This window comes from Paraburkholderia sediminicola (assembly GCF_902859805.1).
Lineage (GTDB): Bacteria > Pseudomonadota > Gammaproteobacteria > Burkholderiales > Burkholderiaceae > Paraburkholderia > Paraburkholderia sediminicola.
In genome coordinates this window covers 1-57,671 of sequence record NZ_CADIKC010000022.1, presented here as the reverse complement: position 1 = coordinate 57,671, position 57,671 = coordinate 1, and the positions used below count along the sequence as shown (strand labels likewise).

Sequence of the window (57,671 nt, the reverse complement as noted above, 5' to 3'; positions counted from 1 at the left end):
TAGTTCTGCAGGTGGGTCAGGTTCTGGATCAGAAAGGTATTCCACGGATGGCGCCCGGCCAGCACGTGAAACGCGATCAACACGTAATACGCGGGCCAGATGCGGAAAATTCGCCGGACGATAAAACGCTTGGCGTCGACATTACCGGTTTCGGCATACTGTCGAAGCAACAGGCCGCCAACCAGAAAGCCGCTCAGCGTAAAGAACAGATTGACGCCTTCCCGCCCGAAATTCTTCAGGGGATATTCAACGATTTCAATCAGGAAGTTGCCGGTCTGAACGGCATGAAAGTGAAACCCCATCACCATGATAATGGCGATGCCCCGCACGAAATCCAGCTCGATGGCCCGCCCCGCTGTTGAGGGTCTCGCCCCGCCGAATAATTTCATGTTGTTCTCCCCTGTCACCATTCGTGGGCGCATGTCCCTTTTTGCATCTTCGGTGGCGGCACGCGTGCGTGCGCGCCAACATCAAGGCATTGGCCGACAACATCAGCAAGTGTGCGCGCGTCTTGCAGGGAGCGCCCTTGCCCCTGTCGCCAGAACCCAGGCAAACGGCGACGAAACGGGCCAGGCGCAATGGCCACGCGGGGATATTCCCGCACAATGACCCGATGCGAGACCGTCCGCTTTAGACCGACGGCGGATCGACAGCACGGGGAGGAATCAGCAATGCGCCATCAGTATGCGACGCTCTGGATATGGTTATTTCTGCTACCGCTTGCACTGGACTATAAAGCGCCCGACGCCAACGTAGGCCACTTCGTCCAGTTCATTTTCGTCATTCCCGTGATCGCCGCGGGGATCGCTCTCGCCCTGGTCGCGCCGCGCTTTCATAACGGCTCGCGCCTGCGCTCGGTCGTCACCTTCAGCGTGCTGCTGTGCGTGCTCGGCAGCATCGTCGCCCAGTTTGTTCAGGATAACGACACTGGCAACTATCTACGCGTTCTCCTGCCGTTCCTGCTGTTTTTGCTGGGCTATCTTGTGGCCTGCCGTCCATGGAGCGAATACAGAATTGCGCAGTTCGAGAAGGCCCTGTTCGTCGCCAATGTGATCTGTCTCCTGTTTACCTTCGTCTATGGCTTAGCCACGAGTGGCGACCTCGAGGACGCGCGCTTTCGTATCATCTCCGTGACGTTGCTAGGGCTGCAAGCCGTGCTGCTGCACGAATTCGTCGTCGCCAGACGCTTTTCGTTTTTCACCGTCGCGGTGTTCTCGGTCAGCGTGATCGTCGAGTTGCTGAGCGTGACGCGCAGTTTGCTGGTGGGAACGGTCCTGCTGTTCCTGATCGCGATGGCGCTAAGTGCACCGTCGATCCAGCTTATCTGGCGCACGGCCGCCCGCAGCGTGATGACCGGTGCGGTGCTGGCAGCCGTGGTCGGCATCGTGGCAGTGAGTTTTCCGGCCGTCACCGAACACTGGACGCAGCGCATTTTCGCGTCCGAAGAAACCGTTACCGGCAAGGATCCCACCACGATCACCCGTCTCGCCGAAATGCGCGATCAGTACGACCAGGTGACGTCCTCGCCGGAAACGCTGCTGTTCGGCGAAGGCTACGGGCACTACTACCGCTATTCCCCCGTCTACCTGCCGGACCTTGCCGGCCAGATCAGCGAGAAAGACTTTTACGCGATCAACGAATGGCCGGCGGGTCACAATTTCTGGGTCTATCAGCTCTTCGCCGGCGGCCTGCTGTTCGGCATCGCCATGCCTTTGGCGACCCTGGCCGCGCTGGCAATCTGCTTTTTCTCCTACCGCTACTGGCGTGTGGTGGTTCCAGACGCACCCATGCTTCCGGTGCTAGGCCGCGCCATCATGCTGTTCGCCGCGCTGCCGGCTACGTCGATCGGCGGCAATCCGCTTGGGCCGCGTTTTTCCGGGCTGATATTCGGCATCGCGCTCGGCCTGATGATCGCCACGCATGCGCGACTGCAGCGCGCACTGCCGGCGCGCGTGAAGCGTGCGCCTACGCCTCCGCATCTACAGCCGGCCGCCATGCCTGAATTGCCAGGCAGAATCCAGCCCGGCATGGGCCGTGCGGATCTCGCGACGACCCTCGGCATGTCACACGCGGCAAGCACCACGTCCGGCTCCAGCCAGTTCGGCGCTCTCGTGTCGCGGACCACGCCGACGCAAAACGCCAATCGACGGAATATCGTCCGATGAAAATTCTCCATCTGCTTGCAAGCGTCGATCCCCGCGCCGGCGGCCCGGTTGAAGGCGTTCGCCGTAGCGGCGCGGCGATGCAGGACGCCGGGCACGAAATCGAAGTGGCCACCTGCGATGCGCCCAGCGACACCTACCTCGCGTCGTTTCCGTTTCCGGTCCACGCGTTTGGCCCCGTCAACAGCCGCTATAGCTACAGCGCGCAACTCGCGCCTTGGCTCGCCGCCAACGCGAAGCGCTTCGACGCGGTCATCGTGCACGGCTTGTGGCAGTACCACGGCTTTGCGGCATGGAAAGCGCTGCGCCAAAGCGACGTGCCCTACTACGTCTACGCGCACGGCATGCTCGATCCCTGGTTCAAACAGGCTTACCCGCTCAAGCATCTGAAGAAGTGGCTGTACTGGCCGTGGGCGGAATATCGGGTACTGCGCGATGCACGCGCCGTCATCTTTACGACTGAAGAAGAGCGTACGCGCGCCCGTCAATCGTTCTGGCTGTACCGTGCGCATGAGCGGATCGTGCCGTACGGCACGACCGTGCCGCCGCTCGACGCAGCGGCGCTACGCGAAGCGTTCCTGCAAGCCGTGCCGGGCTTGCGCGGCAAACGCATCGTGCTGTTTCTCGGCCGCGTGCACGCGAAGAAGGGCTGCGATCTGCTAATCGATGCATTCGCGCGTATCGCCGGCCGCGACCCGTCGCTGCATCTCATGATCGCGGGTCCCGATGAGACCGGCTGGGTAGCCAGCTTGCGCGCCCAGGCTCAGGCAGCCGGCATCGTGCACCGCCTCAGCCTGCCCGGCATGCTGCAGGGCGACCTCAAGTGGGGCGCGTTTCATGCAAGCGACGTGTTCGTTCTACCCTCGCATCAGGAGAACTTCGGTGTAGCGGTTGCCGAGGCGCTCGGCTGCGGACTGCCGGCGCTGATCTCCGATAAGGTCAACGTGTGGCGCGAGATCGAAGCGGACGGCGCGGGGATGGTGGCCGCCGATACCGTTGACGGCACGGAACAGAATCTCGTGCGCTGGCTCGAACTCGACGATGCCGCGCGCGCCGCCATGCGCGCTCAGGCCGTTCACACTTTCGAAGCGCGCTTCCGGATCGAGACCATGGTCAGCGCATTGACCGCGCTGCTGGAAACAAAAGGCAGCATCGGCGAAACGCGCGAAAACACGCTCAGCACGCTGCGCGAAGCCACAACTCAACCAAGCCAGTGACGTTGGGATAACGGCGCGCGCCGCGAGGCGCGCACCGTCACCGGTTGCTCTTCACTACTCCTTCATCAACCACTTCAAGGTCGAGGCTGCGATCGGCAACGTTTCGGCTTGGGACTACCAGGAAACCGGCTGCATTCTGCCGTCGAACTTGGCGGTGCCATTCGCAGGGATCACGACCGCACGCGAAGCATTGCCGTAGTACAGGTTTGTCCGCGTCCCACCCACGCTGGTGAGTTTGACCGACGACAACGCGCCACCGCTCCACGCGAGATCCACCGCAAACCCGCCTTTCGCCCGCAGGCCCTTGACGCTTCCTGTGCCCCATTGCGACGGCAACGCGGGCAGCAGCGTGATGCGATCCATCCTGCTTTGCAGCAGCATTTCCAGTATCGCCGCCGGACCGCCGAAGTTCGCATCGATCTGGAATGCCGACGAGTTGCTCGACAGCGCGTAAGCGTCGAACATGTTGGCAAACGTGCCGTTCACTCCGTCGTTGCCCGCCGAGTAATTCAACAGCTTCGGAATCATCGAATAGCAGGTGGCGGCATCGTGGAAATGCGCCCAGCACGCGATGCGCCATGCCAGCCCCCAGCCGAACGAGTTGAACCCGCGCGCGGTGAGCAGCGCCTTCACGCCGGCCACGAGCGTCGGATCGCTGTCGAGCGTGATGCGCTCGCCTTCAAACCACCCGATCAGCGGCGACAGGTGCCGGTGCCCCGTTTCGCCGACCACACTGTCGCTCATCCATTCCTGAAGCTGGCCGGTCGTCGGGCTCACTTTCGGCAGATAGAGGTTCGCCTTCAGCGTCGCGAGTGTCTGCGCGAAATCCGCATCCTTGCCAAGCACCTGGCTCGCCGCGACCGTGTTGGTGAACAGATCCCAAACGAGTTCCTGTGCATAAGTAATGCCGAGTTGCTGGTGGGGCCCCTGCTCCGGCGACCAGTCCTTGTCGTCGATGAGCAGCCCCGTCGCCGGATCCCGGATCAGGCGCGCCTGCCAGAACTCGCAGGCGGATTTCATCACGGGGTAGATGTTCGCCAGATAGCGCTTATCAAGCGTGTACTGATAGTGATTCCACAGCGTGCGGCAATACCACGCGCTTGCCGGCGGGCTCCAATCCCAGCCGATCGAACCGTAGATACCGGTTGAAATCGCCACCGTCCAACCCGCCACCTTGCCGTTCGAATTGCTGTAATTCACGTTGGCGGCATCGTTGAAATGATTCCGGGTGGACTGGACCCACGACGGATATTGCCCGGTGACGTAATCGGCAAACGGCAACTGACACTCCGGCAATCCCGCGCGGTCGGCGAGCCAGTAGTTCATCTGCACGTTGATATCGGTGTGGTAGTCGGCCATCCACGGCGGATTGTTCGTCGTACTCCACAAGCCTTGCAGATTCGCTGGCATCGAACCGCGCGACGACGAGATCGTGAGGTAGCGGCCGAACTGCACGTACATCGCTTCGAGCTCGGGATCGGCCAGCGCGGGGTTCGCCCCGCGCGCCTGCAAGCGGGCCGGAATCGTCAGCGCCCTCTGCGCGGCGCTCGAAGTGCCGAGGTTCAGCTCCATACGCCCGAACAGACCGCGATAGTCGCGCACATGACGCCACAGAAGATCCCAGTAGCCCCGAGCTGCGGCGTTCGTCACGTCTGCAATCGTGGCGCTGCGCGGGTTGATGCCCGTCAGGTAACTATCGACGTAGCGCCCCGTGTAATCGGTGCGTGCCGCAATGATGATCGTGAGCGCAGGACAATTCTGCAGCGTGATCTGCCCAGTGGCGGAGTTGAACCGCGCGACCCCCGCATCCGGAATAACCGACAGGTACGTGGCGTACAGCTCTCCGCTACCGCCGACCGAACCCGAGAACGACAGCGCATGATTCGACTCGCCTATGGTCTGGGTGCCCTGACCGTCGATCAGCGACACCGTTCCGTTGTAGGTGCCGCCGTCCGAGGTGAGCCGCACGACGATCACATTGTCGGGAAAGCTGCTGAAGATCTCGCGCCGGTAGGTCCTGCCGCCGACACTGTACTGCGTGCGCACAAGCGCATTGCTGATGTCGAGCGAGCGCTGGTAGCTCGTGGCGCCGGCGTGAGCGGGGAGATCGATATAGAGCTTGCCTAGCGACAGATAGGTGCCCATGCCGGTTGTCGTATAGGACAGGTCGACGACGTCCTTGCTGCCCGACCATAGCGTGATCTCGTTGAGGTAAAGCGCTTCCCTCTCGCTTGCGCCGCCTGCCAGCGCGCCCAGACGGCCATTGCCGACCGGCAGGCCCTGAAACTGCATGCTGGATTCGACGGCGGGTTGATCGTACTGGAACAGCAGCGCCCGATCGGCGGAGAGGAGCGGTGAAGCAGCTTGTGCGGAAGTGGAGAGTGGATCGGTGCTCGGGAAGGTGCCGCTTTCGCTGGCCTGTGCGGAACGTATCGCCGCATGGTTGCCGGTGCCGCCGCCTGCCACCGGCAGGATGGCGGCTACACCGCCGAGTTTGAGGAGCCTGCGACGCTTCTGGTTTACGGACGTTTTCATCCTGTCTCCTGGTTCGCGAAGTTTCCCCGAAAGATCCACCTATAAATATTTTGTGCAAATATGCACTTAGCGGGGATTCTCCAGACATTAGGTTTTTCCCTCGGTACGCGCGCAGCAAAGCGGTACCGAAATTGGACGGTCTGTCTGGCGGGGAGTCACATGCGACAGGTCCGGCGAGCGTTTTGTGCATCTGCAAAACGCTCGCGGCACACAGGTAGGAACGTTGAAATAACTGGAGGGAGGCGAAGGAACTTCAGGAGATGTTTCCCGCTATGTGAGCAGGATGACGAAATATCGCCGCGGCAAAGCAAACGGGGGCGACGGCTTTGCCGCGACGCAGGCCACCGTCGGTAGGGTGGCCTGCATCGTGATCAATATCTTCGGTGACTACGGCGCGAGGCGCACCCCGTCACCGCTTGTTTTTCACTGCTCCTTCATCAACGGCGTCAAGGTCGAGGCTGCGATCGGCAGCGTTTCGACTTGAGGCTGCAGCGTCTGAATCGACATCAGGGAACTGTTGGCGGCATCGCCCCGCGTATTGCCGACAATATCCGGGACATCGAGTTGCCGCACCAGATGACCCGCGAGGCGTAGCGCAAGCGCGGCAATCGTGATGGTCGGAAAGTTGGCGCCGACGGTCGGAAACACGGAACTGCCCGCCACATAAAAATTGCTCATGCCGTGCACTTTGCAATCGCGATCGACCACGCCTTCACGCGGCGAATCGTGCATGCGCGTAGTGCCCATGTGATGCCACGTACCCTCCAGTTTCGCCGGCCAGCGACGGCCTTCGAGCGGCGCGTCGAGTTCGACATCAGCAATGCCCGCCATCTGCAACTCCTGCGCGAGCAACGCGAAGGTTTTATCGAAGGTGCGTTGCACCTGTTCGCCCAGACGCCACTCCACCTTCACGCGTGGCATGCCGAAGCGGTCGCGTTTATCTGCCGACAACGTGACACGGCTATCGGGATCGGGCACCGCTTCGACGATCGCCTGCAAGGTCACGTCGGTGATCAGCGCGGGCCATTGCAGCAGCCGCGTCAGACCGTAGCCCACCGTATGCAGCGGATGCGCGATCATCGTCGCGACATCGGTCTTCAGACTGCGGCCCGGCTGGTCCTTCTGCAACAGCGCTTCCTTGCAGTGGATCAGCGCCTCGGACCCTGCGGTTCCTTCGCCGTACCAGCGCGAATAGAGCCACACGCGCGAATTCAGCAGCTTCTCGCGTTCCATCAATTCCTGCTTTGGTGCGAACTGTGAGGAGATTTTCGTGCCGTGCGCTGACACCGCGGCATTCTGATAGTGATACTTGATGTCATACAGCTTGTTGCGCGCATTGCCCGGACGAAAACGCACCTTGCCCGACATCATCCGCGGATGATCCATGAAGTAGCGGCCCACCAGATCGTTGGCATTGCCGAGGCCTGCCGCCTGCACGTTGTTCGAAGCGAGTAGAAGCCGCGCATTCTCGATGCCGCCCGTGGCGAGCACGAAAATCTTCGCGGTCACCGTCATCTTGCGCCCGCTGATGGTCGCTACCTGAAGCCGCGAAACCGACGTGCCGTCCGCATCGGCGTCGATATTCTGCACGTTCGCATACAGGAACACGCGCACCCGCGCCGAACGCGAGAGCTCGTCACGATAGGCCTTGCCGAAACGCACAGGCGGGCTGAATTGCGCGACGGTATCGCGCATATCGCCGGTTGCAAGCGGTATGCGGCGCACGTCATGGCGTCCGATCTCGCGCTCCCAGTAGGCGGGGTCGAAATTCTGCGGGCCGAGCTTCAGCAGCTCATGCGTCCGCGCGTAATACGGTGCCAGTTCGTCGAGACCGAACGGCCAGCCGCTGTGCGGAATCCAGTCGCGCTTGTCGAAGTCCCACGGATCGAGCGGGCGGCACCAGCCGCCCCAGCAGTTGCTGCTGCCTCCAAAATAACGGCTGCGCGAGCCGTCCGCGAACGAATAGGGAAGCCCGACGTTCTCGCCACGATAGAGGTCGCGGGTTTCGTCATCAGGCCCGAAGCCCCCGCTTTCGAGCATGCAGGTGTCGACCCCGGCCCTCGACATCTCCAACGCAAGCGTAATACCGGCCACACCTCCGCCGATGATGCAGACCGTCGTTTCGATGACCGTGTTGTGTTCAACAGTGCGAGTATCGATGAACATCCCTACTCCCCATCTTCTTCATGCATGTCTGAGTGCGTCAAACCGGCTACTCATCCAACCGGGGCTGGCAAGCAAACCACGCACACGTCGTTGCCGAACGCATCACCAGCGTCGCCGCAGGCGTCGATCGAAGACATCGATCGACAATCCGATTGCGGCCGCCGACATTCCGGCTTGTCAACGACCTGGCCTCCTCAGCGTATAAACGCTGCGGTTCTTTCTCTGTGCTTCAGGTCACGGAATCGAAACGGTTCCGGATAAAACGACATGGATTGCCGCCGTATACGCCCTCTGGTTCGAGGGAACGATGCACGACGGACAAGGGCGTCACCACGGCCGACCGGCCGATCGTCACACCCATCTGCACGACACATTTCGACGTGATCCAGACACCGTCCTCGATGATGATCGGCGCGACGCGCAGATCCATCGTCGTGCTCATATCGTGCGAGCCGGCACTGAGGAACGTCCCCTGGGAAATGCAGACATTCGAGCCGATATGGATCAGCGCCTGGTTGTAGATCCAGACATCGACGCCGAACCAGCAGTTATCGCCCACCTCCAGGTTCCACGGTGACTTCACGCGCAATGGATGCACGAAGCGGCAGCCCGTGCCGATCTTCGCGCCGAACAGGCGTAACAACGCAACGCGGACCGACGAGAGCGGCAGCAGCTTGTTGTTGATGACGCAGGCTTCCACGACAAACCAGATGAGTTCGATCAGGGCGCCACGTTTCGCGCGATAGTTTCCCTTCCCAGCCCGACTGAGATCGATGACACGGCCATCCTCGCGTATGCCTTCGACTTCCGGCATACGCCCGATCTGCGGATCGTCGGCAGCGTTACCCATCAGATTTCTCCAGACCACAAACGGGAATCCACATACCCATGCATCGCGCTTACATTATGTTTCGACTCCTTACTGAAGCCGGCTTCATGGCCGTACGAGCAAGCGTTTTGGCGGCTCCACGCGTGCTGGTTGGCGCACGATAGCTCTATTGCGACCGCATCTTCCTGGGGCATCCGATGACCATCCCGTTCCGGCACATAACACCCCCTCTGCTTCTCGCCATCGCGACCTATGCCGTACCCACGTTCGCGCAAAACGCAGCAGCGCCCGCGCCCGCTGCGCCGGCCCTTGCCGCTACCGCTGCGACCAGCTACGGCACCCCCGCACCCGCAGCGCGCGCCAAGCCGGGGGTGGCGAATCGCAACAGCGAAGCGCAGTTGCTCGGCGCCCCACGCGACTACGGCTCGCCAGACGCGCAGCAAGGCAACACCGCCGATGCCCAGCAGGCGGCCCTGCTCGATGAGCAACGCATGACGGTGCTGGGCGGAGCCCAACCTGCCGTGCGCAAACAGCCGAACAAAGCGCAAGCCGGCGGCAACGGCAAGGTGCGCGTGGCCGGCCAGCCGGGCGGTCCGAATGCAGCCGAGCGCCTGATGCCCGACGGCGCAGCCAAAACCACTTACGCCGATCCGTTCGATGCGGGCAAGCACGCCGTCTACAAATCCCCGTGGTGATATTGCATTCATGAGATGGCCGCGTCCCGGATCAATCCGGCGCGGCTTCCTCCGTTGTCGCCGGCTTGCGCCGCCGGGCCGCAGCGGTTGAAGGCCTCGGACCACCGAAATACGGCGTCTCCACGTTCGTTTGCTTGCCACGCGTGCCATGCGTGCCACGTGTGCCATGTGTGCCATGCGTGCCACGAACCAGCGTTGCGAGCCGCGCTTCGAAGGTGCCGATCGTCGACTCCGGCGATAGCGCGCGCTCCGCATAATTGCGCGCCGCCTTACCGAGTGCCGCACGGCGTTCGGGATCGCTTGCCAGTACCGTGATCGCCGCCGCCAAAGCCTTGACGTTGTCCGGCGGCACGATCACGCCGCGCGGCGCCACCGCGTCGTAGAGACCCGTACCGCGCCGCGCCATGGCCACCACGGCGCGCCCGCTTGCGAACATGCCGGTGAGCTTCGAGGGCATCACCAGATCCGCGGCATCGGCACGTTGCGGCAGCACATGAATGTCGGCGAGATTGAGCAGCTCGTTCAGACGCTCCATGGGTTGCAGCGGAATGAACACGCAGTTCGTCAATCCCGCGCAGCGTTCGAGCAAACTCTCTTTCGCCGCGCCGCTGCCGCAGAAAACGAAGGTGAGGTCGGTACGTCCGGCGAGCGATGCCGCCGCATCGGCGAGCGTTTCGATACCCTGTTTCGCGCCCATATTGCCCGAGTACAGCACCACTTTCTGGCCGGCCGGAATGCCCAGCATGCGCCGGTAGTCGCTTGCGCGCGCCAGCGGAAAGATGGTCGACACGTCGACCCAGTTGGGCAGGCAAGCGACCCGCGAAGGCTTGACGCCCTTGACCACCGCGCGTGAACCCATCTGCGGCGTAATCGACGACACGGTGTCGAAGCATCGCAGCAACGTGCTTTCGATCCAACGTGCCGCGCGCGCTGCGAGCGAGCTTTTCAGAAGACCCAGATCGAAAGCGGCATCGACTTCGAAATCCTGAATATGCAGCCACGCACTCGCGCCCGTGAGACGCGCGAACGCCAGCGTAGCGGGCGCGCACATCAGGGTCGGCGCGATCAGCATCGCGGCATCGGGGCGCCATAGCATCTGCCTCGCGAGCAGCGGCAACGAACTCACCGCGAAACTCGCCAGATGCAGCATCCGCTTCAGCCCGCTCGGACGCGCCGGCACCCACAGCGGCGCGCGCCAGATCGTCACACCGTCGCGCGTTTCGCGCTGATATCGCCATGCCACATAGTTCGGCGCCACGCGCCACTCAGGGTAATAGGGCGGTGCACACACCACGCGAACCTCGTGGCCGCGCCTCGCCAGAAGCACAGCCATCTCTGCGGTGTACTTACCCACCCCCGTCAGTTCGGGCGCGTAATTGATGCCGTAGATCAGGATCTTCATTGGAGCTGCCAGGACGAGTTAGAGCTTCGCATGCGCGACGGGGCCGTGAGGCACTCAGTCGCTCAGCATCAGCGCACAGCCGCGCGCGATATTGGCGGCGGCAGAAGGTGGATCGAAACGGCGAATCACATCCATGCAACGGTGCGCGGTGCCACCGGCGTCGGCGAATGCCTCCATCGCCTTGAGCATCGTGCGCTGCAATCCGGCAACATCGCCTGCCGTGAATGCATAGCCGCTGACGCCATCGATCACCAGTTCCGGCACACAACCGCAACTCTCGCTGACCACCGCGGGGCAACCATGCGCGAGCGCCTCGTTGACGACGAGTCCCCACGGCTCGCTATAGCTCGGCAGCACCATGCAGGTCGCGCCGTAGTATTCGCGAGTGAGCGGTTCGTCCTGCAAACTGCCGGCGAAAGTGACCGCGTCGCCCAGTTCGAGATCGGCCACCTTCGCGTGCAGCGCGTCCGCCATCGGCCCGGTGCCGACAATGCGCAACTTCGCCGCCGGAATACGGCGCCGCAAGCCGGCGAACGCCTCGATCAACGTACCGATGCCCTTCTCTTCCGAGAGACGGCCTACGTAAAGAAACACCGGCGGATTGCCCGCGCGCGCCGCAACCCGCTCGACCAGCGCGCGCTCCGGCGAAAACGATCCGGGCATTGCCGCGGCCTGGCACGGCACGAAAATCTTGTCGCGCTTCGCGCCGAGTGACTCCAGATACTCGCGGCTGCGTTCGCCAAAACCGAAATAGCCATCGCAGAGCGAAAAGAACACGCGCTTCGGAATCGACGTCAGCAGCTTTTTTGGCCGGTCGCGTGCGGTCGAATCGCAGAACACCGCGCGCCGCTTGCCGGTCACGATGCACGCCGCCAGCATCGCCCAGTATTCCGGACGGTGGTAGCCCGGCAGCACGATCAGATCCGACTTGGTCCGCAACACTTCCCAGGTGAGCCGCGCGATCATCTTCATCGTCGGCACATCTTCGTAGCAACCGTCGAACAGCTTCTGCATCGGATAGCGATGGTACGAATAGTCGACATCCGAAAAACCAACACGGTCGTGCTCCGTATCCGCAATCTGCACCATCGAATAGCGGATCGCGCCGGATGCCGAAATGTTATGCAGGGCGGAGAACACGACGCCCTTGTGACGCGACCATACGACGTTGTGGAAGATCGTGACTGACGCAGTCATTTTTTTGCCACTCCTCGAAAATCGTCCCTGTGTGCGTTGCACGCTATGCGTGCGAAACGCTCCACGCGCTCACTCATTGCCGGAATCGCGCCCAGCAGCCCTTCAATGCGCGCCTAAACGTGCATGACGGCGGCGGCGGTCGAGCCGGCGTGCAATTCAACGAATTCCCGATACGTGGACGTGATGCCCTCTTCGAGGCCAATGGTCGCGTGCCAACCCATTTGCGCGAGCCGCGATACATCCAGCAGCTTGCGCGGCGTACCGTCGGGTTTGGACGCGTCGAACACGAGCTCACCCTCGAAGCCGGTCACCTTGCAGATGCACTCGGCCAGTTCGCGAATCGACAGGTCTTCACCCACCCCGACATTGAACAGGCCTTCTGTCACGTTGTGCTCGAGCACGAAGAGCGTGGCCGCGGCGAGATCGTCGACATGCAGAAACTCGCGGCGCGGCGTGCCCGAGCCCCACACCGTCAAGGTTGCGGAACCGTTCACCTTCGCTTCGTGCGCCTTCCTCAGCAGCGCCGGCAAAACATGGCTGCTGTTCAGATCGTAGTTATCGTTGGGACCGTACAGATTGGTCGGCATCAACGAGACGTACTGCGTGTTGTATTCGCGGTTGTACGCCTCGCACAGCTTGAGACCGGCGATCTTCGCAATTGCGTAGGCGTCGTTGGTCGGCTCGAGCGGCGAGGTCAACAAGTACTCCTCGCGAATCGGCTGCGGACACTGCTTCGGATAAATGCACGACGAACCGAAGAACACCAGCCGCTCCACCTGCGCGCGAAACGCGGCGTGGATCACGTTGGTTTCGATCACCAGGTTTTCATAGATGAACTCACCCGGCTGCGACGCGTTAGCGAGAATGCCCCCCACGCGCGCGGCCGCGAGCAGCACCACGTCGATCTTTTCCCGCTCGAAAAAGCCGTTCACGGCTGCCTGATCCTTGAGATCGAGCTCCGCCCTCGACCGTGTGACGACGTTGTGATAGCCCTCGGCATTGAGCCGCCGGACCAGCGCGGAGCCGACCATGCCACGGTGGCCCGCCACGAAGATGCGTGCTTGTTTGTTCATCGCCGTTACTCGTGATGTTCCAGCGCCGTGAAACCGGCCAGCGTGACAAGCGCGTCACGTCTCGCAATCTGATAGTCAGACCGCACCATTTCCTTGACGAGCGCACTGAATGGCGTGGTCGGCTTCCAGCCGAGCTGCGCGTGGGCTTTCGACGGATCGCCCAGCAGCGTCTCGACTTCGGCAGGCCGGAAGTAGCGCGGATCGACACGCACGATCACATCGCCGGGCGACATCTTGATTTCGCGCCCTTCCACCTTTTCGACAATGCCGACTTCATCCACGCCAGTTCCTTCGAAACGCACCGTGACGCCCAACTCAGCGGCGGCATGCTTAACAAACTCACGCACGCTGTACTGCACGCCGGTGGCAATGACGTAATCCTCCGGCCGGTCCTGTTGCAGCATGCGCCATTGCATCTCGACGTAGTCGCGCGCATGACCCCAGTCGCGCAACGCCGACAGATTGCCGAGATACAGAGTCTTCTGCATGCCGACCGCGATGCGCGCCACAGCGCGGGTGATCTTGCGCGTCACGAAGGTCTCGCCACGCACCGGCGATTCGTGATTGAACAGAATCCCGTTGCAGGCATAGAGCCCATACGCCTCGCGATAGTTGACCGTGGTCCAGTACGCAAACAGCTTGGCGACCGCATACGGGCTGCGCGGATAGAACGGCGTGGTCTCGGACTGCGGCACCTGTTGCACGAGGCCGTACAGTTCCGAGGTCGAAGCCTGATAGAAACGCGTCTTGTGCTGAAGCCCCAGAATGCGGATCGCTTCGAGAATCCGCAACGCGCCGAGGCCGTCCGCGTTAGCGGTGTATTCCGGCTCTTCGAACGAAACCGCCACGTGGCTCTGCGCCGCGAGGTTGTAAATCTCGTCGGGCTCCACACGTTGAATCACGCGCAGAATGCTGGTCGAATCGGTCAAATCGGCGTGATGCAGGAAGAGTCGCTGGTCCGGATCGTGCGGGTCGCGATAGAGATGATCGATCCGGTCCGTATTGAACAGCGATGACCTGCGTTTGATGCCGTGTACGTCGTAATCCTTGGCGAGCAGCAGCTCGGCGAGATACGACCCGTCCTGTCCAGTAATGCCGGTGATCAGCGCGACCTTGCGTTTCATGAACCCCTCCCCTCGTTGAACTTTGCGATATCAGCGGCCCCGTCGTCGGGGCCGTCACATCAACCCGCGATGCTGTCGTATCCGTAATAACCGCCTTGATAGCCGGAACCGAGGAATGCGCCTTCCTGAGGCACATCGGTCAACAGCACGCCCTTGAGCGATACGCCGCCGTTGAGCAGCCGCTTGGCCGTCTCGGCAATCTCGTTCAGCGGATGGCGGCCATGGCGCACCACCAGCAGCGTCGTACCGGCGTACTTGCCGATCACCGTCGAGTCGGTCACGGCAAGCACCGGCGGTGTGTCGACAATCACGATGTCGTAGTGCGACTTCAACTCGTCGAGCATCGTCTGGAAACGCTTGCTCATCAGCAATTCAGACGGATGCGAGGGCAGCGTGCCCTTGGCGAGCACGTCGAGTCCAGGCAGCACGTCGCGCTGAACCATCGACGCGAGATCGCCACCGCTCAGCACGTCCGAGAGCCCCGGCTGATGCGCGATGCCGAAATGCGAATGAACGTCGCCGCGCCGCATGTCGCCGTCGATAATCAGCACCCGCTTGTTCGCCGACGCCACCAGCGCCGCCAGATTCACCGACAGGAACGACTTGCCGGTATCGGGCCGCGAACCCGTGATCATCACGACGTTGTTCTCGGCCTGATCGAGCGACAACTGCAACGAGGTCCGCAGATTGCGCACGCCTTCCACCGCGATGTCTTCCGGCGCCTGCTGCGCGAGCACATGCAGCCCGCGGCGGCGCAGCATGACGTTTTCCTGCAAACGCAGCTGTGTCTGGCTGCGCGGCACGATCGCGAACACCGGCACGCCGAGCACCGCTTCGAGTTCGTCCGGGCGTTCCACGCCGCCGTACATTGCGCGCTTGAAGAAGGTCAGCATGATGCCGATCAGCAAGCCGCCGCCGAGCGAGATCAGGATCGCCAGCACGCGCTTCGGGCGCACCGGTTCGTCAGGCGTTTCGGCGAAGTCCACCACCCGCACGTTGCCCACCTGGCCGGCTTTCGCCACCCGGAGTTGCTGCGCGCTGTTCAACAGATTGGTATAGAGCTCCGTATCGACGTGCACGTCGCGCAGCAGACGCAACGCGGTCTGCTCGGTGTCCGGCATCACGGCCACGCTGCGGTTCATGGTGGCCGCTGCGCCCTGCAACGCCGCAATCTGCGCGTCGAGCGCGGCTACCGCCGGGTGATTCGCCGTGAAGCGCTGCGACATCTCCGCGCGTTGCTGCTGCAGATCGAGCAGCTTCGTCTTGTTGTCGACGACCTGTTGAAGCAACAGGCGGCTTTCTTCACCGAGATCGACCGTGCCGTGCGCGTTACGGAATTTGTTGTAGCGTTGCTCGGCGTCGTCGAGTTCCTTGCGCAAGCCAGGCAGTTGCTGGTCGAGGAAGGCCAGCATGTGTTCCGCTTCGGTCGAGCGGCTCTCCACATCCTGACGCACGAACTCGCGCGCCATGCTGTTGACGATCGCCGCAGTCAACGCGGGGGCGCCGCCTTCGAGGCTGGTGCGAATCACGCCGGACTGCAGCGTGGTTTCGGCCACCACGAGCGCCTTTTGCAGGCGATCCACCGTGCCCAGCGTCGACGCGCGCTGCAGCTCGAAACGCGCGCCGGGCTCGCCGACCAGCTTGTCGACATGCAACGCGATCGGGCCGTCGGCAGTGTCGGTTTCCACGGTCTCGCCAACGTGGCCGGAGAGAATCGCGATACCGTTCTTGTCGCGCAGCACGTACGAACCTGCGTCGCCGGCAATCAGCGTGAAGGTCGTGTCGTAAAAGTCCTTCGACGTGTCAAAGCGCGACACGGCAATGCTCTCGTTACCCCACGCGAAGCCCGACAGGTTGATGAACGACGGCAACTTGAAGCCCCACTGTCCGTTCACCAACCCCGCGATCATCCCGCCGATAAACGGCATATAACGCGGCGAAGCCGTGATGTCGAGGTGCAGGTTCTTCACCGTTTCCTCGGTGACGAGACGCGACTTCAGCAACTCGATCTCCGCGGCCGTCGAGGGCTTGGTGTCGAACATGCCGGTGAGCGGCGGCAAGGAATCCTTGCCGTTCGCATTGGCATTGGCCGTCTTGTCCTCGACGTGGAACAGCACATCCGCGCGATACGTCGGCGGCGCAAGGAACGCATACGCGCACCCCAGCGCGAGTGCGATCAGCGTCACCATCACGATCGTGCGCCAACCTCTCACGATCGTGCGCAGATAGTCCGACAGGTGCAGCTCGTCCGGTCCGGACACGTCGGTATAGCGGTTTTCGAAATTAATTGCCATTTTGTTCACCCAACAAAGCCCGGCGGTTCATGGTCACGTTGCACGGTTGTTATTTCGCAAGAACGGCGCCCGTTACAGCCGCATTGATCGCCGGCAGCAGCAGGTTCAGTACACGGTTGAAGCGGACCAGGCCGCCTTGGCCGACATACACGACGTCCTTCGGTTGAAGCTCGAACTGATTGGCGAGAATCATCGACACCGGCGAGGTCGCATCGAGGTGGTAGACCTGCGGCGATTCGCTGGTCGAATTGCGGATCACGAACAACTGCCTGGCCGCCGCCGTGTTCGAGTCGAAGCTGCCGCTATCGGAAATAGCCTGCGAAAGCGTCAGCGAGCCGTTACGCATCGGCAGGATCGTTGCCGGCTTGTTGACCTCGCCCATCACATACACGCCGCTGTCTTCGCGCGAAGCCACCCGTACGATGTCGCCCGCTTGCAGATAGATCTCCGACGGATTGCGGCCGCGCTTGATCAGATCGTCTACGTTGAGCGGATACGTCACACCGTTGCGGATTAGCTCAACGCGGCTGCGATCCGCATTCGGGCTGAAGCCGCCGCCCTGATTGATCACGCTCGTCAACGACAACGGAATGTCGGTGACCGACTGCGCGCCTGGGGTGCGTACTTCACCGTCCACATAAACCTGCGCGTTCCGGAACGAGGCCACCCGCACCGTCACTTCAGGCTTCTGATACACGTTGCTCAGACGCTTGTGCAGCTCTCTCTGGATCGTCCCGACGTCTTTGCCGGCCACGTGCACCGTGCCTGCATACGGAAACTGCACGTCGCCGTTTTCGTCGATCAGAAAACCGGGCGCGGCATCCGTCGTCTTCGCGTTCTGCGCGGGCTGCCCTAGCGCCGCGGCGAGTTCCGGGTGATCCCACACGACGATCTGCAGCACGTCGCCAGGGCCGACCTTGTAAGCGGTCGGTTTGCCGAACAGCGCAGTCGTCTGCGGCGGCAGCGTCGCGGCCGTTTGCGTCGCGTTCATCTTGCGCAGCAGCGCGAGGTTGATATCGGTAATCGGAATCTGCTGTTGCTGCGATGCTTCCGTGCTGTAGTCCCCACCCGTGTCCTGAACCGCGGCTGGGGTAACCATCCGTTGACCCGGTACGATTCCGCATCCGGCAAGCAGTGTTGCAACTGTGAAAATCACGAGACTTCCCGTGCGTATACCAAGCGAGCTCATGGTGTTTCCTCCTTGCGCCAGGGACTGTCCTCGGGGGAGGTAGAGCCCAGCGTGCTTGTTAACTACTTAGTACTTAGTAAGCGTTTCGATGCGCCAGTCCGGCAACAATCGTCGCGCCGATAATCCGCATATCGAGTGCGAACGACCAATGCCCCAGGTAGTACAGGTCATGTTCGACGCGACGCTCCATCTTCTCGATGCGGTCGGTTTCGCCACGAAAGCCGTTGATCTGCGCCCAGCCTGTAATGCCCGGCTTGATCCGATAGCGATTGATGTAGCCGGCGACCACTTTCTGATAGAGGTCGTCGTGCTCGAGTGCATGGGGACGCGGTCCGACGACCGACATATCGCCACGCAACACGTTGAAGAATTGCGGCAGTTCGTCGAGGCTCGTGCGGCGTAGAAATGCGCCGACACGCGTGACGCGCGGATCGTCGCGCGTGGCCTGTTTGAGCGTGCCTTTCGGCTCGTGATGCAGTCGCATCGAGCGGAATTTGTAGATCGTGAAGACGCGGCCGTCGGCGCCTTTACGCTTCTGCTTGAAGAGAACCGGGCCGCGCGACGAGAGCTTCACCGCAATCGCAATGGCGAGCAGGATTGGCATGAGGCCGATCAATGCCGTAGCGGCAAACAGACGGTCGAAGATTTCCTTCTTCAGCATGGAACTGGCCGATAGCGGCGAGGCGACGAGGTTGATGGCCGGCACGCCGAGCAGATCGATCACGCCGCTGCCATCGAACAACGCAATGCTGCGTACGTCCGGCATGAAGCGGATGTTCACCAGATCGTCGCGAAACTCGCTGATCAGTTTGCAGATCAGAGGTTCTTCCGCGAGCGACAACATGAGCCACAACTCGTGCACATCGTTGGTGCGAATGTAGTCGGCAAGCGCATCCACTGTCGCGCAGACAGGCACTCGCGTGCTCGTCACCGCAGACACGTCAGGACGCGTGTTGTAGACGGCCGTCGCGCGAAAGCCTGTGCCGGGTGCCGAATCGATCCTGCGGATGATTGCGTCGCACTGCGAGCCGCTGCCGACGATCGCGACCTGATGCAGATTCAGACCGGCAGTGCGCGCACGCGCCAGCACCGCATGCGTGATCAGCCGGTAAGCGATCAGCAGGCCGCCCGTCACCGCAGTCCAGTAGGAGAACCACAGCCGCGAGACGAAGTCGATGCGGTGCAGCGAATACATCAGCACCAGCGCACTGCCCTGCACAATCAACCACGCGAGCGACACCTGGCCGGCCAGCGAGAGCTTGGAGCGGCCGCGCCATGATTCATACACGCCGAACGCTGGAAAGATGGCCAGCGCAAAGGCGGCGGAGAACATCACCAGCGCCCAATAGAAGCCGGATTGAGCGAGGTAATCAAAGCGGATCTGCGACGCCACCGCCGCACCCACTAGCACCAACGCGACATCGAAAACTCGCGCGAGCAAATCCTGAAACTTGCGCATTTTGCTTACCTCGTTCTTGCCGTTCGTTCTTTTCCGCACATGATTCCGGGGGCGCTGTTAGGAGCAGCGGCCGTAGTTGTCGTTGAACCTCACAATGTCGTCTTCACCGAGATAGGTGCCTGACTGGATTTCAATGATTTCGAGCGGTACTTTCCCCGGGTTTTCGAGCCGGTGACGCGTGCCGAGCGGAATGTAGGTCGACTCGTTTTCGCTCAGCAGGAACTGCTCTTCGCCGCGCGTGACGAGCGCCGTACCGCGCACGACAACCCAGTGCTCGGCACGGTGGTGATGCAGTTGCAGCGAAAGCTTTGCGCCCGGCGTGACGACGATGCGCTTCACCTGGAAGCGTTCGCCGTGGTCGATGGAATCGTAGAAACCCCACGGGCGCCGCACCTTGCGATGCGCATCGGCCTCGGGTGCGTGTTGCGCCTTGATGCGCGACACCAGGCCCTTGACGTCCTGCACATGCGAACGGTCGACTACCAGCACGGCGTCGGCCGTTTCGACGACCACCACATTGGTGGTGCCCACACAGGCGACGAGCCGGCCTTCGGAATGCGCATAGCTCGACACCGCGCCTTCGAACGTCACGCGGCCGCGCCCGGCGTTGCCGTTGGCGTCCTTTTCCATCGCGGCCCAGACGGCGTCCCAGGAGCCGAGATCCGACCAGCCCGCATCGAGCCGCACAACGACGCCGGACGGATTCGCAGCGGAGTCTTGCGGGTTAGTGGTGTGGGTAGCAGCCGCTTCGGCCGTGGCGTTCGCGTCGCTCGCTTCGCCCACGTCAGTGAGGCGCTCCATCACGGCATAGTCGATCGAGTCAGCGGGCGAACTCAGGAAAGCGTCCACCAGCGGACGGAAATACGCGCCTTCGGTGCGGCCGTTCGCGAATGCGCGTTCGCAGGCTGCGTGCATTTCAGGCTGCAGGCGTTGCAGCGTGTCGAGCCACACACGTGCGCGCACGACAAAGATGCCGGCGTTCCACCAATACGTGCCCGCGGCGACGTACTGCGCGGCAATTTCCTCGGCGGGCTTCTCGACGAAGCCGTCGATTACATAACCCGCATCGGGCAATTCCGCGCCGATGCGGATGTAGCCGAAGCCCGTATCGGGGCGCGTGGGCGGCACACCCAGCGTGGCGATCAGGCCGCGTTCCGCATACCTGGCCGCACGTTCCAGCGCGCCTTGCAAAGCCGGCACATCTGCAATCGAATGGTCGGCCGGCATCACGATGAGAATTGGGTCGTCGCCGTCCGCGCACGCGAGTGAGGCCGCGAGCGTCAATGCCGGCGCCGTATCGCGCCGCGCAGGCTCGACGATCAGACGCGCATTCACACCGTTTTCCAGAAGCTGCTCGGAGATCACAAACCGGTGTTCTTCGCCGCACACGATGATCGGCGACACGTCCACGTTCCAGCCGGCGGGAAAACCGTCCATACGCCGCGCAGTCGCCTGCAACAGCGAGTCGGAGCCGACCACGTCGATCAGCTGCTTCGGATAGTTTTCGCGCGACACCGGCCACAGCCGCGTGCCCGAGCCGCCGGCAAGAATGACCGGGACGATGCGCGCGCAATGCGCACCGGCAGTCCCGGCACTGGCGCCGTCCGGGTTCGCCGACGCAGCGCTCACAACTCCCTTAGTCAACATATTCGGATTCCTTATAATTCTTTGAGATCAAGGAAATACTTACCGAAGCATGGTACGAGACGACTACGTGCTGGGCGCGCTCAGCGCGGTTCGCGGCGCGCGCTATCCGCCGACCATGCGGCGGCTTTGAATCCGGAACTCAGTGGGGGAAATCCTCATCCGCTTACGGAAGACCTTCGCGAGGCGGTCACCGTTACCCATGCCGGTGCGCCGGGCGATCTTGTCCACCGGCAATTCCGACTCGGTCAGCAGGCTGCAGGTCACCGCGAGGCGCTCATGCAACAGGAAACTCGAGGGCGTGATACCCATTTCCATCTTGAAGCGACGCAGGAAGTTGCGCTCGCTCATCGCGGCGAACTGAGCCGCATCGGCAATCGAAATCGATTGCTGGCAATTCTCTTGCAGCCAGCGGGCCGCCGCGCGCACTTTGTCGCCGGGGCTCAAGCCGCCGTCTTCACCAAGCAGCGGTGCGAGGTTCGAACACGAATCGGCAAGCAGGCGCTCGGCCACTGTGCGAGCGGTCGCGCCGCCGAGATCGCGCTTGATCATGGCGAGCGCGCTTCTCATCGATTCAAGCCGGTCACCCGCGTCGCCGTTCTGCTCGGTCTGGCGCGATGACATCGACTGCGGCTGGTGAAATTCGCCGCTTTCCTTGCTGTCCGGCACATAGGCCGCTTCGATCAATGCGCGTCCTTCCGCGATCGGCCGGATCATGCCTGTGTTGCGGCGCACACGCCGTAACCAGGCGATCAGCCGTTCGTCGCCGGCCGCGGCGAATGCGCCTTTTCCACCGGCTACATACAACGCGTCGAAGCCGCCGTAATGGCGCGCGTCGAGCCCGTCGGTCCAGACCCGCAGTGCCGATGACGAGGTCACCATACCGCCGTCGGCCGACAGGAAGGAAACGTCATACAACCAGCCACCGGATCCGGACGATGCCAGTTCGTTAGCAGCCTGAAACACTTCGGCAACCACGCCCGCGCCCTGCAGCGAGCAGTCGTTGAACATCAGGATTGCGATGCGACGCATACCTTTGTTCGGTGCGTGCACCCAGCGCAACATGGCAGACTCGAGACTCGCGCAGGTCATAGTCATCCTCTCAACAGAAAACGGATCTACTTTTCAACCTTGAACGCCTACACAGAGGAATGCTCTGTGCAGTGCATCATAGCCATCCGCAATCAAGCATTTAGCCGCCATGACCGAAAGTGCAGACATGTTGGCGTTTCGATATGGTGGCCAACCAGTGATTTTCGGAACAAATGCTCTGCTACTATTTTTCAATGAATTAAATGCCGATTCTGCATATGAATGAATTTACATTCTGCGAATCTTAATTCGAAATTAATGTGATTTTTTGTGCGCTGGCACACATACAATCGCAGCTCGAAATGCTTGAGTTGCAATCTGATCTGCCCGGCATTCTGCAGATTTGAAGTGACTTATTTCCGTCACATCGCCAGAATGAGAGCAGCCCCCTTGTTTGCACCAGTCGCTGTTCTTACCGGATGCCCGCGGGGCTTTCTTCTGACGAAATATTTGGTCGGCAGGGACATATAAAGCAGTGTTCAATATAAACAATTTTCGCGAGACAAAATTATTTAATTTGTTGTTATTGGATCTGGAGAATATAAACAAGACGATTAATGTTTCAAACGTGAAACACAGCAATTAGACAGCTTTAGCCGGTCCGGCAATAGACGGGCCAATGGCGCATTCTGTCTGATCAGAGCCGGTATGTTTCCGCCATCGAATTGCGGAAATAGCCTATGCGGTTTCCGCAACACATTGCGACACGAGGTAGCCTGAGGCGGGTCTGGCCTGGTCAACTAGCAATCCGATGACGCCTTATCGTTGGAACAGGCCGGAACCTATGCGTCGAACGACACGGGGAACACATGTCTGATGTATGTGAATATCGCGCGCTGCAACCACGCTTCGGCGCCTGTGCCGCCCACGGGTTAGTGCTGCGCGTTGCCGCCTCAGCGGCCGTATTTATCCTGCTGGCCATGATGGCCTCCTCGTGTAGTGCGGCAGCGGCTTCAGCCGGTCCTGACAGCGCAAGCAATGCCGATCTGACGGTTGACGGCAGAAAGTGGACAGCATGCGCGGCGGAATATGGAACCTGCCGGTTCAGCGGTACGCGCGACGTGCTGTACGGCACCGTCGAGCAACATGTCATCAAGACGTTCACGACCACCGCCGATTGCAATAACGGCGTGTTCGGCGATCCTGCGCCCGGGGTGGAGAAGCGCTGCGCGGTTGCGGTCACGGCGGCTGATTCGAACACCGCGGCCAGGGCCGAGGCCTCTGCCTCGGCGAAAAAAGACACAGCGCCTGCCGCCACACAGGAATCTGCGGCCACGGTATCCACTTCATTGAAGGCGCCACCCGGGCAGGGTCTGCGTTGCGCCGCACCCACCTCGCAGGTGCGCGCCGCGGCAAACGGCGATCTGCTGGAAGCAGACACGCCGAGCGACGGCACGCGCCTGTTCGCAGCGGACAAACCCTTCGCGCTCGTCTTCACGACACGACCTGCGCAAAACGACACGCTCAACTGGCAGATCCGCGACAGCTGGAATGCCGTGCGCGCCAGCGGCCGCTTCCCCGTCGCGGCGGGCGCCACGCTGTCAACGCTGAGTTGCGCCTCGACCGTTGCCGGCTACTTCGCCGTGTCCGCTTCGCTGGAACGCGCACATGGCCAACTCGAATCGCGCGGCACACGTCCCGAGGGCATCGCCACCTTCGGCGTCTTGCCCGACACCTCTGCTGCATTGCCGGCCGTCCGCTTTCCCTACGAAGACCTGCATCGATTCGGCGGACAAGGCACCGCCTACCTTGCGCCCGGACAGCATTGCTGCGACGGCGACGGCTATCGGCCGGCTTACACCGCGCTCGGCCTTTCGTGGGCCAACGACAATCGCAACTGGTATATGGAAGAGCCGAAAAACGCAGGTACGTTCGATCCTGCGAGCAAGCAGTTGCTGCCCTACTTCCGGCGCGGCGACATCATGCGTCTGATCCAGCTCGACGGTATTCCTCAGTGGGCTAGTCCAACCGGCAAGGAGACGCACAGCTATGCGCCGACCTCGCTCGCGCAAATGAAGGACTACATGGCCAAAGTCGGCGCCGAGTCCAACCGTACGCGGATGACCTACTTCCCCAATCAGCGCGACAACTACTATCAGGTGACGTGGGAGCCGGACGCCGACGGCGGCCTGCCGTGGCGGGATACCGACGCGAATTTCGTCGCAATGTATAAGGCAGTTTGGGAAGGCATTCATCAGACGGACCCGCATGCCGTGGTAATGGGGGTGACGTACGCCTCGGTTCAGGTCAATGTCGAGAAGATGCGCCGTCTCGGTCCGCTCGGGATCGGCCGCTATATGGACGGTATGACCATCCACGGCTATTACGACATTGGCACGACACCATCGCACCCACCCGAGCGCGTCGCCGACTCAGCCAATCAGGGCACCGTGCCAGGCGCACTGCCGGCCGCAATGCGTGCGCTACGTCACGAGTTGCGTCTATACCTGAAACCCGGCGCGCCGCTGTTCGTCACCGAAACCGGCATCAGCTACGACATCGGCGCGGCGTACGGCAAGAACTATCCGGGCGCGAACGTGCTATATGCGCAAGCCGCGATCGTGGCCCGCACGCATCTCATCCTGCTCGGCGAAGGTGCGGACATGACCTACGTGTTCTACCTCGCGGACATGCCGGACGCAGCGCCCGGCTATGGGGTTTTCTTCGAACTCGATCATCCGACCGGCGCCTACGGCGCCGCCCACATCAGCCCTAAACCTGCCGCGCTCGCGGTGGCGGCGATGACGCGGATCATCGACGGAACGGATACGCTCGGACCGCTCAAAGCTTTGCCAAAAGGCGTCTACGCATACGCGTTCCGCCGGCTCGGCGGCGGCAAGATCGTTACGGCGTTGTGGACGCATGACAACGACGCCTGGAATGCCAAAACCGGTTTCAGCGCGAGCCAGAGCGCGGATTACCGTCTGCGTGTCGACGCACCCGGCACGTCGGGAGAAGTGACCGTATTCGACATGATGGGCAACGCATCGAGCGTGCCGTATCGCGACGGTGTCGCGAACCTCAAGCTGTCGCCTACGCCAATTTATGTGGTGTCCGCCAACGCCGGCGTGTTCAAAGACGCGGTCACGACACCGGAGGGCTATGTGCCTCGCTAGATGTGCCGCGCAGGACGCGGGGTGCGCATAGCGGCCGCCGTAGATCCTTCGACAGGCACCGCTTGCTGTCGAGACGCGGCGATACTTCGGCGTGATGTGACAGGGCAAGTGATTTCTCACACCCGTAAAATCCAGACGAGGACTACCTCGCATGCATATCAACGCGCTGGAACCGAGAAATGAACGGCCTCGCATGGACAATGCTGGTGCTGGCCGGGATGGTTGGGGCGTTTCTTTTCGCCACAGTCGGTGCAATTCTGGTCGCACTGCTGCTGGCGAATGTCTCAAGCCGTCTCACCCGGGATGATGAGCACCATGGCGACTACTAGCGCCTTTAGCATCGCCTCACGATCACCACGCGCTCAACGCGACGCGCGCCCTGCAGGAGATGACATGCTGACCGAAATCGATTTCCTGGACGTGGTGCGTCTGACGCCGCTGGTCGCGATCGATCTGATCGTCAGCGACGCCGAGGGCCGCGTGTTGATCGGCCATCGGCGCAATCGCCCTGCCCGCGGCACGTGGTTCGTTCCCGGCGGACGCATTCATAAAGACGAAACACTCGACGCAGCGTTCACGCGCATTGCCGATGCCGAATTGGGCATTGGCAGGCTGACGCGTTCGACCGCACGCTTCGAAGGCGTTTTCGAGCATCATTACAAAGACAATTTCGCCGCCGAGCCTGACGTGTCGACGCACTACATCGTGCTTGCCTATGCCTTACAGTTCACCAGCACCATCTCCGTCGGCCGGCTCGACCAGCACAGCGGCTATCTCTGGCTCGCGCCTTCTGAACTGCTCGCGCGCGCCGATGTCCACGAGAACACCAAGGCTTATTTCCGCTAGCGTTAACGGCCGCGCCACCCGCGTGCCTCATTGTCTGCGCGCAAAGTAACGCCTACTGTGAGTTCGCCAACGTGGCGACGCACGCCGGTACAGTATGATCGGGCTCACCGTCAGGGCTCGAATCAAACATGCGATCACCGGCAGCCAGACTCGTTCGCGATTCATCCATTGCTCTTCTAGCACTACTTTTTTTCGCTCTCTTTCCCGGCGCGGCGCGCGCGGCGGATTGCGGCGCCGGCACGCTCGTGACAGTCGTCGCTCACCTCGACGACGATCTGCTTTTTGTTGACCCCGCCATCAGCGAACGGCTCGACGCAGGCTGGTGCATCACCACCGTGCATCTGATCGGCGGCGCCAACGGTGCGGATTTCGCTTACGTCCAGACCCGCGAGCGGGGTTCACGGCTCGCGTATGCGCGCATGGCGGGGGTGCCTGACGAATGGATCGAAACGAATATTTCGATCGCCGGCAAGCTCGTGCATCAGATGGTGCTGAAAGCGAAGCCGCAAGTCCGTCTGCTCGAATTCCGCCTGCCCGGCGGCGCCGTGCGCGGCGGCCGCGAACCGCTTGGCCTGCTGTGGGAACAGCACGCCACGCTCTCCACCTATCCGATGAACGCCGACGGTTCCGTGCGTGTGCAATACGATCGGGCCTCGCTGTCGGCCACACTGAAAGTGATCCTCGCCGCGGCGTCGCAGATCTATACGCTCAATCCGGACACCATACCGTTTCTCGAGCATCCCGATCACATCTACACCGCGCGCATCACGCGCCACGTCGCCCAGACGCTCAACAAAAGTGTGCCGATCGAATACCACATCACCTATCCGATGGGCGACTGGCCAGGCAATGTGCCGGCGGCCGAAGTTCAGCGCAAGCGCGACATCGTCGCCAGCTATTTTTCTGTCGACGGTAGCGAGTTTTCGCACGTATTCGGCGAGTTCCAGTGGGACGGTAATTGGGTCGCGCGCCGCTATGCCTTCGCCGATCGCAGCGATCGCCATGTCGCGGATTTCCAGGCGCGTCCCATTCAGCTATTCAATGCGGCGGCAACTCGCTGTCTGACTTCCGCAGGCAGCGGCCAGGCGCCGACACTCGCCGCATGCACGGGCTCATCCACGCAACAATGGCGCTGGGATCCGGTGACGGTCTATCCCGGCAATGCGCGCAACGCGGCGCTCGTCAGCGTCGCGACTTCGCAATGCATCGCCGAACGCGACGGCTATCTGATCTCCGAGACCTGCGATCAATGGGACATGGCGCAGCGCTGGACGCCGTGGGACTTCGGCCTCGTCTACACACCGCTGCGGCACTGTCTTGGTGAAAACGACGGCAAGCTCACCATGCGCGGCTGCACCCTGCTCACCACACGCTACCGTTGGGCGACTCAGCAACGCACGCAGGCGACCGATCTGCGGCTCGCTACCGCTATGGTCGGCGACATCGGCGGCACGGGGGAGCAAGCCGCGGTCTATGTGCAACGGCAACATGACGGACCTGGTTTCAACGTGTACGTGGCGTCGCTCGTGAAAGCGTCGCCTCCCGCACTCTGGTACGCCGGCCTCGTCCCTTTCGATCCCCGCGCCACGGCGCCCAGTTGCACGGATGACAAGCTCTGTTTCGATAGCGCGCGCTTCCTGCTCGGCGATTTCGACGGCGACGGCAAGGCGGACTTGATGGTCATCACCGCACGCCAGGGCGGCACCGCGTTCTGGTTGCTCCGCAGTACAGGTGAGCGCTTCGAAGCCCCACGTCTCTGGCTTCAGACCAGCCGTGAGTTCAAGCCTGCGTTGACGCAGCAATATGTGGCGGCGGACTTCGGCGGAACAGGACGCGCCGGCGTGCTGATCGCGCAGAAGCGCGCCGATAGCGGGCTCGACCTCTGGATGGCGTCGTCCACAGGCTCGGCAGGCTCAGCGCCGACGCTGATGGCACAAGCAAAAACCCTGCGGCAAAACGCCAATCTTCTACCCGTTCAGACCGCAGGATCACGCGCGTCACTGGTCGCGGTGGACGGTGCGGACGGACGGCTTGCGCTCACGCCAATCGCCAACGACGGTGCGCGCATGACCATCGGCGAGCGCAAACTATTGCCGGCGAGTTTCCTGCCCGACTTCGTCAAAGTGACGGTCGGGGCCGTGCACGGCAAAGCAAGCAATACGCTGATTCTCCTGACGCCGCATCTCGATGGAACGAACGAGGACGCGGTGATCGACATTGCCACGCTCGACACAACGGACACGAACGGCGTGCCGGTTCAGGCGGCGACATTGCGTGGCATGTCCTGGTCGGATGTCTTTCCGGCGTTCGTGCGTGACAAGCGCAATGCCGCACTCGTGCTCTATCGAAGAACCGACGCGATACTCGGCGATTTCTATTTCACCGGTGGCGCACCGGCGCTGACGCGCTATCCGGTAGGCGATGGGTTCGCCCTGGGCCCGGCCCAGGATCTCGGTGAACTGCCAGGGTTGTTCTCAGAGACGGTGCGGATCGACCGGTTGGCGCAGTAGCGCCAACCGGTCGATCCGGCGCGGTTCAGGTCGACACGCGCAGCGGCTGAACGAACTGCCGGGCAATCGTCATATAGCGATCGGCCGTGTCGCGCAACGTGTATCCCGCCAGTTGCCGGTTCGCTCGCGGCATGTCGAGCGCCTTGAGCAAGGCGCGGCCATAGGCCTCCGGATCGGCCGTGTCGACGAGATTGACGCCTGCAAATCCACTGGCAAAACCGAACGACGGAATCCGGCTCGCCACGACAGGAATGCCCGAGGCGAGCGCCTCCAGGAAACCGATGCTCTGCGCTTCGAAACGCGAAGGCATGGCAAAGACACGCGACGAGCGAAGAATCGCGGCGACATCCAGGCGCGGTCCACAAACCGTCACGCGGCTGTCGAGGCCAAGCTGATGAACCAGCGAGACCACCGCCTCGTAATAGGCGACCTCCTCGATGACTCCGCACAGCAGCAGGTGCGCTTCAGGCTCGCTCTGCACGACGCGCTCGAACGCGCGGATCGTGTCCAACTGACTCTTCCCTTCTATATAGCGGCCTAGCTGAACGATCTGCTTCGCCGGCACTGCGATATCGGGTACGGATGAGTTGTTGTCTTCGGCGAACAGCGACGCATCCACGCCATTCGGAATCACGACCATCGCCGGATGCTTGCCGATCTCGCGCAGATAGTCGTCGATATTTTGCTGCGACACGCCGATGATCGCTCTCGCCCGCCGTGACAGCAGACGCTCGGCCTGCTTGAGCGCGCCGTTTTCGAAGTCGTTGACACCGGAGTGCATCACCCAGGCGATCGGCGTATGCACGGGCAGAAGACGCACATAGAGTGCGGCGAGCGTGGCATGCGCCACGATGAAGTCGGGACGGAACTGGCGCACCACGCGATACAGGTGCAGCAATTTACCCACCCTGCCGTGACGGCTGGTCGGGAACAGGCAGGTGACGCCTGCGGCTTCCAGCTCCGCACGAATGCCGACGAAATCGTCCTGCTGGGGAAGCAGCGACGTGATACAGACCTCATGGCCGCCGCGCTGATGCTGAATCGCGAGGCCCTTTACAAGTACTTCTGCCCCGGAAAGTCGCGGGGCATGAACCAATTGAAGAATTCTCACGATTTATCTCTCTGGATAACCGCCTTTTTTGCGCAGCGGATGGACAAGCCGACCAACTAGTACCGGCCCCAAAAAACTGTCGGCATCCATCATCGTTTATCTGGCGCGCCCCTTTCGCGGGACGCGGCCTCGTCTCCGTAAAACAGCGACAGTTCCGCCGCGAAGTCACTATCGCGAGGAAACCTTACACCGAAGGCCCAGCACTTTTCCGCCATCTGCAAGACTTCATCGGCTATGCAATGAGCGCTATCGCCCATTTCTCAGCGGTTTACCCCAATTCGTATAGTTAGGCATCCGTTGCAAATCTTTTCGACCCCATTTCTGTTTGGCGGATAAGCACTAATTTCATCTTACGTATTTTTTGATGCGATCAATGCAATTAGTACTGCATTATTGTTCATACGTAACGACTCGTTACTTCTTTTAAACATACTAATGCGTATTGTTGCAGTCGATTCTTCCCATCAGAGCCTTTCTTGCTTACAGGACAGTAAAAAGTTCATCGAATGGCGCGATGAACTCAAGCACTACGATGTGGATTGCGCTGTTCCTCAAGACGTTCGTTGTTTTCGTCACACCTTCCCCGGTCGTCCGATTCCGCCAAATCCGCCATGACGAGTGGCATGGATTCGTACGATAAGAATTTCTCTGCAGAGAAATGCGTTCGGGGCCGACAACCCGGGAAGGCATCACACCTTCGCGCAACTGAATGGTTGCGCATCCAGGACGGCCAGTGTCGATGCCTCGGTCATCGGCTGGCTTGCAATTGAACCCCCGATGTTCGCTCTGTCTCCCTACGCGCTTCGCGCGAAGAGACGAACGAATGTTCTGAAAACGCATTGGTTAGATTGATGAAATCGCAACTACTCCTACTCTCGACCCTTTCTCTCGCGCTAGCGGGCTGCGGCGGTGGCGGCGGCGGTAACGGCGCCAGCAACAACGCAACAACCCAGCTCAACGGCAGCTCCGGCTCGTCCAACTCGACTGCGGCGGGCAACAGCAGCACCGGCGGCACTGCCACGGTGAACGGCGCGGGCACCACCGTCGCGACGCTCAGCTGTGCTTCGCCGGCCGTCTCGGCGGGCTCCGGCAGCGCCACGATTTCCGCCGACACGCCGAGCGCGGACGGCACACGCATCTTCGCTTCCGGCACCGCCTTCCAGCTCGCCTTCAGCACCAACGTACCGAACGCCGACACGCTGAACTGGGCCGTGACAGACACCATCGGCCGAGTGGCGGCAAGCGGCAGCACCGCTGTCCCGAGCGGTTCGAAAACCATCACGCTGAACTGCACCTCGACGCTCGCCGGCTATTTCGCCGCGACGGGCACGCTCGCGCAGAACGGCGGCCAACTGCCACAGGCCGGCACGCGTCCGGTCGGCATCGCGACCTTTGGCGTGCTGCCGAACCTGTCTCAGGTGGTGCCTGCGGTTACCTACGCGCGCCAGGAACAGCACCGCTTCGGCATGCAGGGCGCGAACGACAACGGCCCCCTGCTGGCCGACCTCGGCATCTCGTCGACGATCGACGACCGCCAGCTCTCGACGATGGAGCCGAACGGCGCGAACACCTTCAATCCGTCAGCGAACAATCTCGATCCGTTCTACAAGAGCGGCAACGTGATGCGCCTGATCCGTCTCGACGGCATCCCCGCCTGGGCGAGCAGCACCGGCGCGTTCCAGGACGACACCAGCGTGCCGACCAGCCTTTCGTATTACCAGAACTACATGAGCCGCGTCGGCACGGAATCGAGCGCGATTCGCGCGGCGTACTTCCCGACCCAGTCGGCGAACTACTATCAGGTGACGTGGGAGCCCAACCAGTTCTGGACCGACACCGACGCCAATTTCATCGCGCTGTATCAGTCCGTCTATCAGGGCATCCATTCCACCGATTCGAACGCGGTGGTGATGGGCCCGGCCGACGCATTCCCGAGCCTGACCACGACGCGTCTGAAGCGCCTCGCGCCGCTCGGCTTCGGCCAATACATCGACGCGGTGGCGACGCATGGCTACTACGACGCGGGCACCTCGCCGTCGCATCCGCCGGAGCGCTACGACAGCGACCCGTCGACAGCCTCAGGTTCGCTGCGCGGCCAGATGCGCGCGCTGCGTGCGGAAATGGCCACCGACTACCGCACGGGCATGAAGCTGTTCTCGACGGAAGCCGGCATCAGCTACGACCTCGGCAGCTCGTACGGTCCGAACTATCCGAGCGCGAACGTGCTGTACGCGCAAGCGGCGGTTGCGGCGCGCATGCACATCATCACGCTGGGTGAAGGCGCGGATCAGACCTATGTGTTCTACGGTGCGGACTATCCGGGCGAAGTCGGCTACGGCACGTTCTTCGACCTGAGCGACGCGCAAGGCGCATTCGGCGCGACGAACATCAGTCCGAAGCCGGTTGCGATGGCGATCAGCGCGATGACGCATACGCTCGACGGTACGCACACGCTTGGAGCGGTGAACGGCACACCGACCGGCGTCTACGCGTACGCGTTCCAGCAGGTGGGCAATGGCGCGGTGATCACCGCTTTGTGGGCGCACAACAATAGCGTATGGGACGCGAGCGTCGGCTTCAGCTCGACCTATAGCGTGCCCTATACCCTCACGGTGGATGCGCCGGGCACGAGCGGCACCGTGAAGGTGGTCGACATGATGGGCAATGCGTCGAGCGCGAACTACAGCAACGGGACGCTGACGCTCAACCTGACCGAATCGCCGGTGTATGTGGTGTCGAATAATGCGTCGGTTGCCCAGTCGAACGCGACGGTGCCGGTGGGATATGTCGGTATCTAATTAGCAACCGCCGCATCATGCGGTAGATGTAAAAACGTCAGCCGGCTTCAGGGCCGGCTGACGTTATTTTGTTCAGACATGGATGGCGGCGCCTCGCCGCGCACTCCCAGAGCGTCAGCTTTCCCCCAGTCTCCCCTCGAGTCCGCTCAGCTCCTGCTCGCGTTCCTTCGACACCTTGCCGATCGGCGGGCCCGCAAAGCTCTTGCGCACACCTGCGCCGTACCAGATCGCCAGCAGTATCGCGAGCAAACCGACAATCACGTACACCACTTTCTGGTTAGGCGGCTGCATGCCGACATAGGCGAGCACGAGCGCGCCGAACACCGCAGCCACCGCGAACGGCTTCGACAGCATGCCCAACTGGAACGGCCCTTTTTCCTTCCACGTGCGCCCTTCGGCGAAAATGCCGGCGGCAATCGGCATCGCGTAGGAGATGAACAGGAACACCGCGCTCCCCGCGCTCAGCACAGTGAACGCATCACCGTACAACGTCACCACGATCGCCAGCACCGCCGAGGTCCAGATCGCCGCGCCCGGCGTACGGTGTGCCGCATTCACCTTGCGCAGCCACTTCGAGCCAGGCAAGCCGCCGTCGCGGGCAAACGCGAACATCATGCGCGAGGTCGACGTAACGGCTGCGAGACCGCATACGTAGTTGATGAAGAACATCAGCAATTCGATGAGGATGCGCAGCGGTCCCGGAATCGGCGCAAGAATCGCTTCGAAGAACCCGGTGCCCTGCTTCACCCCGGCAGTGATATCCGGCATCACCAGTACGAACGCGCACACCATCACATAGCCGAAGGTCGTCGACCAGAACACGGAGCCAACAATGCCGCGCGGCACATTGCGCGCCGCCTGATGTGTCTCCTCCGAGGTATGCGCAGAAGCGTCGAAGCCCGTGATCGTATAAGCGGTCAACAGCAAACCGGACAGAAACGCCATGGCAATGGTCTGCTTGGGCCATGCGCCGCCATCGATACCGGTGAAGTTGGTGAACGTGTAGAGCCGCGACAGATCAATCTTGACCGGCGAATACACCAGCAGGGACACCACCAGCATGACCGTCACCACGAAGATCAGATAGCCCGACAGGTCCGTGATCTTGCTGGTGATACGAATGCCGCGATGATTCAGGAACGCCTGCGAGGCGGTGATCACCGTCAGAAAGAGCGTCTGCTGCCACCAGCCGAGCGAATCGGGACTCACACCGAACATCGGCGCGATCAGCGTGCGAAAGAACGGATCATAGGTACCGTAGTTGATCGCGGCGACCACGAACACGAGACCAAGCAGATTCAGCCACGCAGTGAGCCAGCCCCACATTTTGCCGCCGAGAATCGAACTCCAGTGATAAAGGCCGCCGGCCGTCGGATACGACGACGCGATCTGGGCCATCGCTGCCGCCACGACCAACGCGAACAGCGAGCCGAGCGGCCAGCCGAGCCCGATCGACGCCCCGCCCGCTGCCGACAAGCCCATCTGGAACGACGTGATGCCGCCCGACAGAATGCAGATCAGCGAGAACGACACCGCAAAGTTCGAGAACGCCCCCATGCGCCGGGACAGTTCCTGCGCGTAGCCCATCTTGTGCAACAGCTTGACGTCGTTGTCGGCCGACTCCGCCGACGGCACCGCCGTGTTGATGTCCATAACGCGATCCTTTGAACAGGGTTAAGACGAAGCGGCTGAGCGATGCTAAGGCGTGACCGCGCGACGAAGGACCGGCTCACGCAGCCGTAAAGCAGTTATCGACGTACAGGTGCGCGCCGTTGACGAAACTGGCGTCGTCGCTGGCGAGAAAGAGCGCGGCGCGCGCGACTTCTTCCGGCGCGCACAGACGGCCCTGCTGCACCGACAGCGCCGCTTCGCTCGCATCGAAGCCATACTTCGCGAGCGCGCTGATTTCGCGGCGCCCATGCGGGGTATCGATGAAACCGGGGCACACGGCGTTGCAGCGAATGCCACGGTCGCGATACTCGACAGCGATCGATCGCGCGAACATGGCGCATGCGCCTTTGGTCGTGCAGTACAGCACTTCGAGCGGCGTGGCCGCGACCGACGAAATCGACGCGGTGCACACGATCGAACCGCCGCCTGCCGCGAGCATGTGCGGCAGCACCGCGCGGGTCATCATGAACATGCTTTTGACGTTGACGTTCATGAGCCAGTCGTAGTCTTCGTCGGTGGTATCGACGAAGGGCTTCACGACGATGCTGCCGGCGTGGTTGAACAGCACGTCGATGCGCCCGAAGCGCGCCATGATGTTCGCCACGGCCGTGTCCACAGCGGCGCGCTTCGATACATCGGCGGCGAACAGTTCGGCTGTGCCGCCAGCCGCGCGAATTCGCGTCACGACCTCCTCGCCCGCATCGGTATTGATATCGACCACGGCGACTTGCGCGCCTTCCTGTGCGAATAGCAGCGACGCCGCGCCGCCCGCACCGGTCGCGCCGCCTGACACGATCGCGATCTTGCCTTCCAGCCTGCCTGCCGCTCTGCTCATGCGTGACTCCCGTTCCAGTGCCCAAGTGCCCAGTGCGTTGTGTTGCATTGCGTTGTGCACAAAGTAGGGGCGGCAAAAATCGGCGACTATCCAAAATTGGCAAAAAGTAAAAATCCCGTAAAAATCCGCCTTACTGACAAATGCATTACATGCGGTGATTCAAGCGCACCCGAATGAGCGCAGGCGGCCTGAACCCCGGGTGCGACACGGACTTTTTTTCGCATACACTGGTCGGCACGAGGCTTTCGGGGAGCGCCAACAGAATCGGGAGAAGCTATGCAGCCGGCCCATCAGACAAGCAGCGCCGTCGAGATTCGCTATTGCCGGAACATCGACGAGCAGGCGATGTTGCTCGACGCGTGGAACCAGAGCTATTGCCAGATTTCGCGTGGCCCCTTTGACGGCTCGGTGAGTTCGTTCGCCGCGGGCGGCGTGCGGGTGTTGGTGGAACGCCTGAACCGCACGGTCTATCAACGCGGCCAGGTGGCGCGGTCCAGGCTCGCCGTGGGCATTCCATTTCAACTCGAAGGGCATGCTTTGCTCTGCGGGCAGACGAGTCATCGTGACGGCCTGCATGTGTTTTCCGGCGATGGCGGGTTCGAGTTTTTATCGCCCGACACGCATCTGGTGGTGAATCTGGAGATCGAACCTGACGCGATTGCCGATCATTTGCTGCGCTCGCAGCTCGATGAGATTGCGCTGCTGCTGGGCGCGAGGCCTGGTGTGTTGAATGTGGATCCTGCGAGGTTGCAGGGCTTTCGCGAGGTGCTGAAGCAATTGCTTGACGCTGTGAGTGCGACGCCGACGTTGCTCGATGATGGCGGCGTGGCGGCCTCGTTCGAGAAGTCGGTGGTATTTGGTCTTGCCGAGGCATTGCAGGGAATGCGGGATGCCGATCCACACGGGAATGTCGAAGCGCGTACCGCGCGGAACTGGCAGCTTGTGCGCAGCGTTCGCGAGTTGGTGGAAGAGTCGCCGGATTGCCCGCTGTCAGTCGCCGAGTTATGTGCCCGGTTTCGCGCGAGTCGGCGCACTTTGCAGTATGCGTTTGAGGATACGGTTGGGGTGAATCCTTCAGCGTATATACGAGCGGTTCGGCTGGATCATGTGCGGCGGGAATTGAGAGCCGCTGGGTCTGTTACTGAGGTCGCTACGCGGTGGGGGTTCTGGCATTTTGGGAATTTCTCCAATGAGTATCGGGGGCAGTTTGGGGAGTTGCCATCGGAGACCTGGCGGCGTAGTCGCGCGCGCGCGGGGTGAGGGTTTGGGTTTTTTTTGCCTGTTCGGCGCTTTTGTTTGTGGTTCTGGGTTTGGTGCCTTTCCTTGCTTTGGTAGTGGTCTATTAGCGTTGCCCCTGTGCGGGGCGGCACTTACTTTCTTTGCCGCCGCAAAGAAAGATAAGCAAAGAAAGCGGCTCAAACCGCTCATGCTAAGTGGGCACCGTGGTCTGCTACGGGTAGTGGTGCATCTGGAATCTGGGTTCGTGCCCCTGCATACGCCAGTGACAAGGGCGTCATACTTCCGGCGGCGCTGCGCGCGCCGAAGAGTACTTCTTAAAACCTCCCGCTACGTTTTAGCTCGCACGTTCCCACACGTTTGCGCTCCCGCGCTCGTGCCCTTGCGTTTGTGCTCTCGCGTTTGTGCTCTCGCGTTGTGCTTTCGCGCTCAGACATTCGCGCCTTGCTCAGCGCCGAAACTCGTCATTGCATGGCTGCTGGGAGTGTGAGGGCGACTGATCGATATTTCATTTGAAGTGGGGGTTCCCGAGCGAATGCAGAGGCGCCTCGCCGAGGCGAAGCCGACGGCCCCCACAAACCTCGACCAAAGCCCGTGGTTTCCCATGCAGACCCGTCCGCAACGCACGTAGTGCGGAATGGGAGCTGATGAGTCCTTTGTCACTAACGTGGAATGTGCGAGAACACGGATTCCAGTCGCACCACTACCCGCAGCAGACCACGGTGCCCACTTAGCATTAGCGGTTTGAGCCGCTTTCTTTGCTTATCTTTCTTTGCGGCGGCAAAGAAAGTAAGTGCCGCCCCGCACAGGGGCAACGCTAATAGACCACTAACATGTCAAGGAAAGGCACCAAAGCCAGAACAAGAAAAGACACCACCCCCAGAACCACAAACAAAAACGCCGAGCAGGCAAAAAACCGCAAATCCTCCCCCATAAACCCAAAATTCAGCGCACACTATCCAACTGCTCCCTCGCGGAGCGATAAAAGCCTACTGGGGAGCCCATCATGGCAAAAGGTCAAATGCGCAGTAACCGCGAAGTAAAGAAACCGAAGCAGGCCAAGAAACCCACACCGGCCACGACGCCGTCGGGCGCACCCCCGATCCGCGTAGCGCCAACCGTTTCGGCAACGCCAAAGAAACACTAAAGAAGCACTAAAGCAGCACGAACCAGGCAGCAAGCCCGCCCCGCCAGGCGGGCCTCACCCATCCGCTTTACCTCGAAATATCCTCCAGCGCGACATCCCGCGTCTTCGGCCCAAGCGTCCCGATGGCCAGCATGACGATCATCATCGCCCCCGAAATAAACACAAACACCCCGTTCACGCCAAACCGGTTCAAGCATCCCGCAATCACGAACGCGGAGAACATTGCCGAAATCCGGCTCCACGAATAAACAAACCCCACTGCCCTCGCGCGAATACTGGTCGGAAACAGCTCGGCCTGATATGCGTGGTAGCTATAAGAAATAATGTTGCCCGCCAGAACGAGGCACACGCCCAAACTCACGAGCAACACCGTCTCCCGCGCCTGACTGAACAGCAGTCCGCACACCACGTTGACCGCAGCCATGCAGATAATCACCGTCTTACGCTCGAAGCGGTCGGCAATCAGCATCCCCAGCAACGGTCCAAGGGGCGCCGCGATCGCAATGATGCTCGCGTACATCAAACTCGTCGTGACGGTAATGCCCTGCTTGATCAGCAACGTCGGAATCCAGTTCGCGAAGCCGTAATAACCCATCGTCTGGAACACGTGGAAAATGATCAGCATCAGCGTGCGCTTGCGATACGGCGGCACCAGCAAATCACGAAACGCCGCGCGGGCGCGCACCGGTTCGGGCAACGCCGGCTCCGGCAAAGGCCGTCCATATTCTCGTTCCACACGCGCTTCGAGTCGCTTCATCACGGCGTCGGCTTCCTCGATGCGCCCCTTCTGTGCGAGCCAGCGTGGGCTCTCCGGCAAACGCAGGCGAATCCACCACACCACGATCGCGCCCACTACGCCAGTCAGCACGACCAGACGCCAGCCGTCGAGGCCGAAGTAACGGTGCGGCACCAGCAAATACGATAAAAACGCGACGATCGGCACCGCGCAGAAACCGACAGCCTGCGAAAAGGCCGACGCGCGCCCTCGCACGTGTTTTGGCACGAGTTCGGAGATGTACGTACCGATCGTCACGATCTCCACGCCGATACCGATCCCCGCGATGAAGCGCCAGAGGTTGAGCCCGAGCGCCGTGTCCTGGAACGCCATGATGATGTTGGCCGCGGTGTACCACAGCAGCGACCAGGTGAAGATCGCGCGCCGCCCGAAGCGGTCGGCGAGAAAACCGCATGCCGCCGTGCCGATAAACAGGCCTGCGAATAACGCCGCGATGAAACTCGCCACGCCGCTGGTGCCGAACAGACCGTGCGTCGTCGCGGTGAGAATGCCGCTGCGCACGAGGCCCGGCGCGATGTAGCCGGAGAACATCAGGTCATACAGTTCGAAGAAGAGTCCGAGGCTCAGCAGCATGACCAGTTGCCAGATCGAACGCGTCGCGGGCAAGCGGTCGAGCCGCGCGGAAATACGCGCGCCATTCAGCGCGATCTCGTCAGCACGGCCGCCGGCCGATGCACCGGCGCCTGAGGGCAAACCACCCAGCGCGCCAGCATCGCCGACCGCTGTCGCATACACCGCATGATTCGACGATTTCATCGTCTGTCTCCATGATTTCCGGTCTGACGCCGGATGAGATTGATTGACTACGTTCGACGCATCAAGCGCGCCGCTACCCTCATGCAGCTTCTCGCGGCACCTGCGCTACGCCGCCGCCCAATGCCGTGATCTGTGCTTCGTCGTAGCCCAAACCGCGCAGCACGTCGGCGGTATGTTCACCGATCTTTGCAATCGGCGAGCGCGGTTGCAGACGCGCTCCATCCATCGAAATCGGCAGCAAGGGCATTGCGGTTTCGCTGCCGTCATCGAGCGTCAATCGCGCAAGACCGCCGCTTTCGTTCAGATGCGGATCGTCGAACAGGTCCTCGGGTTTCGTGATCGACGCGAAGGGAATGTGGTCGCGCTCGAACAGCGGCACGAGCGCCGCGCCTTCGAAGCGACTCAAGGTTTCACCGAGCGTCTGCAGCAGCCACTCGCGCGCCAGCACGCGGTCGTTGTTAGTCGCGAGGCGCGGATCGGCCAGCAGGTCGGCGCGACCGAGAATCGCGCACAGCGCGCGCCACTGGCCGTCACCCGTGGCTGCGATAAACATCTGCTCGTCGTTGGCGAGCCGGAACACGTCGTAGACGGCCCACGCGCTGATGCGCTCGGGCATCGGCGCAGCGGGTACGCCGGTCGCGGCGAACTGCTGCATGTGTTGCGCGGAAAGCAGCACGCAGTTCTCGAACAGCGCGCTCTGTACTTCCTTGCCGCGTCCGCTCGTATGCCGTTCGTGAAGCGCGGCAAGCACGCCGATCGCGCCGAACATGCCGCCCATGATGTCGTTGACCGAACTCCCCGCGCGCAACGGCCGGCCTACCGGTCCCGTCATGTAGGCAAGGCCGGCCATCATCTGCACGACTTCGTCCAGAGCGAGACGGTGCTCGTATGGACCGTTTAGAAATCCCTTGTGCGAGACATAGATCAGCCTGGGATTGCGCTCGCGAAGCGATGCGTAATCGAGGCCCAGGCTCGCCATGCGACCCGGCTTGAAGTTCTCGACGAATACATCCGCGGTATCGACCAGTTTGTGCAGCGCGGCCAATCCTGCTTCCGTATCGAGATCGAGCGCGACACTTTTCTTGTTGCGATTGAAGGTACGAAAAAAACCCGCACCGGTGCCGAGCAAACGGCGCGTACCGTCTCCGCGCGGTGGCTCGACCTTGATGACTTCAGCGCCGAGGTCGCCAAGAATCATCCCGCAGGTCGGTCCCATCACCATATGCGACAACTCGATCACGCGAATGCCCGCAAGCGGCAACGCACCCTGTTGCTCTGCTGAAGGCGTTGATGTAGCAGATGCAGACGAAGCAGACGTAGAAGAAACTGAGGTCATTGCGACACCCGCGATTCGGAAGATTCAAAACGTTGAACAGCGGCACTGAACTGCTTCGGCAAACCGGCGCGCGCCAGATAGCCGTACAGCGGTTCGCCAGGGAGCGCGTCGGCGAGAATGTCGCGCGACGCGATGAGTCGGGTGAGGTCGATGCCGGTGTCGTAACCCATGCTGTCGAGCATGAATACGAGGTCTTCCGTGTTCACGTTGCCGGTCGCGCCTGGCGCATGCGGACAGCCGCCGAGGCCTGCCAGCGACGCGTCGAATTCGCGGATGCCGTGCTGCAGCGCGATCAGCGTATTGGCGAGACCAAGGCCGCGCGTGTCGTGGAAATGCAGCGAGCGCAGCTTGTTTCCTGCGACCTCACGTACCAGTTCGATGATTTCGCCAACCTGGCGCGGCGTCGCTTCACCAGTGGTGTCGCCAAGCGCGATGACATCGGCGCCCGCCTGCAACGCAGCGCGCGCAATCGCGGCGATATCGGCGTAAGGCACCGCGCCTTGTAACGTGCAGCCGAACACGGTCGACAATCCTGCGATCAATTCGACGCGTCGCACGTTCGCACTGGCCGCGCTATCGATCAACTCGCGCATCGCGGCAAATGACTCGATCATCTCGACAGGCGTCTTGCGGACATTGGCAAGGCTATGCGCCGTGCTCACTGAAATCGGCGCGACGATCCGATGCACGCCGGAATCGAGCGCACGTTGCGCGCCTTTCAGGTTCGGCACCAATGCCGTCACGATCAGATCGTCATAGGTGAGCGCGTGGGCGATCACTTCGTCGGCGTCGGCCATTTGTGGCAATAGCTTCGCCGGCACGAACGACGCGACTTCCATATGCCGCACGCCGGCGGCATAGGCGGCGTCGATCCAGCGCCGCTTGAACTCGGTGGGCATTGTGCGTGCGATGCTTTGCAAGCCGTCGCGCATGCCGACTTCGGTTACGACGACGCGCTCCTGGGTATCACTCATGGTCTTGAATCCCGGTCTGGAATCTTGCGTGGAATGCGGGAAATGAAGCCGCTGAGTGACAGCGTGCCCGCGCGCGGCCGTGCGGCAAAGTCTGCGTTGACGACGCACTCCATCGCCGCTCGCGATGGCGGCAATGGCATGCGGGACGGGCGTGCGCCGTCGCAAAGGGGAAACCCTTAAGGGCTTTTCAGAAGGCGCAGCGCGGCCGCTGAAAGGGCGTTGCGAGAGCGTGCGGAGGACGGCGGGATGACGCTGAGGGGCGTTGGAACGGGAATGTTGAGAAAACCTCCAGGCCGCTTGTCAGGAGCGGTCAGAAGCAGCCAGAAACACCCGCTCAAACCGAACGCAGCAGATGGTCGAGTAAATGCGCCGCCGTCAGCGTCAGCGCCTTGCGGTCGCGCATGCAGATCACGAAGCGCCGCTCGGCCCATGCTTCGCGCAAGGGCACGGCGACGATGCCGTATTCGTCAGCCGCATGTTTGGGCAGCGCCTCGCTCGGCAGGATCGCGACGGCAAGACCGGCCTGGATAAAACGATAGGCGGCGTCGAAGGTCGACACATAGGTTCGGTAGTTGAGCTCGCTGCCTTTTTCCATCGCGATGCGTTGCATCAGCGCGTTCACCGATGCATTCGATGCGAGCCCGAGATGATCGAACGACAGGGTCTGCTCGAAGCCAACCGCAGTTTCACCAGCCAGCGCATGATCACGCGGCACGATCAGCGCGAGATGATCGGAGCGATACGGCAGCACATCGAGGCTGCCCATCGGCACCACATCGCGGCAAATGCCGAGGTCCGCCACGCCCTCTTCCAGACCGCGCACGATCTCGGCGCTGACACGCTCTTCGACGTCGACACGAATCTGCGGATTGGCCTTCAGAAACACCGACAGCGCCTCGGGCAGAAACTCGACCATCGAAGACACATTCGCCAGCACACGTACATGACCGCGCGCACCGGCCGCGTATTCGCTGAGTTCAGCCTGCAAACGTTCGTGGCCGCGCATGATGAGCCGTGCGTGCCTGAGGAGCGCCTCACCGGCGGCGGTCGCGCGCACGCCACGCTGGCTGCGCGAGAGCAGCGCGACGTCGACCAGCGCCTCGAGATCGGCAAGCCGCTTGCTGACCGCGGATGGCGCGATGAACTCGCGTTCGGCCGCCCGCGCGATCGTGCCTTCCTCGCAGACGGCGATGAACAAGCGCAACGTCACCTGATCGATTTGCCACATGAACGGGCGCGCCCTGGATGTTTGAAGTGGGAAAATTATGCCCGAGGAAGACTGCGCCCAAGTCCATCCCAGGGTATCCACGGCCGGCATGCCGGTTTGCGTCGTCGATCGCGCGCCGGGTCGTGACCGCCAATCGTGTGGCAAACTGCGCAATCAGAACAACTGACCAAGGCTCTCCCATGTCCACCGCCAGTCTCTTCGTCACCTCCGCGGGCGTCGGCCTCGCGATTGCCGCGCCGGTCGGCCCGATGGGCATGCTGTGCATCCGCCGCACGCTGACCGGCGGTCCGCGCGCGGGGCTCGCAATCGGTTTCGGCATTGCGACCGGCGATGCGGTTTATGGCCTGATCGCGGCACTCGGCCTGGTCGGCATTTCGCAGTTCATGCTCGCCTACGACCGGCCCTTGCATCTGCTCGCCGGGTTGTTTCTGCTATATCTCGGCGTGCGGACGCTGCTGCAAAAAGCGCCCGCCGATGCGGCAAACGGCAATGGCAACAACGACGGCAACGGCAAGCTCGCGCAGGTGGGCCGCGCCGGCGCCCTGCGCGCGTATGCAGGTTCATTGCTGCTCACGCTGACCAACCCGCAAACCGTCATCATGTTTGCCGCGCTGTTCACGACGCTCGCGCCGCGTGGCGCGTTTTCGTCGAGCATCGCATTGACCACCGTTGGCGGTGTGTTTTGCGGTTCAATCGCGTGGTGGTGTTTTCTCGTGACCGTGGTGTCGCTTGCGCGCCATGCGATCGGCAGCAAGCTGCGCGTCGCGATCGACCGGATCGTCGGGATTACGCTCGCGGCGTTCGGTATCGTCGAGATTCGCCGCGCGCTTTGAAGAGGCTTAGCGCGACTGCGCAAAGTCGCTCGACGAACGATGCGCCTTCTGACTCATCACGCGCGGCCGCGCAACGCGACGAACACCACACCGGCAATCGCCATCAAACCACCGCAGAGCGTCGCCAGTCCCGGACGCTCGCCGGTCAGCACTGCGGACAATGCCGTCGCCACCGCAGGCGTCAGATACAGGAAATTGGCCGCGCGCGCCGCGCCGAAGTAGCCCAGCGCGAACATCCACGTTGCATAACCGAGCGCCGCCGGAAACACGCCGAGCACCAGCACCGCCTGCAACGTGCCGTGCGGCGCACTGCCAAGCGAACTCAACGCGCCCGGCAGCCACGGCGCCAGCAACACCGCTCCTGCCAGCAACGTGTAGGCGGTGCAGGTCAATGCCCCGTAGACCGGAATCAGGCGCCGCTGCAGCACGAAGTAGCTCGCCGAACACAGCGCCGCACCGAGAATCAGCGTACTGCCTGCGCCGAGCGTCAGGCCGCCGGGCTGCCCCCGCGCAATCACCGCGATGCCGCCAAGACTGACTAAGGAACCGAGCCATCCCCACCGATTGAATCGCTCGCCGAGAAACACGGCTGCCAGCAGCGCCGTGAAAATCGGCAGCGTATTGACGATGAAACTCGCCGCGCCTGCCGCCACCGTTTTCTCGCCGGTATTGAGCAGTGCGTTGTAAAGCGCGATGCCGAGAAAACCGCACAGCACGAAACGCAAACCGTCGCGCCATGTCGGCAACGGCGGGCGCCGGTAGGCAAGCCATGCGATCACCAGCAGCGCCGCAGTGGCGAAACGCGCCGCCGCCAAGGGCAAAGGCGCCAAACCCTGCAAGCCGATGCGAATGAAGGGAAAGGCGGACGCCCACGACACGATGGTGAAAGCGACCGCGCCTGCGGCCAGCAGCGGCTGCCGCGCGGAGCGGGGCGATGGGGACGAAGTAAGTGTGTTCATGCGCAGATGGTGCCGCGCCGCGAGCTGCTAAGCTAGCGCACAAATGAATATCGTGATGTGAATATGGCTCACACCTCTTCACCGGCCTCGTCGGCGCGACCGCCGCTCGCGAGTCTCGAAACCGTCTGCGCCGTCGCCCGCGAAGGCTCGTTTCTCGCCGCTGCCGAAGCCGCCGGATTGACGCACGGCGCGATCAGCCGGCGGGTGGCCGCGGTCGAAAACTGGCTCGGCATGACTTTGTTCGAACGCCATGCGCGCGGCGTGCGGCTGACGCCGGACGGGCAGCGCTTCGTGGGGCGTATCGAGCAGGCGTTCGGCATCATCGATAGCGCGGCGGATCAGTGGCGCTCGCCGCGCAGCCCGCAACTGGTCAAGCTGAGCGTGGTGCCCGCGTTCGCCAAACTGTGGTTCTTCGAGCGTCAGGCGGCATTCGAGAGCGCCGCCCCGGCGCTGCGCATCCAGCTCGATATCGATCATCGCAACGTGGACATCGCCGGCGGCGAAGCGGACCTGGCGATTCGCTACGGGCGCGGCAGTTGGCGTCAGCTCGAGGTCAAACCGTTCCTGCCGGAGACGCTTTATCCGGTCGCGCATCCTTCGCTCGCCGCGCGCCTCGCGAAGCAGCGGCACAAACATGGCGACGCCGCGCTGCTCGATGTGCCGTTGCTGCACGACTCGGATGTGACGGGCTGGCGCGCGTGGTTCGGCGCACTGGCTATTCCGCTGAAGCCGCGCGCCCAGGACCGGCGTTTCGAAGACTACACACTGGTGCTGGCCGCCGCCGAAGCGGGACTCGGCGTGGCGCTGGCGCGCGTGCCGTTGGCCGATGCGTATCTGCAGAAGAGCGGCCTCGTGCGGGTGAGCCGCCACGAAGTCGCCTCGCCGCTGACGTATTACTTCGTGCATGCAAAGGGCGAGAGCCGGCCCGAAGTGCTAACGCTGATCGACCGGATGCAGGTAGACCAGCAAGACAGGTCGTAGCAACTTCATACGCAAGCACGGCAGTTTTGCGACAATAGCGGCTTTCGCCGCGCTGTCGCGGGCCTGCCGCCGGGATGCCCCAGCGCTCGAAGGCAAGTGCGCACCGGCCTTGCCGTCTAACCTGTCCAACCCACCCGACCGTCACCGGTCTGCTCAATGGCTCTTCCCCACATCAATCTGCTGTACTCCGTCTCCGGCCTGTTCGTCGGCTTTCTGGTCGGCCTGACGGGTGTCGGCGGCGGCTCGCTGATGACGCCGATCCTGGTCCTGCTGTTCAACGTGCATCCGGCTACCGCGGTGGGCACCGATCTGCTGTACGCGGCCGCCACCAAGGCGACTGGCACGCTGGTGCACGGCCTGAAAGGCTCTGTCGACTGGCAGATCACCCTGCGTCTCGCGGCCGGCAGCGTACCGGCGGCGACCATCACCCTGATTCTGCTGCATCGGTACGGCATGGACACGCCCGGCGCGAGCCGGCTGATCCAGATCGTGCTCGGCGCCGCCTTGCTGGTCACGGCCGTGGCGCTGATCTTCCGCCCACAGCTCGCGGCGCTCGGCGCGCGCCGTCAGCGTGCGCCGAGGCAAGGGCGTACGCTCGCGCTCACCATGCTGACCGGCGCAGTGCTGGGCGTGCTGGTGTCGCTGACCTCGGTGGGTGCGGGCGCCATTGGCGTGACGGTGTTGCTGCTGCTGTATCCGTTACTGCCGACCACGCGCATCGTCGGCTCCGATATCGCGCACGCGGTGCCGCTTACACTGCTGGCGGGCGCCGGTCACTGGCTGCTGGGTTCGGTCGACTGGTCGATGCTGCTGTCGCTGTTGGTGGGATCATTGCCGGGCATCGCGATCGGCAGTTATCTGTCGTCGCGCGCACCGGACGCGCTGCTGCGCAACGTGCTCGCCGCCACGCTCACGCTGGTCGGCGTGCGCCTCGTGCTGTCATAAAGCAGCCGCGCTATTTGAAAAACCGGCAGGTCAGATCGGTCTCGAACTGCCTGACCCATTGACCGTGATGGTCGTGATACGACTGCGCCCAGCCGCCGCGCCGAACCGTGACAAGGCGCTCGTGTGCGGCATCGCCCGGATCCGGGCAGGCGCTGATGTCGAAATGCGCTGGCGCAAATCCATGCCGCGCACATACCAGTTCGAAAGCCGCCCGATCGCTGATCGGCAGATCGGTATAACGCAGATGCGTAGTTTCCATGGCGTTGACTCCGGTTCCGCTTGCATCACAGTACGCTTCGCGCTGCGTCGATAGTGTGTCACAGCGCACAGACGCGCTGTTGCAGCGCCGGCGCTCAGCCCGATACCGGCCGACTCATCATCACCGCTTCAAAAATCACCGCTACGAAAAATAAAGCGAAAAAAAAGCTCCGGGTATTCGCCGGAGCCCTCGCTTATGCAGGCCGCTTATCGCGGCCCGCTCGTTGCAAGCGTCTTACTGCTGCACAACGGTCAGCTTGTTCGACACCGACGTCACGCCGGCAACGCCCTTGGCCGCTTCACCCGCAGCGTCGATCTGGCCTTGGTCAGGCACCGAACCCGTCAGCGTCACTGCACCGCCACGAGCGCGCACGGCGATGTTCGAGACGTCGATGCCTTGCGCCTTGGCGAGCGCGCTGCGCACCTTGCGACCCAGCTGGCTATTGGCCTTCTTGACGGTCTTGGCGCTTGCAGCCGGCGCCGCGGTCGTGCCCGTAGCCGTTGCATCGCTTGCCTGAGCGTACACATTGCACGCCACCACCATTGCCACAACCGAGCCCAGCGTTTTCAGAAAACCGACCGATTTCATAGTTTCTATTCTCCTTAGCTACACATTGGACCGCATGTACAAGCGGCTTCGTTACGACTACCGGCGGCCATGCGAGACGCGACAATGCGCGGCTCAGCGACGGCCGACTATGGCTGCGACACGGTGTGCGAGAGGCGAGAGAGGCCAGCCGCCGTTAGTCGCATGCGATGCCACGCATGCAATGCGACACGGGAGCCGGCAAGCCGCGAGGTCCGCCAGCGCGCCCGGTTCTTGTCTGTCGTGCCGGGTCACGCTGTGCAAACATCTGTTCGCGGCAGCGAACCACAATTTAATCTAGCCGCGCCAGAAGCGCAAAGGGTTTAGTCATACGTTGCGGCGCGTTCCGGTTGTCGGAGCGGGCATTGGGCGTGTTTTGTTCATGCGCCGTTCATATTCTGGTTCGGGCATGCGTGGCCGGCCAGTTAATGTGTCGTTCATGGGACGTTCATATACAGGTCACGCGTCGTTCACGCGTCGTTCACGAATTGTTACGGGTTTGACGGCGCCCGCGCCGGCTGGACGCTGCGCCGCCGCGCGAATCTCAGGTACCATCGGCGCGACGCGCTGCCGCGCGGTTTGCGCGGTTTGTATGTCCTGCACGGCAGCCAGCCCGGCATGGCGCGAACGCTTCGCTGCGGTTCGCGTGCCGCAAACGCCACCATCCTGTTCACTTTCGACCGTAGCCGTCACGTCACCCGATGAAGCCAGCCACCGGCCGCAAACGCCCTCCCCGTCTCGTCGCCCGTTTCGTGGCGATTTCCTGGCGCGATCTGGCGGTCTCGTTCGGACCGCTCGTGCTGATCGCCGTCGCGGCGATCTGGGTCGCCGTGCGCCTGATCCAGCCCGCCCCGCCCAGCACGCTGACGATCAGCGCCGGCCCCGAAGGCAGCACCTTCTGGAATGCGGCCCAGAAGTACAAGGAGATTCTGGCGCGCAACCGTATCACCCTGAACGTCTTGCCCTCGGAAGGCTCGCTGCAGAATCTCAAACGGCTCTCAGACCCGAAGTCGAACGTCGACGTCGGCTTCGTGCAGGACGGGGTCGCGCCCGGCCCGGCGAACGAGGGCTTGATGTCGCTCGGCAGCGTGGCCTATGTGCCGCTGGCGATCTTCTATCACGGCCCGACGATCTCGCGGCTCTCCGAATTCAAGGGCTTGCGCCTCGCGGTCGGCGCCGAAGGCAGCGGCACGCGCGAACTGGCGCTCGCGCTGCTCAAGGCCAACGGCATCGTGCCGGGCGGCCCGACCAAACTGCTGCCGCTCTCGGGCGACGACGCCGCCCAGGCACTCGTCACCGGCAAAATCGACGCCGCTTTTCTGGCCGGCGATTCGGCGCAACCGGCGGTGATGGGCAAGCTCTATCGCACGCCGAACGTGCAGTTCTACGACTTCACCCAGGCCGACGCTTACACACGCCGTTTTCCGTATCTGACCCAGCTCCAGATGCCAATGGGCGCGTTCGACCTCGGCAAGAATCTGCCGTCCACGCCGATTCATATGGTCGCGCCGACCGCCGAACTGGTGGCGCGCGACTCGTTGCATCCCGCGCTCTCCGATCTGCTGATCGAAGCGGCACGCGAAGTCCACGGCAAGGCAAACATCATGCAGCGCGCCGGCGAATTCCCCGCGCCGCTCGCCCACGATTTCCCGATCAGCGACGACGCCGCCCGCTACTACAAGTCAGGCAAGAGCTTCCTTTACCGGATCCTGCCGTTCTGGCTGGCAAGTCTCGCGGACCGGTTGCTGGTGGTCGTGGTGCCGCTGATCGTGCTGCTGATTCCGGCGCTGCGCGTCGTGCCCTCGCTGTACACGTGGCGGGTGAAATCGCGCATCTACCGCTGGTACGGCGCGCTGATCGCGATCGAGCGCAGCGCGCTCAGCGAGCACTCGGCGGAAGAACGCGCCACGCTGATCGAGCGGCTCGATGCGATCGAAGAATCGGTGAACGGGCTAAAAATGCCGCTCGCCTATGCGGATCAGTTCTACGTGCTGCGCGAGCATATCGGCTTCGTGCGCGAGAGGCTTACGCATAGCCGCGAGGCTCAGCGCGACGCAGCCGGGGACCCGGACGACGAGCCGCAGCCACCCGCTTCGGCGCGCGCATCAGAAGCCGATGCCACAACGGAATCACCCGAAGCGCGGGGAGCCGACGAGGCCGACGAGCCTTCGGCCGGCCGCCACGCCTAAGGGCCCGGCTCGACCCACGTGGTCGAGTTTGGCGTCCGCCGTGTCGGCCATCCCAGGTCCAAATCCACATTGACGGGTGCAAGCGGCGGCTGCACCGCGTAAGATCATTACAATTCCGACGGTGCAGCAGACGACACCGTTCGGAAAGGGCAATCCGGGAGACACTTATGACCGTAGGCATCGACGCCAGGCAACCGCAGTGGTTTTACGATTTTGTCTCGCCGTTCACCTACCTGTTGCTCGAGCAACACGACAAGTGGCCGGGCTTCGACTTCGCGTTCACGCCGGTCGTGCTGAACGAGCTGTATCGCCACTGGGGCCAGCGGCCCGCTTATAGCGTGCCCGCCAAACGCACCTTCCTGTACCGCCACGCACTGTTTCGCGCGGACCAGCTCGGCATTCCGTTCAAGATGCCGCCGGCCCATCCGTTCGACTCGATGAAGCCGCTCCTGCTCGCCACCGCGGCGAAGGGCGACATCAGCTTCGTGCGCGAGATCTTCCGTTTTATCTGGCGCGAAGGCCGCGATCCGTCGAGCAATGGCGCATTCGCCGAACTGTGCGAGCGCGTCGGCATGCCGGACGGCCCGGAGCTGATCAAAGATGAAGAAGTGAAGGCGCAATTACAGCGCAACACTACCGATGCAATCGGTCTGGGCGTCTACGGCGTGCCGACCTTCCGTCTGAACGACCAGTTGTTCTGGGGCGAGGACGCATTGCCTATGGTGCTGTATTGCGCGCGCACGCCGAACTGGCTCGACTCGAAGGAAGTGAAGCGGATCAGTTCACTGCCTTCGGGCCTTGCCGACGACTAAAACGAAAGCAATACGTAATATTTGTGCAAACAGGCACGCCGTGCCTGTGCTTGCGCAGGTCTTTTCGGACGTGATGCCGTCAAAAAGGCCGTCCTGATGCCGGCCATACCGTGCCTGCTATGCCGCCACACCGCAAACGGGCCTAAGGTTATAACCTTTGCGCCCCGCTCTTGCGATCTGGCTCGCGGGCGGCTCCGTACGACGCTTCATCCGGGCCCGACCTGCTTGCATCGCCTCGCCTAAACCATGGACGATTCCGCCGCTTCCCTCGATATCTGGCTCGTGCGCGTGCTGCGCACGCTGATCGTCGAGCGCAGCGTCACACAAACCGCGCTGCGTCTGAATCAGACCCAGCCCGCTATCAGCACCGCGCTGCGCAAACTGCGCGAGACACTGAACGATCCGATCCTCGTACGCGGCAAATCGGGCATGGTGCCGACCGAATATGGCGAATCCTTGCTGGCCTCAGCGCAACGCGTGCTGCGTGAAGTCGATTTCGTGGCCACGCCGCATGGCGACTTCGATGCCGGCCGCTCGCGCCGGACCTTCCGCGTGGCCGCGCCGGATTATCTGAATGATTTCTTCATGCCCACCGTGATCGCGCAGTTTCGCGAAGCGGCGCCGCATGCGCGTCTGGAGATCGATTCACTCAGCCCGATGCTCGACCATTCGGCCGCGCTCGATGCCGGTGAACTCGATCTGGTGATCGGCAACTGGCCGAAGCCTGATCCGCGTTTCGAGCGCAGCGATCTGTTCTCCGACACGGTGGTGTGCCTGATGCGCGCCGATCATCCGCTCGCGCGCACACCGATGACGCGCGAAGCGTATCTCGCCGCGCCGCATCTCGCGCCAACGCCTTATAGCGGCGCAAGCGGCGGCGCCGTCGACATCGGGTTCGCCAGGGCTCGCGCCGAGCGGCGCATCGTCGCCACGCTGCCCTACTTCGGCCTCGTGCCGCAAACGCTGTTGCAATCGGATCTGATCTTCACGACCACGCGCCGTTTCGCGGTGCACTACGCGAGCATCCTGCCGCTCGCCGTGGTCGAAGTGCCGATTCCGTTTCCGCGCATCAAGTGCTATCAGCTATGGCATCCGCAGCCGGACCGGCCGAGCGATGTCGGCTGGCTGCGCACGCTGATGTCGCAAGTGTCGGATGAATTGATCGCGCAAAAAGTGCGGCGCGCGAAACGGCCGGCGAAAAAAGAAACGTCAGCCGCGGAGGGCTGACGTTGTGGTGTGATGCTTGAGACGTTGCGTTTGAAGGCTGTCTCCGCCTAGACGCTCGCGCAAAGCTTCTGCATTGCCGCCTGAGCCGCGGTTTGACGTGAACGGATCTGCAGCAACTCGGCACACACTGCGACCGCGATCGCCGAAGGCGCTTTATCCACAATGCCGGTCACGCCGATCGGGCACGTCATCTCCACCAGCCGGTCCAGATCCACGCCCCGATCCAGCAAACGACGCTCGAATTTCACGCGCTTTGTCTTCGACCCGATCATGCCGAAGTAGGTGAAATCGCGCCGCCGCATGATGCGTGCGGCGAGCGAAAAATCGAGCGCGTGGTTATGCGTCATCACGAGGAAATACGCGCCGGGCGGCGCCGTGTCGACGATTGCGTCGGGCGTGTCGGTCGCTTCGATCTGCACGTTAGCCGGCGTTTCGTCGGGGAACAGTTCGTCACGCTCGTCGACCCACTGAACGACACACGGCAAGCTGCCGAGCAGCGTGACGAGCGCATGGCCGACGTGCCCCGCGCCGAACAGCACGATGTGCATCGGCGCCGGACGCGGCGCTTGCACGGCGCTGCGCCGGCCGATCTGAACGGAAGAAAAGTCGTTCATGGCGATCATTCCAGTGAGTTTCGATGTTTGCACGATTGTCCTTAGCTGGCCAGTTGCGCTTTACTGCCGCGCCGCTGCGGTTGCTGCCCGCACTGCGCCGACTGCCTTCAGGATTTCCTCGCTGGTCGCGGGCGCATTCAGCGGCGGATTGACCTTATGGTCGCCCACGGCCGACACCGCATCGCGCACGGCAAAGAACACCGAGAACGGCAGCAGCAGCGGCGGCTCGCCGGTCGCCTTCGAACGATGGATGCTGTCCTCCGCGTTGCGGTTCTTGAACAGGCGCACGCGGAAATCGGGCGGCGTATCGTTGACGGTCGGAATCTTGTAGGTCGACGGTGCGTGCGTCATCAGCTTGCCGCCGGCGTTCCACCACAGTTCTTCGGTCGTGAGCCAGCCCATGCCCTGGATGAACGCGCCTTCCACCTGGCCGACGTCGAGCGCCGGGTTCAGCGATGCGCCCACGTCATGCAAAGCGTCCGCGCGCAGCACGCGCATTTCGCCGGTCAGCGTGTCGATCACCACTTCCGATACGGCCGCGCCGTACGAGTAGTAGTAGAACGGCCGGCCTTGCAGCTTCGATTGATCCCAGTAGAGCTTCGGCGTTGCGTAGAAGCCGTCCGACCAGAGCTGGACGCGCGCGACGTAGGCCTTCGCAATCACTTCTTCGAACGGCACGATCATCTCGCCGACCACCACGCGGTCGTGCACGAAACGCACTTCGGAGGCGGCCACCTGCCCTGCGCCGAAGCGCTCGGCAGCGAACGCTGACAGACGTTCGCGCAACTGGCGCGCGGCGTCTTGCGCAGCCTTGCCGTTCAGGTCCGAACCCGTCGATGCAGCAGTCGCCGAGGTATTGGCGATCTTGCTCGTATCGGTCGCCGTAACGCGGATGCGGTTAAAGCCGATACCCAGTTCATGCGCCACGACCTGCGCGACCTTGGTGTTCAAACCTTGGCCCATTTCGGTGCCGCCGTGGTTCACCAGCACCGAGCCGTCGGTGTAGATGTGTACCAGCGCGCCGGCCTGGTTGAAGTGGGTCACATTGAACGCGATGCCGAACTTGACCGGCGTGAGCGCCAGACCCTTCTTCAGCACTTCGTTGTTCGCGTTGAACTCGTTGATCGCCGCACGGCGCGCGCGGTACTCGCTGGTTGCTTCGAGTTCGTCGATCAGTTCGTGAATGACGTTGTCTTCGACCACCTGACCATACGGCGTCTGGTTGCGCTCGGTCTTGCCATACAGATTGCGACGGCGCACGTCGAGCGAATCCTCGCCGACCGAACGCGCGACGTTGTCCATGATGTACTCGATCGCGAACGCGCCTTGCGGACCGCCGAAGCCGCGGAACGCGGTATTCGATTGCGTGTTGGTCTTGCCGCAGAAGCCGTCGATCGTGACGTCGGAGAGCCAGTACGCGTTGTCGAAGTGGCACAGCGCGCGCGTCATCACCGGACCGGACAGGTCGGCGGAAAAGCCGCAACGCGAGGTCATGTCGACCGTCACGCCGTCGATCACACCCTTGTCGTCGTAGCCCACTTCGTACGTGTAGTGGAAATCGTGGCGCTTGCCGGTGACCATCATGTCGTCATCGCGGTCCGGACGCAGCTTGACCGGGCACAGCAGCTTCCATGCAGCGAGCGCCGCGCAGCACGCGAACAGACCCGATTGCGATTCCTTGCCGCCGAAACCGCCGCCCATGCGGCGGCATTCGATCAGCACGTTGTGCGACGCCACGCCCAAGGCGTGCGCGACCATGTGCTGCATTTCGGTCGGGTGCTGCGTCGAACAGTAGACGTGCATGCCGTCGTCGTCTTTCGGCACCGCGTACGAAATCTGGCCTTCCAGATAGAACTGCTCCTGGCCGCCGAGCAGCATCTCGCCGGCTTCGCGACGAGCCGCGCGGGCAATCTTCGTATCGGCTTCGCCGCGCGCGAGTTTCATCGGCGGCAAAACGTGCTGGTTCGCGGCGCGGGCCTGTTGCGCGGTGAGAATGGCCGGCAATTCTTCGTACACGACTTCGGCGCGGCGCGCAGCGAGGCGCGCGATTTCATGCGAGGTCGCGACCACGATGAACATCGGCTGGCCGACGTATTGCACGACACCGTCCGCAAGAATCGGATCGTCGCCGTGAATGATCGGACCCACGTCGTTGACGCCGGGGATATCTCCCGCGGTGAAGATCGCGACCACGCCGGGCGTGGCGCGCACTTTGTCGAGCGCCATCGAGACGATCTTCGCGTGCGCTTTCGGCGACAGCCCGAGCGCAGCGTGCAGCGTGCCGGCGAGCGTCGGGATGTCGTCGGTGTACGTGGCGCGACCGCTCACGTGCAGATGTGCGGACTCGTGCGGACGCGAGACGTGGACCTGGGTAAAGTCGTCGAGCTCCTTGAGGTCTTTCAGGAACGGTTCGGCTTGCTGATTCATTGTGTGGGTTCTCCGTATCCTTTGGCTTCTTAAGCGCCGACCGGCGCGCAAGCGGCGGCGACTGCACGAACATCCAGTGCGCTCTTGGGCAGCGGATTGTTCGGACGCGTTTCGAGCCAGAAGCGATACAAGGTGTTTTTCGCTGCTTCGAGGCGGTAGTTGCTGGTCGCGCGCATGTCGGAGAGCGGCGCGTAGTCGTTGCCGAGCGCGAGCATCGCGGCTTGCGCGGTGGCTTCGTGCCATTCGGCGTCGCGCAGCACGGCTTCAGCGTGCGTCGCGCGCTTCGAGGTGGCGGCCATGCCGCCGAACGCAATGCGCGGCTCGCGGATCAGGTTGCCGTCGGCGATAAACGAGAACGCCGCGCACACCGCCGAGATGTCCGAGTCGAAGCGCTTGGACAGCTTGTACGTGCGGAACTGCAGGTTCTTGCGCACGCCGGTGCGCGATGGCACTTTCAGGCCAACGACGAACTCATGCTCCGCCATATCCTTCTTCTGATACGCGAGGTACAGATCTTCGAGCGGCATTTCGCGCTCGATCTCGCCGCCACGCACGATCACGTGCGCGCCGAGCGCGATCAGGCCGGGCATCGAATCGCCGATCGGCGAGCCGTTGGCGATATTGCCGCCGAGCGTGCCGGCATTGCGAATCGGCAGCGACGCAAAGCGCTGCTGCATTTCGAACAGTTCCGGGTACTGCTTGATGATTTCCGTATAGGCCTTTTCGACGCTCACACCCGCGCCGATCTCGATCCAGTCGTCGTTGGTTTCGAGCTTCTGCAATTCGGCGATCTGCCCGACATACACGATGTTGCCCAAGTCGCGCATCATCTTGGTGACCCACAGACCGATGTCCGTGCTGCCGGCGAGAATACGCGTGGCGGGTTCGGCTTCCTTGATCTTCGCGAGCGCCTCGACCGTGCGCGGCGCGTCGAACTGCTGGCCGGCATGCTGGTAATGGAACGTGTCCTTGCGCTCGAGCGTGGCGAGCGTGTTCGACAACGCTTCGATATTGACCGGTGCTTTCGGCGCGGGCGCTTCGAACATGCGCACGGCCGCGTCGACGATCGGACGATAGCCGGTGCAGCGGCACAGATTGCCCGTCAGCGCGTTGCTGATCTCGTCACGCGACGGCACGGTTTTATTTGCGCAGCTATGTTCGTGACCGTGCTTTTCGTACAGCGACCACATCGACATCACGAAACCCGGTGTGCAGAAGCCGCATTGCGAACCGTGGCACTCGACCATCGCTTCCTGCACCGGATGCAGCGAGCCGTCCGGCTGACGCAGGTCCTCGACGGTGAAGAGCGCTTTGCCGTCCAGCGTCGGCACAAACTGGATGCAGGCGTTGACCGCCTTGAAATCGACGCCGCCCGCCTCGTTACGCTCGCCGATCACGACCGTGCACGCGCCGCAGTCGCCTTCGGCGCAGCCTTCCTTGGTGCCGGTGCAATGCACGTCTTCGCGCAAATACTGCAGGACGGTGCGGGTGACGGGCGCATCCTTGATCTCACGGATCGCGTTGCGGTGGTAGAAGCGAATCGGCTCAGTCATGTCTCGTTACTCTCAATGTTCTGTGTCCGTTGGGACGTGCTGCGATGATGGTTCGAAAACTATCACCATCAATAAATACAACCCATAGCGGGGATCGCATGCGGGACATATTCGCGAAACGATATAGAGATGGGTTTGGGGGCCGGTTGGCTTATGTTGATATGGCTGTTTTGCCACATTTTTACAACAATCATAGCTTTACCGCCATTGCCGACCTGGGTCCACTCACCCGCTTCACGTCAAAGGACCGCTCATGCAGGGTGAAAACGGACCACTATATCGATCCGGCACCGTTATTTAGCCATCAAAAGTATTAAGCAATCCCTGCAAGGGAATCGGTTCCATGGGAAAATCACGCCTTCCCGCCGTTTTCAAGTCTCGTTTTCCCCATGTCCACCGACTCAGCGACACCGCGCAGCGAATTTGCGACGACCATGCAGATCATTCCGGTCGTCTTTTTCACGTTTCTTTGCTACCTGACGATCGGAATTCCGCTCGCGGTGCTGCCGGGCTACGTCCACGATGACCTGGGTTACAGCGCGATTCTGGCCGGCGCGGCGATCAGCGTTCAGTACCTGGCGACGCTGGCATCGCGACCGCTCGCCGGCCGCTCGGCCGACACGTTGGGGCCGAAGCGGACGGTCACGATCGGCCTGCTGGGTTGCGGTGCGAGCGGGATCTTGTTGTTGCTTGCCGTGTTGTGCGGGCGCTGGCCCGTGGTGAGCCTGGGGCTGCTGGTGTGCAGCCGTCTCGTACTCGGCTTCGGCGAAAGCCTGTGCGGCACCGGCGCGATTTTGTGGGGCATCGGCCGAGTGGGCACGAGCAACAATGCCCGGGTAATTTCGTGGAACGGTATTGCGACTTATGGCGCGCTCGCGATTGGCGCGCCGCTTGGCGTAGCGATTGCGCACACGATCGGGTTTGCCGCGTTGGGCGTTCTGGTGATTTTGCTGGCGGCGCTCGGTTTTTACCTGGCGCGGCCTATCGCGCCGGTGCCGATCGTGCATGGCGAGCGGATGTCGTACCGGAGCGTGTTCACGCGGGTGCTGCCGCATGGGATTGGGTTGGCGCTGGGTTCGGCCGGCTTTGGGTCGATTGCGACATTTATCACGCTGTTTTATGCGGCGCGGCATTGGCCTAATGCGGCTTTGTCGCTGACTGTTTTTGGCACGCTGTTTATCGGGGCGCGTTTGTTGTTCGCCAATACGATCAAGGCTTACGGTGGGTTCCGGGTCGCGATTGCTTCGTTTTCTTTTGAATGTGCCGGGTTGTTGATGTTGTGGCTGGCGCCGGAGCCGCATATCGCCCTTGCAGGGGCGGCGTTGACCGGGTTTGGATTTGCTTTGGTGTTTCCTGCTCTTGGTGTTGAGGCAGTTGGGCTTGTGCCGCCCGCTAGTCGTGGGGCGGCTTTGTCGGCTTATTCTGTGTTTCTTGATCTTTCTCTGGGGATTACGGGGCCGTTGGCCGGGTATATCGCTGGGGAGTTTGGTTATGCGCAGGTGTTTTTGTTTGCTGCGGTCGCTTCCGCGATGGCGGTCGTGCTGTCGACGATGATGTATTTGAGGAATTCACGGGCGCCTAATGCGCCTGCGGCTACTTGATTTTTTTTGCCTGCTTGGCGGTTGCTTGGCCGTGTTCTTAGGGCTTTGGCCTTTCCTTGATTTGTTAGTGGTCTATTAGCGCTGCCCCTGTGCGGGGCGGCCCCTACTTTTCTTTGCCGGCCGCAAAGAAAAGTAGGGGCGGTTTCAAATACCAAGTGCAACAGCCGGGTCGATAACAATCCCTTGCCTGGCGCAGTTTTCAATGAAGGCTTCTCCGGGCCTGCGCCAGCCCAGCGTTTTTCGAGGTC

General features: G+C 62.2%; 42 protein-coding genes (1 of these 42 running past the window's edge). 16 read left to right on the top strand and 26 right to left on the bottom strand.

Going from position 1 to position 57,671, the window contains the following annotated elements; translation table 11 throughout:
• Positions 1–389, bottom strand: the 5' portion of a protein-coding gene (locus R8871_RS37600) for an acyltransferase family protein (protein ID WP_175054959.1). Its footprint begins 760 nt before the window's first position; only the first 389 of its 1,149 coding nucleotides appear in the window; the start codon lies at positions 387–389; the stop codon falls past the left edge of the window.
• Positions 390–671: 282 nt separating this feature from the next.
• Here R8871_RS37600 and R8871_RS37595 point away from each other — a divergent pair, with 282 nt between their 5' ends.
• Both R8871_RS37595 and R8871_RS37590 read left to right on the top strand, forming a co-directional pair.
• Entirely contained in the window at positions 672–2,165 is a 1,494-nt protein-coding gene (locus R8871_RS37595; RefSeq protein ID WP_175054958.1) for an O-antigen ligase family protein, read from the top strand.
• Positions 2,162–3,379, top strand: a complete 1,218-nt coding sequence (locus tag R8871_RS37590; RefSeq protein WP_175054957.1) for a glycosyltransferase — start codon at positions 2,162–2,164, stop codon at positions 3,377–3,379. The genes R8871_RS37595 and R8871_RS37590 overlap by 4 nt, the downstream gene beginning before the upstream one ends.
• 114 nt (positions 3,380–3,493) lie before the next feature.
• Here R8871_RS37590 and R8871_RS37585 read toward each other — a convergent pair whose 3' ends face one another.
• The 3 genes from R8871_RS37585 to R8871_RS37575 form a co-directional block, all read right to left on the bottom strand.
• Positions 3,494–5,914, bottom strand: coding sequence for a glycosyl hydrolase family 95 catalytic domain-containing protein (locus R8871_RS37585; RefSeq protein ID WP_175054956.1), 2,421 nt, complete (start codon positions 5,912–5,914; stop codon positions 3,494–3,496).
• A 423-nt stretch (positions 5,915–6,337) separates the two neighbouring features.
• On the bottom strand, positions 6,338–8,080 hold the full coding sequence (locus tag R8871_RS37580; protein WP_175054955.1) for an FAD-dependent oxidoreductase: 1,743 nt from the start codon (positions 8,078–8,080) through the stop codon (positions 6,338–6,340).
• 229 nt (positions 8,081–8,309) lie between these two features.
• Positions 8,310–8,930, bottom strand: a complete 621-nt coding sequence (locus R8871_RS37575) for a DapH/DapD/GlmU-related protein (RefSeq protein ID WP_175054954.1) — start codon at positions 8,928–8,930, stop codon at positions 8,310–8,312.
• A 176-nt stretch (positions 8,931–9,106) separates the two neighbouring features.
• Between R8871_RS37575 and R8871_RS37570 the strand changes: the two genes are divergently transcribed.
• Complete coding sequence (locus tag R8871_RS37570; protein ID WP_175054953.1) at positions 9,107–9,604, top strand: hypothetical protein; 498 nt, start codon at positions 9,107–9,109, stop codon at positions 9,602–9,604.
• A 31-nt stretch (positions 9,605–9,635) separates the two neighbouring features.
• Here the strand turns inward: R8871_RS37570 and R8871_RS37565 are convergent, their stop codons facing one another.
• The 9 genes from R8871_RS37565 to R8871_RS37525 all read right to left on the bottom strand — a co-directional run bounded on the left by R8871_RS37565 (position 9,636) and on the right by R8871_RS37525 (position 22,078).
• On the bottom strand, positions 9,636–11,006 hold the full coding sequence (locus tag R8871_RS37565; RefSeq protein WP_175054952.1) for a glycosyltransferase WbuB: 1,371 nt from the start codon (positions 11,004–11,006) through the stop codon (positions 9,636–9,638).
• A 54-nt stretch (positions 11,007–11,060) separates the two neighbouring features.
• Positions 11,061–12,203 carry a glycosyltransferase family 4 protein gene (locus R8871_RS37560; RefSeq protein WP_175054951.1) on the bottom strand — a complete coding sequence of 381 codons (1,143 nt, stop codon included), beginning with the start codon at positions 12,201–12,203 and terminating at the stop codon, positions 11,061–11,063.
• Positions 12,204–12,316: 113 nt separating this feature from the next.
• Positions 12,317–13,276, bottom strand: coding sequence for a GDP-L-fucose synthase family protein (locus R8871_RS37555; RefSeq protein ID WP_175054950.1), 960 nt, complete (start codon positions 13,274–13,276; stop codon positions 12,317–12,319).
• Between the two features lie 5 nt (positions 13,277–13,281).
• Positions 13,282–14,400 carry a GDP-mannose 4,6-dehydratase gene (gmd, locus tag R8871_RS37550; protein ID WP_175054949.1) on the bottom strand — a complete coding sequence of 373 codons (1,119 nt, stop codon included), beginning with the start codon at positions 14,398–14,400 and terminating at the stop codon, positions 13,282–13,284.
• A 59-nt stretch (positions 14,401–14,459) separates the two neighbouring features.
• Entirely contained in the window at positions 14,460–16,694 is a 2,235-nt protein-coding gene (locus R8871_RS37545) for a polysaccharide biosynthesis tyrosine autokinase (RefSeq protein WP_175054948.1), read from the bottom strand.
• Between the two features lie 49 nt (positions 16,695–16,743).
• On the bottom strand, positions 16,744–17,883 hold the full coding sequence (locus tag R8871_RS37540) for a polysaccharide biosynthesis/export family protein (RefSeq protein ID WP_175054947.1): 1,140 nt from the start codon (positions 17,881–17,883) through the stop codon (positions 16,744–16,746).
• 73 nt (positions 17,884–17,956) lie between these two features.
• Positions 17,957–19,342, bottom strand: coding sequence for an undecaprenyl-phosphate glucose phosphotransferase (locus R8871_RS37535; protein WP_175054946.1), 1,386 nt, complete (start codon positions 19,340–19,342; stop codon positions 17,957–17,959).
• Between the two features lie 57 nt (positions 19,343–19,399).
• Positions 19,400–20,989 (bottom strand): sugar phosphate nucleotidyltransferase, encoded by a 1,590-nt coding sequence (locus tag R8871_RS37530; RefSeq protein WP_175054945.1) that lies wholly within the window; start codon positions 20,987–20,989, stop codon positions 19,400–19,402.
• A gap of 102 nt (positions 20,990–21,091) precedes the next feature.
• Complete coding sequence (locus tag R8871_RS37525; RefSeq protein WP_175054973.1) at positions 21,092–22,078, bottom strand: helix-turn-helix domain-containing protein; 987 nt, start codon at positions 22,076–22,078, stop codon at positions 21,092–21,094.
• Between the two features lie 809 nt (positions 22,079–22,887).
• Here R8871_RS37525 and R8871_RS37520 point away from each other — a divergent pair.
• The 4 genes from R8871_RS37520 (at position 22,888) to R8871_RS37505 (ending at position 28,550) form a co-directional block, all read left to right on the top strand.
• On the top strand, positions 22,888–25,194 hold the full coding sequence (locus tag R8871_RS37520) for a hypothetical protein (protein WP_175054944.1): 2,307 nt from the start codon (positions 22,888–22,890) through the stop codon (positions 25,192–25,194).
• Positions 25,195–25,373: 179 nt separating this feature from the next.
• Positions 25,374–25,523, top strand: coding sequence for a hypothetical protein (locus R8871_RS37515; RefSeq protein WP_175054943.1), 150 nt, complete (start codon positions 25,374–25,376; stop codon positions 25,521–25,523).
• Between the two features lie 64 nt (positions 25,524–25,587).
• On the top strand, positions 25,588–26,040 hold the full coding sequence (locus R8871_RS37510; protein WP_175054942.1) for a GDP-mannose mannosyl hydrolase: 453 nt from the start codon (positions 25,588–25,590) through the stop codon (positions 26,038–26,040).
• Between the two features lie 128 nt (positions 26,041–26,168).
• Positions 26,169–28,550 (top strand): PIG-L family deacetylase, encoded by a 2,382-nt coding sequence (locus R8871_RS37505; protein WP_175054941.1) that lies wholly within the window; start codon positions 26,169–26,171, stop codon positions 28,548–28,550.
• Positions 28,551–28,575: 25 nt separating this feature from the next.
• Here R8871_RS37505 and R8871_RS37500 read toward each other — a convergent pair whose 3' ends face one another.
• Positions 28,576–29,661, bottom strand: a complete 1,086-nt coding sequence (locus tag R8871_RS37500) for a glycosyltransferase family 4 protein (RefSeq protein ID WP_175054940.1) — start codon at positions 29,659–29,661, stop codon at positions 28,576–28,578.
• 851 nt (positions 29,662–30,512) lie between these two features.
• Here R8871_RS37500 and R8871_RS37495 point away from each other — a divergent pair.
• Positions 30,513–32,459: a hypothetical protein gene (locus tag R8871_RS37495; RefSeq protein ID WP_175054939.1), complete on the top strand. Its 1,947-nt coding sequence runs from the start codon at positions 30,513–30,515 to the stop codon at positions 32,457–32,459.
• Positions 32,460–32,573: 114 nt separating this feature from the next.
• Here the strand turns inward: R8871_RS37495 and R8871_RS37490 are convergent, their stop codons facing one another.
• Entirely contained in the window at positions 32,574–34,112 is a 1,539-nt protein-coding gene (locus R8871_RS37490) for an amino acid permease (protein WP_054035445.1), read from the bottom strand.
• 76 nt (positions 34,113–34,188) lie between these two features.
• On the bottom strand, positions 34,189–34,965 hold the full coding sequence (locus R8871_RS37485) for an SDR family NAD(P)-dependent oxidoreductase (protein WP_175054938.1): 777 nt from the start codon (positions 34,963–34,965) through the stop codon (positions 34,189–34,191).
• A gap of 345 nt (positions 34,966–35,310) precedes the next feature.
• Here R8871_RS37485 and R8871_RS37480 point away from each other — a divergent pair, with 345 nt between their 5' ends.
• A complete protein-coding gene (locus R8871_RS37480) occupies positions 35,311–36,225 on the top strand; it encodes a helix-turn-helix domain-containing protein (RefSeq protein ID WP_281370282.1) in 915 nt (304 codons plus the stop codon).
• Between the two features lie 1,190 nt (positions 36,226–37,415).
• Here the strand turns inward: R8871_RS37480 and R8871_RS37475 are convergent.
• The 4 genes from R8871_RS37475 to R8871_RS37460 all read right to left on the bottom strand — a co-directional run bounded on the left by R8871_RS37475 (position 37,416) and on the right by R8871_RS37460 (position 42,438).
• Positions 37,416–38,900: an MFS transporter gene (locus tag R8871_RS37475; protein ID WP_175054936.1), complete on the bottom strand. Its 1,485-nt coding sequence runs from the start codon at positions 38,898–38,900 to the stop codon at positions 37,416–37,418.
• 79 nt (positions 38,901–38,979) lie between these two features.
• Positions 38,980–40,236, bottom strand: coding sequence for a CaiB/BaiF CoA transferase family protein (locus R8871_RS37470; RefSeq protein ID WP_175054935.1), 1,257 nt, complete (start codon positions 40,234–40,236; stop codon positions 38,980–38,982).
• Positions 40,233–41,210: a hydroxymethylglutaryl-CoA lyase gene (locus R8871_RS37465; RefSeq protein ID WP_175054934.1), complete on the bottom strand. Its 978-nt coding sequence runs from the start codon at positions 41,208–41,210 to the stop codon at positions 40,233–40,235. The genes R8871_RS37470 and R8871_RS37465 overlap by 4 nt, the downstream gene beginning before the upstream one ends.
• A 334-nt stretch (positions 41,211–41,544) precedes the next feature.
• Entirely contained in the window at positions 41,545–42,438 is an 894-nt protein-coding gene (locus tag R8871_RS37460; RefSeq protein ID WP_175054933.1) for a LysR family transcriptional regulator, read from the bottom strand.
• 179 nt (positions 42,439–42,617) lie between these two features.
• On the opposite strand from R8871_RS37460, the gene R8871_RS37455 reads away from it, so the two are divergent.
• Positions 42,618–43,271, top strand: coding sequence for a LysE family translocator (locus R8871_RS37455; protein ID WP_175054932.1), 654 nt, complete (start codon positions 42,618–42,620; stop codon positions 43,269–43,271).
• A gap of 56 nt (positions 43,272–43,327) precedes the next feature.
• Here the strand turns inward: R8871_RS37455 and R8871_RS37450 are convergent, their stop codons facing one another.
• The gene (locus R8871_RS37450) at positions 43,328–44,230 is read right to left on the bottom strand and encodes a DMT family transporter (protein ID WP_175054931.1); all 903 of its coding nucleotides are present in this window, start codon (positions 44,228–44,230) and stop codon (positions 43,328–43,330) included.
• Between the two features lie 63 nt (positions 44,231–44,293).
• Here R8871_RS37450 and R8871_RS37445 point away from each other — a divergent pair, with 63 nt between their 5' ends.
• Together R8871_RS37445 and R8871_RS37440 are read left to right on the top strand one after the other, a co-directional pair.
• Positions 44,294–45,211 (top strand): LysR substrate-binding domain-containing protein, encoded by a 918-nt coding sequence (locus tag R8871_RS37445; RefSeq protein WP_175054930.1) that lies wholly within the window; start codon positions 44,294–44,296, stop codon positions 45,209–45,211.
• Positions 45,212–45,367: 156 nt separating this feature from the next.
• On the top strand, positions 45,368–46,156 hold the full coding sequence (locus tag R8871_RS37440; protein ID WP_175054929.1) for a sulfite exporter TauE/SafE family protein: 789 nt from the start codon (positions 45,368–45,370) through the stop codon (positions 46,154–46,156).
• Between the two features lie 10 nt (positions 46,157–46,166).
• Here the strand turns inward: R8871_RS37440 and R8871_RS37435 are convergent, their stop codons facing one another.
• Complete coding sequence (locus tag R8871_RS37435) at positions 46,167–46,415, bottom strand: hypothetical protein (protein WP_097391412.1); 249 nt, start codon at positions 46,413–46,415, stop codon at positions 46,167–46,169.
• Between the two features lie 234 nt (positions 46,416–46,649).
• The gene (locus R8871_RS37430; protein ID WP_165184540.1) at positions 46,650–47,003 is read right to left on the bottom strand and encodes a BON domain-containing protein; all 354 of its coding nucleotides are present in this window, start codon (positions 47,001–47,003) and stop codon (positions 46,650–46,652) included.
• A 698-nt stretch (positions 47,004–47,701) separates the two neighbouring features.
• On the opposite strand from R8871_RS37430, the gene R8871_RS37425 reads away from it, so the two are divergent.
• From R8871_RS37425 to R8871_RS37415, 3 genes are all read left to right on the top strand, one after another.
• Positions 47,702–49,189 (top strand): TAXI family TRAP transporter solute-binding subunit, encoded by a 1,488-nt coding sequence (locus R8871_RS37425; RefSeq protein ID WP_246288039.1) that lies wholly within the window; start codon positions 47,702–47,704, stop codon positions 49,187–49,189.
• Between the two features lie 167 nt (positions 49,190–49,356).
• Positions 49,357–50,001: a 2-hydroxychromene-2-carboxylate isomerase gene (locus R8871_RS37420; RefSeq protein WP_093636600.1), complete on the top strand. Its 645-nt coding sequence runs from the start codon at positions 49,357–49,359 to the stop codon at positions 49,999–50,001.
• Between the two features lie 246 nt (positions 50,002–50,247).
• Positions 50,248–51,228, top strand: a complete 981-nt coding sequence (locus R8871_RS37415; protein WP_175054928.1) for a LysR substrate-binding domain-containing protein — start codon at positions 50,248–50,250, stop codon at positions 51,226–51,228.
• 47 nt (positions 51,229–51,275) lie between these two features.
• Here the strand turns inward: R8871_RS37415 and xdhC are convergent, their stop codons facing one another.
• The 3 genes from xdhC to xdhA are packed head-to-tail and all read right to left on the bottom strand — an operon-like array spanning position 51,276 to position 55,822.
• Positions 51,276–51,842, bottom strand: a complete 567-nt coding sequence (xdhC, locus tag R8871_RS37410) for a xanthine dehydrogenase accessory protein XdhC (protein WP_246288037.1) — start codon at positions 51,840–51,842, stop codon at positions 51,276–51,278.
• Between the two features lie 60 nt (positions 51,843–51,902).
• The gene (xdhB, locus tag R8871_RS37405) at positions 51,903–54,269 is read right to left on the bottom strand and encodes a xanthine dehydrogenase molybdopterin binding subunit (protein ID WP_175054927.1); all 2,367 of its coding nucleotides are present in this window, start codon (positions 54,267–54,269) and stop codon (positions 51,903–51,905) included.
• Positions 54,270–54,298: 29 nt separating this feature from the next.
• Positions 54,299–55,822 (bottom strand): xanthine dehydrogenase small subunit, encoded by a 1,524-nt coding sequence (gene xdhA, locus R8871_RS37400; protein WP_175054926.1) that lies wholly within the window; start codon positions 55,820–55,822, stop codon positions 54,299–54,301.
• Positions 55,823–56,211: 389 nt separating this feature from the next.
• Here xdhA and R8871_RS37395 point away from each other — a divergent pair, with 389 nt between their 5' ends.
• Complete coding sequence (locus R8871_RS37395) at positions 56,212–57,423, top strand: MFS transporter (RefSeq protein ID WP_093636608.1); 1,212 nt, start codon at positions 56,212–56,214, stop codon at positions 57,421–57,423.
• Positions 57,424–57,671 lie beyond the last annotated feature (248 nt).

What these genes read in the sequence shown, in the direction of transcription:
- R8871_RS37505 (WP_175054941.1), top strand. Translation starts at nt 26,169, where the DNA reads ATGCGATCACCGGCAGCCAGACTCGTTCGCGATTCATCCATTGCTCTT.
- R8871_RS37440 (WP_175054929.1), top strand. Translation starts at nt 45,368, where the DNA reads ATGGCTCTTCCCCACATCAATCTGCTGTACTCCGTCTCCGGCCTGTTC.
- R8871_RS37575 (WP_175054954.1), bottom strand. Translation starts at nt 8,930, where the DNA reads ATGGGTAACGCTGCCGACGATCCGCAGATCGGGCGTATGCCGGAAGTC.
- R8871_RS37595 (WP_175054958.1), top strand. Translation starts at nt 672, where the DNA reads ATGCGCCATCAGTATGCGACGCTCTGGATATGGTTATTTCTGCTACCG.
- R8871_RS37565 (WP_175054952.1), bottom strand. Translation starts at nt 11,006, where the DNA reads ATGAAGATCCTGATCTACGGCATCAATTACGCGCCCGAACTGACGGGG.
- R8871_RS37570 (WP_175054953.1), top strand. Translation starts at nt 9,107, where the DNA reads ATGACCATCCCGTTCCGGCACATAACACCCCCTCTGCTTCTCGCCATC.
- R8871_RS37460 (WP_175054933.1), bottom strand. Translation starts at nt 42,438, where the DNA reads ATGTGGCAAATCGATCAGGTGACGTTGCGCTTGTTCATCGCCGTCTGC.
- R8871_RS37470 (WP_175054935.1), bottom strand. Translation starts at nt 40,236, where the DNA reads ATGACCTCAGTTTCTTCTACGTCTGCTTCGTCTGCATCTGCTACATCA.
- R8871_RS37495 (WP_175054939.1), top strand. Translation starts at nt 30,513, where the DNA reads ATGAAATCGCAACTACTCCTACTCTCGACCCTTTCTCTCGCGCTAGCG.
- R8871_RS37510 (WP_175054942.1), top strand. Translation starts at nt 25,588, where the DNA reads ATGCTGACCGAAATCGATTTCCTGGACGTGGTGCGTCTGACGCCGCTG.
- R8871_RS37555 (WP_175054950.1), bottom strand. Translation starts at nt 13,276, where the DNA reads ATGAACAAACAAGCACGCATCTTCGTGGCGGGCCACCGTGGCATGGTC.
- R8871_RS37480 (WP_281370282.1), top strand. Translation starts at nt 35,311, where the DNA reads ATGTTGCTCGACGCGTGGAACCAGAGCTATTGCCAGATTTCGCGTGGC.
- R8871_RS37455 (WP_175054932.1), top strand. Translation starts at nt 42,618, where the DNA reads ATGTCCACCGCCAGTCTCTTCGTCACCTCCGCGGGCGTCGGCCTCGCG.
- gmd (WP_175054949.1), bottom strand. Translation starts at nt 14,400, where the DNA reads ATGAAACGCAAGGTCGCGCTGATCACCGGCATTACTGGACAGGACGGG.
- R8871_RS37525 (WP_175054973.1), bottom strand. Translation starts at nt 22,078, where the DNA reads ATGACCTGCGCGAGTCTCGAGTCTGCCATGTTGCGCTGGGTGCACGCA.
- R8871_RS37475 (WP_175054936.1), bottom strand. Translation starts at nt 38,900, where the DNA reads ATGAAATCGTCGAATCATGCGGTGTATGCGACAGCGGTCGGCGATGCT.
- R8871_RS37465 (WP_175054934.1), bottom strand. Translation starts at nt 41,210, where the DNA reads ATGAGTGATACCCAGGAGCGCGTCGTCGTAACCGAAGTCGGCATGCGC.
- R8871_RS37515 (WP_175054943.1), top strand. Translation starts at nt 25,374, where the DNA reads ATGAACGGCCTCGCATGGACAATGCTGGTGCTGGCCGGGATGGTTGGG.
- R8871_RS37420 (WP_093636600.1), top strand. Translation starts at nt 49,357, where the DNA reads ATGACCGTAGGCATCGACGCCAGGCAACCGCAGTGGTTTTACGATTTT.
- R8871_RS37490 (WP_054035445.1), bottom strand. Translation starts at nt 34,112, where the DNA reads ATGGACATCAACACGGCGGTGCCGTCGGCGGAGTCGGCCGACAACGAC.
- R8871_RS37530 (WP_175054945.1), bottom strand. Translation starts at nt 20,989, where the DNA reads ATGTTGACTAAGGGAGTTGTGAGCGCTGCGTCGGCGAACCCGGACGGC.
- R8871_RS37435 (WP_097391412.1), bottom strand. Translation starts at nt 46,415, where the DNA reads ATGGAAACTACGCATCTGCGTTATACCGATCTGCCGATCAGCGATCGG.
- xdhC (WP_246288037.1), bottom strand. Translation starts at nt 51,842, where the DNA reads ATGAACGACTTTTCTTCCGTTCAGATCGGCCGGCGCAGCGCCGTGCAA.
- xdhA (WP_175054926.1), bottom strand. Translation starts at nt 55,822, where the DNA reads ATGACTGAGCCGATTCGCTTCTACCACCGCAACGCGATCCGTGAGATC.
- R8871_RS37520 (WP_175054944.1), top strand. Translation starts at nt 22,888, where the DNA reads ATGTCTGATGTATGTGAATATCGCGCGCTGCAACCACGCTTCGGCGCC.
- R8871_RS37540 (WP_175054947.1), bottom strand. Translation starts at nt 17,883, where the DNA reads ATGAGCTCGCTTGGTATACGCACGGGAAGTCTCGTGATTTTCACAGTT.
- R8871_RS37445 (WP_175054930.1), top strand. Translation starts at nt 44,294, where the DNA reads ATGGCTCACACCTCTTCACCGGCCTCGTCGGCGCGACCGCCGCTCGCG.
- xdhB (WP_175054927.1), bottom strand. Translation starts at nt 54,269, where the DNA reads ATGAATCAGCAAGCCGAACCGTTCCTGAAAGACCTCAAGGAGCTCGAC.
- R8871_RS37580 (WP_175054955.1), bottom strand. Translation starts at nt 8,080, where the DNA reads ATGTTCATCGATACTCGCACTGTTGAACACAACACGGTCATCGAAACG.
- R8871_RS37450 (WP_175054931.1), bottom strand. Translation starts at nt 44,230, where the DNA reads ATGAACACACTTACTTCGTCCCCATCGCCCCGCTCCGCGCGGCAGCCG.
- R8871_RS37425 (WP_246288039.1), top strand. Translation starts at nt 47,702, where the DNA reads ATGAAGCCAGCCACCGGCCGCAAACGCCCTCCCCGTCTCGTCGCCCGT.
- R8871_RS37585 (WP_175054956.1), bottom strand. Translation starts at nt 5,914, where the DNA reads ATGAAAACGTCCGTAAACCAGAAGCGTCGCAGGCTCCTCAAACTCGGC.
- R8871_RS37395 (WP_093636608.1), top strand. Translation starts at nt 56,212, where the DNA reads ATGTCCACCGACTCAGCGACACCGCGCAGCGAATTTGCGACGACCATG.
- R8871_RS37430 (WP_165184540.1), bottom strand. Translation starts at nt 47,003, where the DNA reads ATGAAATCGGTCGGTTTTCTGAAAACGCTGGGCTCGGTTGTGGCAATG.
- R8871_RS37545 (WP_175054948.1), bottom strand. Translation starts at nt 16,694, where the DNA reads ATGGCAATTAATTTCGAAAACCGCTATACCGACGTGTCCGGACCGGAC.
- R8871_RS37590 (WP_175054957.1), top strand. Translation starts at nt 2,162, where the DNA reads ATGAAAATTCTCCATCTGCTTGCAAGCGTCGATCCCCGCGCCGGCGGC.
- R8871_RS37485 (WP_175054938.1), bottom strand. Translation starts at nt 34,965, where the DNA reads ATGAGCAGAGCGGCAGGCAGGCTGGAAGGCAAGATCGCGATCGTGTCA.
- R8871_RS37560 (WP_175054951.1), bottom strand. Translation starts at nt 12,203, where the DNA reads ATGACTGCGTCAGTCACGATCTTCCACAACGTCGTATGGTCGCGTCAC.
- R8871_RS37535 (WP_175054946.1), bottom strand. Translation starts at nt 19,342, where the DNA reads ATGCGCAAGTTTCAGGATTTGCTCGCGCGAGTTTTCGATGTCGCGTTG.
- R8871_RS37415 (WP_175054928.1), top strand. Translation starts at nt 50,248, where the DNA reads ATGGACGATTCCGCCGCTTCCCTCGATATCTGGCTCGTGCGCGTGCTG.